At 52.5% G+C, this 57,671-nt stretch carries 54 protein-coding genes, 1 tRNA gene and 1 rRNA gene (1 of these 56 running past the window's edge); 18 read left to right on the top strand and 38 right to left on the bottom strand.

The window, feature by feature from the left end:
* A protein-coding gene (locus tag N7326_RS00275; RefSeq protein ID WP_259076982.1) for a hypothetical protein crosses the window boundary here: on the top strand, positions 1-24 show its end. It extends 159 nt beyond the left edge of the window; only the last 24 of its 183 coding nucleotides appear in the window; its start codon lies beyond the left edge, outside the window; its stop codon occupies positions 22-24.
* 131 nt (positions 25-155) lie between these two features.
* Here the strand turns inward: N7326_RS00275 and N7326_RS00270 are convergent, their stop codons facing one another.
* Complete coding sequence (locus N7326_RS00270; protein ID WP_259077108.1) at positions 156-1,382, bottom strand: SAM-dependent methyltransferase; 1,227 nt, start codon at positions 1,380-1,382, stop codon at positions 156-158.
* Positions 1,383-1,786: 404 nt separating this feature from the next.
* Here N7326_RS00270 and N7326_RS00265 point away from each other — a divergent pair, with 404 nt between their 5' ends.
* The 3 genes from N7326_RS00265 (at position 1,787) to N7326_RS00255 (ending at position 5,615) form a co-directional block, all read left to right on the top strand.
* Positions 1,787-3,190 carry an NAD(P)/FAD-dependent oxidoreductase gene (locus N7326_RS00265; RefSeq protein ID WP_259076983.1) on the top strand — a complete coding sequence of 468 codons (1,404 nt, stop codon included), beginning with the start codon at positions 1,787-1,789 and terminating at the stop codon, positions 3,188-3,190.
* A 121-nt stretch (positions 3,191-3,311) separates the two neighbouring features.
* A complete protein-coding gene (locus N7326_RS00260; protein ID WP_259076985.1) occupies positions 3,312-4,361 on the top strand; it encodes a magnesium and cobalt transport protein CorA in 1,050 nt (349 codons plus the stop codon).
* Positions 4,362-4,406: 45 nt separating this feature from the next.
* Positions 4,407-5,615: a saccharopine dehydrogenase family protein gene (locus N7326_RS00255; RefSeq protein WP_259076987.1), complete on the top strand. Its 1,209-nt coding sequence runs from the start codon at positions 4,407-4,409 to the stop codon at positions 5,613-5,615.
* Here the strand turns inward: N7326_RS00255 and N7326_RS00250 are convergent.
* On the bottom strand, positions 5,612-6,091 hold the full coding sequence (locus N7326_RS00250) for a PaaI family thioesterase (protein ID WP_259076989.1): 480 nt from the start codon (positions 6,089-6,091) through the stop codon (positions 5,612-5,614). The two genes, N7326_RS00255 and N7326_RS00250, sit on opposite strands and share 4 nt — an antisense overlap.
* Positions 6,092-6,207: 116 nt before the next feature.
* Between N7326_RS00250 and gndA the strand changes: the two genes are divergently transcribed.
* From gndA to N7326_RS00220, 6 genes are all read left to right on the top strand, one after another.
* On the top strand, positions 6,208-7,665 hold the full coding sequence (gndA, locus tag N7326_RS00245) for an NADP-dependent phosphogluconate dehydrogenase (RefSeq protein ID WP_259076991.1): 1,458 nt from the start codon (positions 6,208-6,210) through the stop codon (positions 7,663-7,665).
* An 86-nt stretch (positions 7,666-7,751) separates the two neighbouring features.
* Complete coding sequence (locus N7326_RS00240; protein WP_259076993.1) at positions 7,752-9,071, top strand: DEAD/DEAH box helicase; 1,320 nt, start codon at positions 7,752-7,754, stop codon at positions 9,069-9,071.
* Between the two features lie 90 nt (positions 9,072-9,161).
* Complete coding sequence (locus tag N7326_RS00235; protein ID WP_259157814.1) at positions 9,162-10,565, top strand: hemolysin family protein; 1,404 nt, start codon at positions 9,162-9,164, stop codon at positions 10,563-10,565.
* Complete coding sequence (locus N7326_RS00230; RefSeq protein WP_259076997.1) at positions 10,565-11,623, top strand: hemolysin family protein; 1,059 nt, start codon at positions 10,565-10,567, stop codon at positions 11,621-11,623. Before N7326_RS00235 ends, N7326_RS00230 begins: the two co-directional genes overlap by 1 nt.
* The gene (locus N7326_RS00225) at positions 11,624-12,469 is read left to right on the top strand and encodes a hypothetical protein (protein ID WP_259157816.1); all 846 of its coding nucleotides are present in this window, start codon (positions 11,624-11,626) and stop codon (positions 12,467-12,469) included.
* A gap of 56 nt (positions 12,470-12,525) precedes the next feature.
* Positions 12,526-13,929 (top strand): vWA domain-containing protein, encoded by a 1,404-nt coding sequence (locus tag N7326_RS00220; protein ID WP_259289206.1) that lies wholly within the window; start codon positions 12,526-12,528, stop codon positions 13,927-13,929.
* A gap of 9 nt (positions 13,930-13,938) precedes the next feature.
* Here the strand turns inward: N7326_RS00220 and N7326_RS00215 are convergent, their stop codons facing one another.
* The 5 genes from N7326_RS00215 to secA2 all read right to left on the bottom strand — a co-directional run bounded on the left by N7326_RS00215 (position 13,939) and on the right by secA2 (position 18,960).
* Positions 13,939-14,478: a MerR family transcriptional regulator gene (locus tag N7326_RS00215; protein WP_259289205.1), complete on the bottom strand. Its 540-nt coding sequence runs from the start codon at positions 14,476-14,478 to the stop codon at positions 13,939-13,941.
* A gap of 172 nt (positions 14,479-14,650) precedes the next feature.
* A complete protein-coding gene (locus N7326_RS00210) occupies positions 14,651-15,268 on the bottom strand; it encodes a bifunctional nuclease family protein (RefSeq protein WP_259289204.1) in 618 nt (205 codons plus the stop codon).
* Positions 15,265-15,999, bottom strand: a complete 735-nt coding sequence (gene ftsR / locus N7326_RS00205) for a transcriptional regulator FtsR (protein WP_259077008.1) — start codon at positions 15,997-15,999, stop codon at positions 15,265-15,267. Before ftsR ends, N7326_RS00210 begins: the two co-directional genes overlap by 4 nt.
* A gap of 68 nt (positions 16,000-16,067) precedes the next feature.
* Positions 16,068-16,487 (bottom strand): oxoglutarate dehydrogenase inhibitor Odhl, encoded by a 420-nt coding sequence (gene odhI, locus N7326_RS00200; protein ID WP_259077010.1) that lies wholly within the window; start codon positions 16,485-16,487, stop codon positions 16,068-16,070.
* 178 nt (positions 16,488-16,665) lie between these two features.
* Complete coding sequence (secA2, locus tag N7326_RS00195; protein WP_259289203.1) at positions 16,666-18,960, bottom strand: accessory Sec system translocase SecA2; 2,295 nt, start codon at positions 18,958-18,960, stop codon at positions 16,666-16,668.
* 121 nt (positions 18,961-19,081) lie between these two features.
* On the opposite strand from secA2, the gene N7326_RS00190 reads away from it, so the two are divergent.
* The gene (locus tag N7326_RS00190; RefSeq protein WP_310593314.1) at positions 19,082-19,489 is read left to right on the top strand and encodes a YchJ family protein; all 408 of its coding nucleotides are present in this window, start codon (positions 19,082-19,084) and stop codon (positions 19,487-19,489) included.
* Between the two features lie 96 nt (positions 19,490-19,585).
* A tRNA-Pro gene (locus N7326_RS00185) sits at positions 19,586-19,659 on the top strand.
* Between the two features lie 405 nt (positions 19,660-20,064).
* On the opposite strand, the gene glpK is transcribed toward N7326_RS00185, so the two are convergent.
* Positions 20,065-21,594 (bottom strand): glycerol kinase GlpK, encoded by a 1,530-nt coding sequence (gene glpK, locus N7326_RS00180; protein WP_263087992.1) that lies wholly within the window; start codon positions 21,592-21,594, stop codon positions 20,065-20,067.
* A 177-nt stretch (positions 21,595-21,771) separates the two neighbouring features.
* Between glpK and N7326_RS00175 the strand changes: the two genes are divergently transcribed.
* On the top strand, positions 21,772-22,851 hold the full coding sequence (locus tag N7326_RS00175) for a DMT family transporter (RefSeq protein ID WP_259289202.1): 1,080 nt from the start codon (positions 21,772-21,774) through the stop codon (positions 22,849-22,851).
* On the opposite strand, the gene N7326_RS00170 is transcribed toward N7326_RS00175, so the two are convergent.
* The 6 genes from N7326_RS00170 to N7326_RS00145 form a co-directional block, all read right to left on the bottom strand.
* The gene (locus N7326_RS00170) at positions 22,848-24,374 is read right to left on the bottom strand and encodes an SDR family oxidoreductase (protein ID WP_259077018.1); all 1,527 of its coding nucleotides are present in this window, start codon (positions 24,372-24,374) and stop codon (positions 22,848-22,850) included. The two genes, N7326_RS00175 and N7326_RS00170, sit on opposite strands and share 4 nt — an antisense overlap.
* Positions 24,375-24,471: 97 nt before the next feature.
* Positions 24,472-24,645: an Rv0909 family putative TA system antitoxin gene (locus N7326_RS00165; RefSeq protein WP_259077020.1), complete on the bottom strand. Its 174-nt coding sequence runs from the start codon at positions 24,643-24,645 to the stop codon at positions 24,472-24,474.
* Positions 24,646-25,466: 821 nt separating this feature from the next.
* Positions 25,467-25,769, bottom strand: a complete 303-nt coding sequence (locus tag N7326_RS00160) for a hypothetical protein (protein WP_259077022.1) — start codon at positions 25,767-25,769, stop codon at positions 25,467-25,469.
* A gap of 89 nt (positions 25,770-25,858) precedes the next feature.
* Positions 25,859-26,590 (bottom strand): hypothetical protein, encoded by a 732-nt coding sequence (locus N7326_RS00155; protein ID WP_259077024.1) that lies wholly within the window; start codon positions 26,588-26,590, stop codon positions 25,859-25,861.
* A gap of 48 nt (positions 26,591-26,638) precedes the next feature.
* Positions 26,639-26,983, bottom strand: coding sequence for a hypothetical protein (locus N7326_RS00150; RefSeq protein ID WP_259077026.1), 345 nt, complete (start codon positions 26,981-26,983; stop codon positions 26,639-26,641).
* 42 nt (positions 26,984-27,025) lie between these two features.
* Positions 27,026-27,514 (bottom strand): LGFP repeat-containing protein, encoded by a 489-nt coding sequence (locus N7326_RS00145; protein ID WP_259077028.1) that lies wholly within the window; start codon positions 27,512-27,514, stop codon positions 27,026-27,028.
* Positions 27,515-27,517: 3 nt separating this feature from the next.
* Between N7326_RS00145 and N7326_RS00140 the strand changes: the two genes are divergently transcribed.
* The gene (locus N7326_RS00140; protein ID WP_263087991.1) at positions 27,518-28,138 is read left to right on the top strand and encodes a S1 family peptidase; all 621 of its coding nucleotides are present in this window, start codon (positions 27,518-27,520) and stop codon (positions 28,136-28,138) included.
* Positions 28,139-28,340: 202 nt separating this feature from the next.
* Here N7326_RS00140 and N7326_RS00135 read toward each other — a convergent pair whose 3' ends face one another.
* The 3 genes from N7326_RS00135 to N7326_RS09380 form a co-directional block, all read right to left on the bottom strand.
* Positions 28,341-28,706 (bottom strand): hypothetical protein, encoded by a 366-nt coding sequence (locus N7326_RS00135; protein ID WP_259289196.1) that lies wholly within the window; start codon positions 28,704-28,706, stop codon positions 28,341-28,343.
* 44 nt (positions 28,707-28,750) lie between these two features.
* On the bottom strand, positions 28,751-28,954 hold the full coding sequence (locus tag N7326_RS00130) for a type IIL restriction-modification enzyme MmeI (RefSeq protein ID WP_259077034.1): 204 nt from the start codon (positions 28,952-28,954) through the stop codon (positions 28,751-28,753).
* 2,492 nt (positions 28,955-31,446) lie between these two features.
* Complete coding sequence (locus tag N7326_RS09380; protein WP_310470196.1) at positions 31,447-31,647, bottom strand: type IIL restriction-modification enzyme MmeI; 201 nt, start codon at positions 31,645-31,647, stop codon at positions 31,447-31,449.
* A 949-nt stretch (positions 31,648-32,596) separates the two neighbouring features.
* Here N7326_RS09380 and N7326_RS00125 point away from each other — a divergent pair.
* The 3 genes from N7326_RS00125 (at position 32,597) to N7326_RS00115 (ending at position 36,256) form a co-directional block, all read left to right on the top strand.
* Entirely contained in the window at positions 32,597-33,577 is a 981-nt protein-coding gene (locus tag N7326_RS00125; RefSeq protein ID WP_259289195.1) for an ABC transporter ATP-binding protein, read from the top strand.
* Positions 33,577-34,317, top strand: a complete 741-nt coding sequence (locus tag N7326_RS00120) for an ABC transporter permease (protein ID WP_259289194.1) — start codon at positions 33,577-33,579, stop codon at positions 34,315-34,317. Before N7326_RS00125 ends, N7326_RS00120 begins: the two co-directional genes overlap by 1 nt.
* Before the next feature lie 1,096 nt (positions 34,318-35,413).
* Positions 35,414-36,256: a class I SAM-dependent methyltransferase gene (locus tag N7326_RS00115; protein WP_263087990.1), complete on the top strand. Its 843-nt coding sequence runs from the start codon at positions 35,414-35,416 to the stop codon at positions 36,254-36,256.
* A gap of 58 nt (positions 36,257-36,314) precedes the next feature.
* On the opposite strand, the gene der is transcribed toward N7326_RS00115, so the two are convergent.
* The 7 genes from der to N7326_RS00080 all read right to left on the bottom strand — a co-directional run bounded on the left by der (position 36,315) and on the right by N7326_RS00080 (position 43,912).
* Positions 36,315-37,931, bottom strand: coding sequence for a ribosome biogenesis GTPase Der (gene der / locus N7326_RS00110; RefSeq protein WP_263087989.1), 1,617 nt, complete (start codon positions 37,929-37,931; stop codon positions 36,315-36,317).
* Entirely contained in the window at positions 37,921-38,622 is a 702-nt protein-coding gene (gene cmk / locus N7326_RS00105) for a (d)CMP kinase (RefSeq protein WP_263087988.1), read from the bottom strand. Before cmk ends, der begins: the two co-directional genes overlap by 11 nt.
* A complete protein-coding gene (locus N7326_RS00100) occupies positions 38,622-39,554 on the bottom strand; it encodes a pseudouridine synthase (protein ID WP_259157837.1) in 933 nt (310 codons plus the stop codon). Before N7326_RS00100 ends, cmk begins: the two co-directional genes overlap by 1 nt.
* A 92-nt stretch (positions 39,555-39,646) precedes the next feature.
* Positions 39,647-40,198, bottom strand: a complete 552-nt coding sequence (scpB, locus tag N7326_RS00095) for an SMC-Scp complex subunit ScpB (RefSeq protein ID WP_259289190.1) — start codon at positions 40,196-40,198, stop codon at positions 39,647-39,649.
* Positions 40,199-40,208: 10 nt separating this feature from the next.
* Positions 40,209-41,804: a cation:proton antiporter gene (locus tag N7326_RS00090; protein WP_396124704.1), complete on the bottom strand. Its 1,596-nt coding sequence runs from the start codon at positions 41,802-41,804 to the stop codon at positions 40,209-40,211.
* 82 nt (positions 41,805-41,886) lie between these two features.
* Positions 41,887-42,558, bottom strand: a complete 672-nt coding sequence (gene bioD, locus N7326_RS00085) for a dethiobiotin synthase (protein WP_263087986.1) — start codon at positions 42,556-42,558, stop codon at positions 41,887-41,889.
* A gap of 10 nt (positions 42,559-42,568) precedes the next feature.
* On the bottom strand, positions 42,569-43,912 hold the full coding sequence (locus tag N7326_RS00080) for an adenosylmethionine--8-amino-7-oxononanoate transaminase (protein ID WP_263087985.1): 1,344 nt from the start codon (positions 43,910-43,912) through the stop codon (positions 42,569-42,571).
* A 98-nt stretch (positions 43,913-44,010) separates the two neighbouring features.
* Here N7326_RS00080 and N7326_RS00075 point away from each other — a divergent pair, with 98 nt between their 5' ends.
* Positions 44,011-45,498 carry a peptide MFS transporter gene (locus tag N7326_RS00075; protein WP_263087984.1) on the top strand — a complete coding sequence of 496 codons (1,488 nt, stop codon included), beginning with the start codon at positions 44,011-44,013 and terminating at the stop codon, positions 45,496-45,498.
* Here N7326_RS00075 and N7326_RS00070 read toward each other — a convergent pair.
* The 14 genes from N7326_RS00070 to rrf form a co-directional block, all read right to left on the bottom strand.
* Positions 45,473-46,072, bottom strand: a complete 600-nt coding sequence (locus N7326_RS00070; protein WP_259077058.1) for an AAA family ATPase — start codon at positions 46,070-46,072, stop codon at positions 45,473-45,475. The genes N7326_RS00075 and N7326_RS00070 overlap by 26 nt on opposite strands.
* Positions 46,073-46,140: 68 nt before the next feature.
* The gene (locus N7326_RS00065) at positions 46,141-46,947 is read right to left on the bottom strand and encodes a segregation and condensation protein A (protein ID WP_263087983.1); all 807 of its coding nucleotides are present in this window, start codon (positions 46,945-46,947) and stop codon (positions 46,141-46,143) included.
* On the bottom strand, positions 46,948-47,820 hold the full coding sequence (locus N7326_RS00060) for a ParA family protein (protein ID WP_263087982.1): 873 nt from the start codon (positions 47,818-47,820) through the stop codon (positions 46,948-46,950).
* Between the two features lie 110 nt (positions 47,821-47,930).
* Positions 47,931-48,869, bottom strand: a complete 939-nt coding sequence (gene xerD / locus N7326_RS00055; RefSeq protein ID WP_259077063.1) for a site-specific tyrosine recombinase XerD — start codon at positions 48,867-48,869, stop codon at positions 47,931-47,933.
* On the bottom strand, positions 48,859-49,524 hold the full coding sequence (locus tag N7326_RS00050) for an NUDIX domain-containing protein (protein ID WP_259077065.1): 666 nt from the start codon (positions 49,522-49,524) through the stop codon (positions 48,859-48,861). Before N7326_RS00050 ends, xerD begins: the two co-directional genes overlap by 11 nt.
* Positions 49,524-50,483 carry a copper transporter gene (locus N7326_RS00045; RefSeq protein WP_259077066.1) on the bottom strand — a complete coding sequence of 320 codons (960 nt, stop codon included), beginning with the start codon at positions 50,481-50,483 and terminating at the stop codon, positions 49,524-49,526. Before N7326_RS00045 ends, N7326_RS00050 begins: the two co-directional genes overlap by 1 nt.
* A gap of 2 nt (positions 50,484-50,485) precedes the next feature.
* The gene (steA, locus tag N7326_RS00040) at positions 50,486-51,676 is read right to left on the bottom strand and encodes a putative cytokinetic ring protein SteA (protein WP_396124696.1); all 1,191 of its coding nucleotides are present in this window, start codon (positions 51,674-51,676) and stop codon (positions 50,486-50,488) included.
* Between the two features lie 80 nt (positions 51,677-51,756).
* On the bottom strand, positions 51,757-53,484 hold the full coding sequence (recN, locus tag N7326_RS00035; protein WP_259077068.1) for a DNA repair protein RecN: 1,728 nt from the start codon (positions 53,482-53,484) through the stop codon (positions 51,757-51,759).
* Positions 53,485-53,526: 42 nt separating this feature from the next.
* Positions 53,527-54,462, bottom strand: coding sequence for an NAD kinase (locus N7326_RS00030; protein WP_396124705.1), 936 nt, complete (start codon positions 54,460-54,462; stop codon positions 53,527-53,529).
* Positions 54,444-55,268, bottom strand: coding sequence for a TlyA family RNA methyltransferase (locus tag N7326_RS00025; protein WP_259077072.1), 825 nt, complete (start codon positions 55,266-55,268; stop codon positions 54,444-54,446). The genes N7326_RS00030 and N7326_RS00025 overlap by 19 nt, the downstream gene beginning before the upstream one ends.
* Positions 55,269-55,282: 14 nt before the next feature.
* Positions 55,283-55,450: a hypothetical protein gene (locus N7326_RS00020; protein WP_259077074.1), complete on the bottom strand. Its 168-nt coding sequence runs from the start codon at positions 55,448-55,450 to the stop codon at positions 55,283-55,285.
* Entirely contained in the window at positions 55,441-56,433 is a 993-nt protein-coding gene (locus N7326_RS00015) for an HAD-IIA family hydrolase (protein WP_259077076.1), read from the bottom strand. The genes N7326_RS00020 and N7326_RS00015 overlap by 10 nt, the downstream gene beginning before the upstream one ends.
* A gap of 13 nt (positions 56,434-56,446) precedes the next feature.
* Entirely contained in the window at positions 56,447-57,451 is a 1,005-nt protein-coding gene (locus tag N7326_RS00010; RefSeq protein WP_259077078.1) for a hypothetical protein, read from the bottom strand.
* A gap of 103 nt (positions 57,452-57,554) precedes the next feature.
* Positions 57,555-57,671 (bottom strand): 5S ribosomal RNA (gene rrf / locus N7326_RS00005).

Raw genomic sequence — 57,671 nt, 5'->3', positions numbered from 1 at the left:
ATGAGAGACAGTCTTAGCAAGTAGAGATGCGAGCACACAAATAATGCCCGCTATTGTGTCACTGTGACATAATAGCGGGCATTACTTCATCTTGGCCTAAACCATAAAATTGTCCGATAATGTACATTATGTCATTTAGCTGACTTCCCCAAGGATCACCGACGCCGCGAACCGCGCCGTGTCGTCAACACCAGCTGGGCGGCATCTAAGGCACCATAGCGCATCAAGGCTTCCCGCAAGGCAAGCTGGAAAATCCACAAGCGCCGATACGTAATATCAAAACCATCCGCGGCCGCTTCTCGTAACTTGCCTTCAAAGATCTCGCGTTGCATTTTCAAGCCTTCGACATAATGACTACCACTATGTGTTTGCGATATGATTCTGCAGTGAGTGTGAGTGTCCACCAGACGGTGAATGTCCTCGGTCCTTAAATAATCCAAGGCTGGTGACACATAAGCCCTCAAAACTGCGAGGCTCTCCTCACTAGCCTTGGATCGCCTTTCAGTGGCGACCACAGTCTGCATCGCTATATAACCACCAGGGGCAATAACATCGTCTATGAACTTCATATATGCTTTTTTCGCACCCCCTCCCATATGCTCCAACTTCTCCACTGAAACAATCGCATCATAATTGCGAGACCACGTCTTGGGTGAAGGAAATAAACCGTCGATATGCTCCACTCTCACCGCTTGACTCAGTTCCGCTAAATCTTCACAATTGAGTATCCGGCGGATATAGCGCACGTATTCCATGTCGCTGCTGACAATGTCCACCGTGGCCTTTACATGTGCCGCAGCGAGTGCCATCGCTGGCCCCGAGGCCGGAAAATCTAAAATATGTGTACCAGTGCCCACGTGGGCAGACCGAAGAAGTTCATGGAGAGCTCGCCACTGAGCATCCGCTAAATCAGCACGCTCTACATGTGCAGGCGGCGACACCTCGGTAAGGTCAACGAAATGTGCTGCTGACTCTCGGCCGCGTCGAGCGCCAGGCGCGTAGCTTTTCACATTGATACGCTGTGTCGTTGGCACTCCCGAGGAAAATAGTGTGCCGTGAGGGCTCATCCCATCCCCGGAAAAATGCTTGTAGAGAGCTGCTGGGATCTCCGATCCGTCGTATATGCCACCCACAATCTGCCGAAAATGGCGCGGGCGATACTCAATCTCAATAAGTTTTTGCAGCACTGCTGGGAGGTCTGGCGCACTCCACTCGCCCGCCATAAACCCCTCGGCAAAACCCAACCAACCAGCATGAGCAATCCGATAAAAGAGCTCTTCACGCGCAACAACGATATCCGGCCGATCCCCCGTCAGAGCGATTTCCGCCTTCTGACAGGCTGCGGCAAATTCGGCTTCGCTGCGCCTAGCTCGAGCGGCCATAAGTCGCCCTGATGGAATGTGGGCAATACCAGGCCACGCCTCGGCGTCAATATATTCGAGGTGCGCCGCAAAATCGCGGTGCACAGAGCTAAATATCGCGATGACGCATCCCTCCGCTTCTCGAGTGCACAGTTTTTTTCTATTTTATAGGGCAATACGGGTGTACCCAGGCGCGGCACACGGAACAGTCACCGGGTAAAATTCCTGGATTTGGAATTCGCGGAAAATTCACGAAGACGAAAATCGAATTAGTTTTCAAATAGGAAATTGAGTGTGGCAGCGACTAACATGTTAAAAATCACACCACGCTGTCAGTGTGGTGCGAAAACACTAGTGTCAAACAACTAAGAATACATCCTTTATTTTCATCTTGATGAAAACCGATGTATGAGGAGAAAATTTTCATGCCTGAAACTCCATTCCGCCCCGAGGGTGGACGCCACCACGTCGTCGTCATCGGCTCCGGATTCGGTGGACTATTCGCTGTGAACAACCTGAAGAATGCGGATGTGGATATCACCTTGATCGACCGCACGAATCACCATCTTTTCCAGCCATTGCTCTACCAAGTGGCTACGGGCATTCTCTCGTCAGGTGAGATTGCACCAGCGACGCGCCAGATTCTCAACGAACAGGAGAACGTTAATATTCTCAAGGGCGAGGTGACCGATATCGACCTGCAAACCAAGACGGTTCGCACCGAACTTGGCGGTTTCCATAAATTGGTCTCCTATGATTCTTTGATCGTGGCCGCAGGTGCAGGACAGTCTTATTTCGGCAATGATCACTTTGCAGAATTCGCCCCAGGTATGAAGACTCTCGACGATGCTCTCGAGCTCCGGGCCCGAATCATGGGCGCCTTCGAGCGCGCGGAACTATCAGAAGATCTCGAAGAGCGCGATCGTCTCCTAACTTTCGTCGTTGTGGGTGCCGGACCTACCGGTGTGGAATTGGCTGGCCAGATCGCAGAACTCGCACATCGTACTCTATCGGGGGCGTATAGTCGCTGCAATCCCGCCAACGCCCGCATCATCCTGCTCGATGGGGCACCGCAGGTTCTTCCCCCGTTTGGCAAACGTCTCGGCCGCAACGCCCAGCGTTCCTTGGAAAAAATTGGCGTAACAGTCAAACTCAATGCAATCGTCACCGATGTCACCAGCAGTGCAGTGACCTATAAAGATACCGTGAGCGGTGAAAGCTTCACCATTGACTCCTATTGCAAGATCTGGTCTGCCGGTGTCGCGGCTTCCCCACTGGGCAAGCTCATTGCCGATCAGGCTGGGGTTGAGGTAGATCGCGCAGGCCGCGTCCCGGTCAATTCCGATCTCACCGTGGCCGATGAGAAAAATGTCTTCGTCATTGGCGATATGATGAACTACAACGGATTGCCAGGAGTTGCCCAGGTTGCTATCCAAGGTGCAGAGTACGTAGCAGATCAAATTGCTGCTGAAGTAGAAGGTCGCTCCGCTGAGGAACGCCCTGAATTCGAATACTTCGACAAGGGCTCCATGGCTACAGTCTCGCGCTTTAATGCGGTTGTTAAGCTCGGCAAGGTTGAAATCACCGGATTTATCGGATGGATACTTTGGCTTGTGGTCCACCTCATGTTCATCGTGGGCTTCCGTAACCGGTTCATTTCAATGATCTCGTGGGGCCTTAATGCCATGTCGCGCAAGCGCTGGCACTTGGCTACCACAAGACAGCAAATGCACTCGCGCACTGCATTGCAGAAACTCATGTCCAACGTCGACGACTATACAGATGCCCCCATTGAGGTTCGAGATACCTCCCGCTTTGGTCGTTCCTAATACGAGTTAAACCAAAAAACGCTGGGACACACCACTCTCCCAGCGTTTTTTCGTGCATGCCGCTAGCGGTAGTCTATCCTGTGACAAGCGCTCCTCTTTTCTAGGTAGAAAGTTAAATTTAGTGCCCTCCCTTGCTCATGCCCACCCCGATTTTGCTGCGATCATCGATCATCTCTATATATACGAAGATGGAATCCTAAACGAGGAACTCACCGTCAGATCGCCAAAAGAATTGGCCGAGGTCATTTCGACCTGTGAAACGGGAGATAATCGCTTCCTCTGGTTGAGTTTGGTCGAGCCCTCCAATGCTCAAATGCAGGATATCGCTGAGCATATAGCCCTCCACGAACTCATTACCGAAGACGCCGTGACTGCGCATCAGCGCCCCAAGGTAGAGCGTTACGACGATCAGCTTTTTGTAGTCGTGCGCAGCGTTAAGTACACAGATTTCGATATCAACGAAGAATCCGTGGTGCGCACCCGCCAAGTTATCTCAACGGGCGAAGTTCAAATGGTAGTGGGGCCGCGATCCATAATCACCATTCGGCATAATACCCCGCTCCCTGATGTGGCCAAGCGCTTAGTTCACCAGGACACCACGAGCTACGGGCCCATGGCTATCGCGTGGGCCATGTCTGACTGTTTGGTCGACGATTATATGATGATTTCGCGTGAACTGACCAAAGACGTCGACGAGCTCGAGGAAGAAGTTTTCACTCCGCAGTCTGATTTCAGTATTGATCAAATTTATTTGCTTAAGCGCGAGATCTTAGAAATGCGTCATGCCATCGATCCCCTAGCCCCTGCATTGCGCAGCTTACTTGGCAATAATGCAGATCTCATTGATGACCAAATTCACTCTTATTTTCGCGATGTTCTGGATCACGAGATTGTAGCCAAAGACGAGATTGCGAGCTGCGATGAACGCCTCACGAACTTGATTACCGCCGCTGTCGCAAAAGTCACGTTGCAGCAAAATACGGATATGCGTTCCATTTCTGCATTTGTTGGGATGGCGGCGGTACCCACCCTTGTGGCCGGTATTTATGGTATGAACTTCGCCAATATGCCTGAGCTGGAGACTCAATACGGATATTTCATCGTCCTTGCGATCATGGTCTCGCTCGTGATAGCGATGTGGCTCGCATTCAAAAAATGGAATTGGCTTTAGCCCACTTCCATCATCAAGCTGGGCCGTCATCGCTAGGATAGAGTCATGGATGCCTCACGTGAATTCGATATCATTATTTTCGGTGCCAGTAGCTACGTCGGACAACTAGTAACCCAGTACCTTCATGCACACTCGGAGCAGCTCAGCATCGCGATAGCTGGTCGCAATCACCATAAGCTTGCAGGCCTCGTTAATCGTCTCGAGGAACCGACTCCTCCAATCATCATTGCAGATGCCCTTGATAGCGCAGATATGGATCTGCTCGCACAGCGCGCACGGGTCATCATCTCCACGGTGGGGCCTTATAGCCACTACGGCGAAGAGATCATCAAGGCCTGCGCGCACAGAGGTACGGGGTATGTGGATCTAGCCGGAGAAGTTCCTTTTATTCGAAGCATGATCGATCGCTACCAAAAAGATGCAGTAAAATCCGGAGCGGTCCTCGTTTCTGCCTGTGGTTTCGATTCAGTTCCCAGTGATATGGGAGTTTACAGGCTAGCTCAAAAAGCAGAGGAACCGCTTCGAGAAGTGCGTATGATAGTGCGGAAGCTGTCGGGATCTCTATCCGGCGGAACGATAGCGTCGATGCAAGCAGTGAGTGCTGCCGCTCACGCAGATCGCCGGATTGCTTCATTGATCCACAATCCTTTCGCGCTCAATCCCGATCCGACGGCCGAGCGCGACCGTGCCCGCAGCATAGGTCTCCGACAACCAGACCTAGTTCGCGAACAATACCAGAATCGGTACTTAGCTCCGTTCTTTATGGCGCCCTTTAATACTCGTGTCGTTCGACGCTCTCAAGCATTACTGGGCCATCGGTACGGACGTGATATGCGTTATACCGAAGCGCTCGATTGCGGGCATGGATTGAAAGGGCTGATTGTTCGTGACCTTATTACCGGTCTTCTTGGCGCCGGTTTCGCGCTCCTAAGCCGCCCACGCCTGCGTAAGGCTCTCTCTTTCGTCATCCCGCAACCTGGGCAGGGTGCTAGGGAAAAGAATCTTCGTAAAGGCGGATTTATCATTGAGTTCATTGGCACTACCGAATCCGACCGGCAGATCAGTGTCACCACTAGCGCACTCGGAGACCCTGGTTACTATGTCACCGCCATGATGCTTAGTGAGGCTGCGAAAACCCTTGCTTGCCAGTACCGAGATGAAGCACCTATCCGCGGAGGCTTTTTCACCCCAGCGACGGCTTTAGGAGATATCTACCTCGATAGGCTACGCAGGGGTGGGATGAGCTTCAACTAATCGTGGGGCTTGAGAACCATGGTGCGCAGCGTCGATCGCGCTACCAGAGTAGAGCGGTGGAAGATATCAACGTGTATAAGTTGAGTTGATACACCAGCGTGGATGATGCTGGCTTCCGCGCTGAGAACACCGGCGCGAACCGGAGCGAGGAAGTCAGTATTGTTGTTTACCCCGGCGACCAGCTTTCCCGGCGCCTTGATGAGCCCCATAACCGATCCTACGGTCTCGGCGATGGCGCAGTATACTCCTCCGTTTACCAGCCCCATGGCCTGCAAATGGTCGTGGCTGATGGGCATCTCGGCACATACTTTATCGCGTTCTACCGTTGTAAAGCGTAAACCTAAACTGGTTGAATAGCCCCCGAGCAGCTCGTTAAGTTGAGCTAGTTCGCGCATATGCAAGCCCACCTCGGGAACCTCGGACAAGAGGTGAGTAAGTTCAGTGACGGTATCTGGATTTTCAGTAACTAAAGACATAGATCCAACCCTACTGAGGAAAAAAATAACCGCAACTATCAACCAGAGCCATCAACCGTGCACTCTCATGAGTCGAGATATGGGATCATTCACCGAACGAGGTATGCTAGGACACTATGAGTAACCACAGCAATTTGGCCCATATCGGGGTCGTTGGCCTGGCCGTCATGGGCTCCAACCTCGCTCGAAATTTTGCCCGTAGAGGACATACCGTAGCGGTCTATAACCGCAGCTACTCCAAAACCGAAGACCTCATGGAGCATTACGGTGATGAGGGACATTTCCTTCCCTCCGAAACCATCGAGGACTTTGTGGCCTCTCTGGAAAAGCCTCGCCGTGCAATCATTATGGTGCAGGCAGGCGCCGCTACTGACGCCGTTATCAACCAGCTGGCAGATGCTATGGATGAAGGCGATATCATCATAGATGGCGGCAATTCGCTCTACACGGACACGATCCGCCGAGAGAAAGAAATAGCTGCTCGCGGGCTCAACTTCGTGGGTGCAGGAATTTCTGGCGGTGAAGAAGGTGCCCTCAACGGCCCGTCGATTATGCCGGGTGGACCCGCCCGCACCTGGGACGCCTTAGGACCCCTACTGGAGTCTGTCGCAGCTGTTGTTGACGGAACACCCTGTGTCACGCATATCGGCCCTGATGGCGCCGGCCACTTTGTCAAGATGGTACACAACGGCATTGAATATGCCGATATGCAAGTAATCGGTGAGGCCTATCAGTTGTTGCGATACGGCGCACAGATGTCACCTGAAGAGATAGCCGAAGTTTTCCGCACCTGGAATAAGGGCGATCTCGATTCTTATCTTATTGAAATTACGGCTGAAGTACTCTCTCAGGTTGATGCCGAAACCGGCACTCCCCTCGTGGACTTAATTGTTGACCAAGCAGGTCAAAAAGGTACCGGCCGCTGGACGGTCAAGGCAGCGCTCGACCTAGGCATTCCTGTTACGGGTATCGGCGAAGCGGTATTCGCTCGAGCTCTTTCAGGTGCCGCAGCACAACGCGAGGCCACCGTAGGGACGCTCCCCTCTGGCGAATTAAGCTCGTTAGAGACTCTCGGTATCGATCGCGATACTTTCATCGAGGATGTACGCCGCGCTCTCTACGCCTCCAAACTCGTCGCCTATGCACAAGGATTTGACGAAATTAAAGCTGGCTCGACAGAGAATAACTGGAATGTGGACCCCCGCGACCTGGCAACGATCTGGCGGGGCGGCTGCATCATCCGGGCGAAATTCCTCAACAGAATTCGGGAAGCATACGATGCCAACCCCGAGCTCACGACCTTATTGCTCGACCCGTATTTCAAGGAGGAGTTGAGTGGCCTCATTGATTCGTGGCGTCGTATCGTAATCGTGGCAACTCATATTGGTCAGCCCATACCGGTTTTTGCATCATCGCTTTCCTACTACGATTCACTTCGAGCCGAGCGGCTGCCAGCTGCATTAATTCAGGCGCAGCGAGATTACTTTGGTGCGCACACCTACCGTCGCGTCGATAAGGAGGGCACCTTCCATACCTTATGGTCTGGTGACCGTACTGAAATCGAAACCTCCTAGGTTTACCGCCCAGCCCGCGCCCGCTACGTGTGGGGGGCGCGGGCTATAAGCTGGTTTTGCTGTAGATAAGGTGTAGGCTCTTCCTAATGACTACTTTTGCTGATCTCGGTTTACCCCCCGCCATTGTTCAGGCGATGCGTAAAGAAGGTATCGAGACTCCCTTTCCTATCCAAGAGGCGGCCATTCCCGACGCTCTAGCAGGCAAGGATATCCTCGGTCGAGGCCCCACCGGATCTGGAAAGACTTTCACTTTCGGTTTACCCACTCTAAGCCGCCTAGCTCAGTCGGGGGCCTCTACACCTGGGCATCCCCGTGCGCTCGTCTTAGTCCCTACGCGTGAGCTCGCAGCGCAAGTTCGTACCCGCCTCGACGATCCGGCAGCTGCCCTCGGTCTTCGCCTCTTAGACGTTGTCGGCGGAGTGAATATCAATCGACATATCCGAGCATTAGCGGCTCCCGTTGATCTTCTGGTGGCCACCCCTGGGCGGGCCCAAGACCTCATCGACCAGGGCTATCTTCACTTAGACCGGATCGAGACAACTATTCTCGATGAAGCGGACCAAATGGCAGATATGGGATTTTTGCCTCAAGTTACGAAACTCATGCGGGCTACCCCCCAGAAGGGACAGCGTCTCCTCTTTTCCGCCACCCTCGACGGCGACGTTGATAAATTGGTACGGGCCTTTCTCCGGAATCCAGTTACTCATTCAACAGCCGCCGTGGCTGCCAGTGTGGATACGATGAGGCACTATCAATTTATAGTGAAGGATCGCCAGTCCCGTGCCGATGTTGTGGAAAAAATTGCTGCTCGTGATGGTAAAACCATCATGTTTATGCGAACAAAACACGGCGTTGACCGCCAGGTAAAGAAGCTGCGCCGTGCTGGCATCAACGCAGTGGGCCTTCATGGCGACAAGGGTCAAAATACCCGTCAGAGTGCCCTTGGGGGCTTTAGTGAAGGTGAGATACCTGTTCTCGTTGCTACCGATATCGCCGCCCGCGGTATAGATATTTCCGATGTGGATTTGGTAGTACATATCGATCCTCCAGCGGAGCATAAAGCCTATCTGCATCGTGCTGGGCGCACCGCCCGCGCTGGAGCTAGCGGTGCCGTTGTAACTTTGGTGACCGAGGAGCAAATAGACGAGGTTAAAAAACTTCTGAGTAAAGCGGGGGTGAGCGCTAAAACACACCGCGTCAATGCTCACTCTGTTGAGCTCGCAACCATTACAGGCGCACAAAGCCCGACGTATAAACCGCTGGCACCTTTCGGACAACAGGCTCAGGCTAGCGACGGTCGCGGCCGTGGTAGCAGAACTAAGCGTTCTTCAGCTAGCGGTGGAGGGAATACCAGGCGCGCTCGGGGTTCGAGGCACAGTCAATCAAGAAATCGTGGCACCCGCTAGGCTATGATATTCCCGTAACGCGGTACTCCTATTTATGAGAAAGGTAGCTTTCTTCTCGGATGCATTAATGCATTCGAAAAAACTCCTACAATGGAAATACTCAGTAGCATCCTCGGACTGGTCGGATTTGTACTTTTAACCGCCAGTACTGGTTTATTCGTTGCCGTGGAATTCGCTCTCACCGGCCTTGAGCGCTCCACCATCGATCATGACCTCGCAGTTCGAGGAGATAAATTATCCCATGCGGTTAAACGAGATTACAGTAATCTCTCTTTCGTCTTGTCTGGAGCACAGCTCGGCATCACAATTACGACGCTGGCGACGGGATACCTCGCAGAACCCATTTTGGCTAAGTTCCTCAATCCTCTCCTGGGATTTCTTGGGGTTCCGATGGATATCTCCCCTATGATTGCGCTCGTCTTGGCTCTTATCATCGCTACATTCTTATCAATGGTCTTTGGCGAACTAGTACCTAAAAACCTCGCGATTACTGATCCCCTAGGAACAGCAAGACTAGTGGTCACCCCGGTTCACATTTTCAACGTGATCTTTAAGGGCTTTATTCGATTCCTCAATACCTCAGCGAATTTCCTTGTGCGCAAGATTGGTATTGAGCCTGCAGACGAATTAGCTACCGCGCGCTCCACACAGGAGCTCACGGCTTTGGTCCGCAACTCAGCGAAGCAAGGTGAATTGGATGAAAATACCGCCTTGGTTCTCGATCGCTCACTTCGCTTCGGTGAAACCACCGCGGAGGAACTTATGACTCCACGCTCAACCATTGAGACTCTGTCCCATGACGAGACGGTTCTCGATCTCATCGCCCTTGCTCATTCCACAGGTCATTCCAGGTTCCCAGTCATTCGAGGCGACCTCGACGAAACCCTCGGAGTGGTGCATTTTCGCGATGCTTTCGCTATTCCCTCCGCCGAACGAGGCACCACAACCTTGAAGGAAATCGCTCGCCCGGTGAAAGCGATTCCGGAGAGCCTTGATGGTGATGCGGTGCTGGCCGAGATTAGGGCTGCCGGATCGCAAATGATCCTGGTCGCCGATGAATATGGTGGCACCGCCGGTATTATCACCGTCGAAGACGTCGTGGAAGAAATCCTCGGCGACTTCTATGACGAACACGATGATCTGGAAGCAGAAAAGGATTTCCAAAAATTTGGAACCTACTGGCAAGTCTCCGGTCTAGTACGTCTCGATGAACTGGCCGAAAATGTTGGATATATCGCCCCCGAAGGGCCGTACGAAACCCTCGGCGGGCTCATCATGGCTGAGATGGGGCGAATCCCCGATGTCAACGACACACTCGTGCTTCCAGAATCTGATAGTCCAGGACTAGCCGAATTTACCTCTGGTTTCACCGACCGCTGGCAGGCCCAAGTTATTGTCATGGAGGATCGCCGCATCGACAAAGTCATCTTAATGCCGATCAGCCCTGAGGATGCACGCCTTAAATCCACTGATAACCAGGAAGAGGTCTCATAGTGGGACTCATTAGTACCATCGCCATGATCAGCGTACTGCTTTTGGCTAATGCCTTCTTCGTGGCCGCCGAGTTCGCTCTTATCTCTTCTCGCCGCGATCGCATTGAGTCGCTGATTATTCAGGGACGCCCTGGAGCACAACGAGTCCTGCACGCAATTGAGACGTTATCGATACAGCTCGCCGCCTGCCAATTTGGTATTACCATAGCCTCTCTAATTTTAGGTAAGGTCGCTGAGCCTGCAGTCGCGCATTTTCTTGAAGAAGTCTTTCATGAGGTTCATATACCCGATCAATTACTCCACCCCATTTCCTTCGCGATTGCACTGGGATTGATTACTTTCCTGCACATTCTCTTCGGCGAAATGGTACCGAAGAATATCGCACTAGCAGGGCCTGAGACCCTGGCTATATGGTTGACTCCCCTACTTTTGGCATTTGCTAAGCTCGCCCGGCCATTCATCGCACTGATGAACTCAGCTGCTCGCCGCACGCTTTTCCTATTTGGCATCGAGCAAAAAGACGAGCTCGCCGCCACAGTAGATAACAATCAGCTGGCATCTATGATTTTAGAGTCACGCTCGGAGGGTCTTCTGAATGAACGCGCGCACGAACGTCTGAGCAAGGCCTTGAACGTGGAAGCCCGTCCACTTGCTGATGTTCTCATTCCTCTCGAAAAGGTTCGCACCCTCAACTACGGAGTACGCGGGCCACAACTAAGTGACTTGGAGCAAGCGGTCGTGGAAACAGGGTTTTCGCGCTTCCCCGTCGTCGATGACCGGGGGGCCTTTAAGGGCTACGTCCACGTTAAGGATATTTTGGATCGGTTCTTGGACGGGAATGATTACGGTGCCGATTCCATCATCCACTCCGCCGAAATCCGACCTCTCACCATAGTTGATGCCTCCGGTGCCATGGATGAGGCTCTGACTGCCATGCACCTTAAATCAGCACATATGGCTCAGGTTCGTGACCGAGGAGTACTCATCGGAATTGTTACCTTAGAAGATATTATCGAGGAGTACGTAGGCACCTTTGCTGATTGGACGCACGGGCAATAAATGGACATCCTAACCTCGTGGAACGATCTCGAGGCGGCGCATGTGCGCCGTGCGCGTCGGTATACGACGCCATACCTCCACAGGCGGAGTCAGGGTATCAAACACCCCGTCTTCGATTTTCTTTTTGAATACTATCCCACCCGAGCAGCGCACCTGGAGCGGTGGCACCCTGGCTGGGGTCGCGGACTTGATGATGCAGGCACCTCACCACAGGCTCAATGGAGGTACTATTCCACTGTCAATGGGATCTCGAGTGTAGATATCGATTCTTACCTGTCGAAACGCAAACAAACGCTTCAGTTCATTCACCGGTTACTCAGCACCACGGTATCCAATCCGGCTCACTTTGATTGCTTTGGTCTGCATGAATGGGCGATGGTTTACCGTACCGATCAACCGCGCCACGATCTACCGCTTCGGCTCGGTTCGAGCGAAACCAACAAAGTGGTTGAGAATCACTCAATCAGATGCACCCACTTCGATGCATATCGTTTCTTCACTCCCCCAGCTCGACCCCTCAACCTCACGGTTTTAGATCGTCACAGTCAAGTCGAATGGGAGCAGGTGGGATGTTTACATGCGACCATGGACTTGTATAAATGGGCAATGAAACTAGGGCCCCTGGTGCCCGGTGAGTTATTCCTTGACACTTTCGAGCTTGCGTGGGACGCGCGTATTCTCGATATGGAGGCTTCGCCCTACGATTGTCGCGCATATGGGCTGGGTGTAGTTCCCATCGAGGAGACCGCCGGTAAGCAGGAGTACGTGGGTCGTCAGCGCGAACTTGCTGAACGGGGAAAAGTTTTACGCGAGCAGCTCATTAATCTTATTGCCTGTGTTCTATAGTTCTATAGTAGAAGTCAAATAGGTAGCAGTTTTGAAGGGAGTGTCCAAAAGAGCATATGGGTCGCCATTCCAACGGTAAAAATAATATGCGGGTCTCCTCATCGCTTGTCACCTCAGCCTTGGCTTTGGGAGTGGTAGGTGCACTTCTAGGCGGATGGATGTGTCTGAGCGATGATCCCGAGCCTGAACCGAGCGCTCGACGTGCCTGCATCCAAGGTGAACTCATTCTCCCAGTGGCTGCCGATAACGAAGCTGAAGTTGCCAACCTTATAGCCTCCTATAACGATTCTTCCCCGGTTGTGCGCGATCACTGCGTTACCGCAACTTATACTCCTGATCTTTCCCAGGCAGGAGCTTTTGTTTCCAAAAACTCAGATGGCAAAGTAACCGCGACCCTCAAGCAAGCTGGGCGAAGTGCGGCTACGCTGGAATGGCCTTCGGCTGCAGCATACAAGGTGGGAGTTGCGGCGAAAAAAGCAATTCAACCAGGTAGTATCCAGGATGTGGATTTCCCGGTAGCTGATAATTCTGTTGCCGCTGCGCTCGTTGCCAGTCATTACCTAGGTACCGACGTTAACAAGATAACGGAACTTCTTGATGCGAATGCCCAAAGATCCATTGCTGAGACATCTGCAGACTCTGATCGAGCTATCGCAATATCGGAAGATGATACACCCCAAGGCTGGGCATTTACCCCCATCGAAGGATTGCGACAGGATCTACGAATAATCGCACTGAATACCACCGAAATGGTTTCTGAAGAGGTCGTTCGTGCTGGGGCTGATTTCGGTGCCAGTTCCCGTATTGCTGCTCGATACTCACCTGGGGTTACTGCAATTACTGCTCAAGAGGCTTTGCATGCCTTTGATACCAGCAATATCCTCACACCGGTAGATGAGGTAGACACTTCTGCAGAACCAAGGGAGGTTGAGGACACTCTCTTCCTATTCGATACCTCGGCTGCTCTGCAACCTCAGGATTTTTCTTTCATCAGCAGAGCTATCGCTTCGGTTGCACCCCGCATCACCGAGCGCGATCATGCTGTGAGTTTGTGGAACTACTCCTCCCCACTCAACCCAGGTGTCACTAAAGGGTGGCGGCGAAATGTTGATTTTGGCACTGGAGACTCTGGGCAAGTGGTGGCTCAACGCGCAATTGGCTTTGGTACTGGAGGCTTTCCTTTAACAAGGGAGGCACTCGAGGCAGCCGGCCAATACGCGAACGACTACAGCGCTCGTATGGGAAGGAAAGTACGCCTAGTGCTTATAACCACCGGTTCAGCCGATATGAAACCACTTGAAAATCTCCAAGGGATTTTTGGATCGAGCGTAACTCTCAGCGTTCTCCACATAGGTAATTCCGCGATTGATCAGGAGTTAATTGGACTGAGTGAATACCATGCTGTTCTACCTGATTCAGCCCAAGCCGAAGAAGAACTGCGCGCAGCAGTAGGTCTCTGATTAAAGCTTCTAAGAGCTCTTCCGGTTTCGTCGAGCAGCAAGCTCATCGATTGCAATGACGGAGTCATCATACGGCTGCTGTATACGCTCGGAGGGGAAGGCTGCTATTGAGCCGGTTAGTTCCTTCATAAGACCCGGAACGCTTATTCCAAAGACACCCTGTCCTCCTTCGAGAAGATCAATCACTTCCTCGTTGCTGCGACACTCATAGACTGTTGTGCCATCGGAGAAAAGGTTTATCTCGGCGATGTCATCGACACCTAGGTCGCGGAGACGATCGACTGCTAAACGAATATTCTGAAGTGAAATTCCTGTGTCCAACAGCCCTTTGACAATCTTGAGCACCAATATATCGCGGAAGGAATAAAGACGCTGGGAGCCGGAACCGCGGGCGGTACGGATGGATGGCTCCACCAGCTTTGTGCGTGCCCAGTAATCAAGCTGCCGATAGGTGATTCCGGCGACCTGACAAGCTGTGGGAACGCGGTAACCCACTTCTTCATCGGGCCCCATATCGAAGAGGGCTTCTTGTACTGGGCGCTTAGACATCGTTCGTACTCCTTTAGCGGTGCTCTGGTGTCTCAGTCTACACACTGGGGTAGACGGACATGATCGAGCACGTGATACCTGCGGTATGTATTACTCAGGTTAGATTAGCGAAGCGACGCACAAGATAACTTGCGACACACCGTAAACTTAAACCTCAACTTGAAGTTTAGACTTAAATCTCATCGTTGTCATCTTCAGTAACATCAGTACCACCAGCATCAGAGATATTAAATTCTGAATCCGGCAAACCCACGCTCAAATCCTCTTCATTAACTCCCATACTGCGCATCAGTTCACTAAAATCTAGATCCGCTTGGGTATTCTCCACCGCAGGAGCCTCGCTCATAGAGGCATCATCAATTTCGATACCTAGCCACTCATCGAGATCGCAAGGAGAAATAAAGATAGCGGTTTGCGCGAGAACATTTTGGCTGACTGAGATAGGAAGCGACGTCAGGCCTGCCAGCATTAACCCGTCAGAGGGGCGACAGTCGAATTCCTCTCCATTTTCGGTCACCAACTGGGCCACAAAGATGCCATCAAAGTAATAAGAGATTCGAAGCTCAGTCAACCTCGTGTCCAGCTGACTAAGAACATCCAGGAGTAAGTCTAGAGCCCGGGGCCGGCGAGGTACCTCCCCGGCTTCTCGAATCAAAAGGTTGACTGCATCAGCTGTGCCGATCCATATGGGTACATAGCGATTCTTTTCGGGCCAGTGCAGCAAAGCGCAACAGTGGTCCTCGTTGAAAAAGGAAGTCTGGACGTACTCGAGGGAATGATACTGGGTCATAGCGCGCTCTGCTCACGCACCGCGTTCTTCAATAAACCGGCATGCAGCGACGCCATTAGCGCCGTCAACTGCGAACTCATTTCTTCAGCACGCTCCTTAGCAGAATCCGATTTCGATTTCGCCACAGGCTCAATGACTTGTGCAAGTAGGGCCGCCTGGCGGGCTGCACCATTAGTCAGGGCTTTCAGGTGTCGCACCTCAAAACCAAATTCAGCTAGACCCGCAGCGGTAGATACAAGCCTAACGTCATCGGCTGTGAAAAATCCCGAAGTATCAGCCTTGATAACGTGAGCCCTGTCGAGCTCGAGAACAAAATCAGGCTTAACCCCTGCCTGCTCAGCGACATCTTCAGCGCTCAGACGAGTTATAATAGGCGCACGGAACTCATCTGGCCCAATCATAGGCTGCGCCTGTCGAACCGAGGAGATGACCGCTAAGTTATGGGCATTGCCGTTGTCCAATTCCTCGCGGATAACCCGAAGCGGCATATAACGATCTCTTTGCAAAGTTAAAATCAGCCGCAGACGATCTAAGTCCGCTTGTACAAACCGGCGGTATCCGGAGGCTGTCCGTTGGGGCGAAATGAGCCCCTCGGACTCTAAGAATCGAATCTTCGATACGGTCACATCGGGAAAGTCGGTAGTCAGTTGCCTCAGCACGACCCCAATGGACATCGTTTTTTGCCTCTTGACAGGTGCAGATTCTGCATGCGGTTGCGGAAGGGCGCTCATATTTCTCTCAGTAGTTTTTTAGCAAGGATTAGCTGGACTTTCGTGAACTCTCATCGAAAGAGTTGGTTCTAGCCAGCAATGAAAACGAGGCGGAATTTACCAATCTGAATTTCGTCACCGCTGCTTAGAACAGCGGAGTTACGAGGCTCCCTGTTGAGGTAAGTGCCGTTGAGAGAGCCTAAATCGACCACCTCAAATACCCCATCGTGGGTGCGAAATTCCGCGTGTCGCCTCGACACGGTGACATCATCAAGAAAAATATCAGATTCCGGGTGTCGTCCGGCGGTGGTTGTTTCCTGATCGAGCAAAAAGCGAGCACCAGCATTAGGCCCTCTCTTTACTATCAGCATCCCGGATCCCTGAGGCGGGACAATATTGGTGGCGCCGGAATGCACAGCTGCCCCGTTCTCCGCTTCTTTTAGTAAATCGGCGCGAAAAACCGAGGTCGTCTCAGCCTGGGCATCGGGCGAAATCTGGCGCTCACTCATCGTTGATCCTCCGTGGTATCTCTAGGATAAATCGGACCCCAGCCTCGTCGATACGATGCGCGGGGCCAAAGTTTCAAGTAATACTTCATATGATAGCGGCTTTTTAATAGAGAGCAGCCCTTGATGAGAAAGTCTAGCTAGCAAGCTTGATTTTATCGTATTTTCGTATCTTCTCCAGCTATTTGAAAATACTTCCGATTCCCTTAAGAACCGAATTCCCTGAGCCAGCTAGCGGATTATCGCTGACCATATACGTCCAGGTTGCTGATGGTCGTGCCAATCCCATGTCCTCGAGATGTACCCCCTCACTATCAAAGACCACCTCGGTGAATGTCTCTACCGCGCGGTCGACCGCTCGTTGTGCAAGCTGCTTAAATTCTCGGACAGCGATCCGGTGAAACTCATCAATCGGAGTTTCCCTGGCTATAGCTCGCAGATGAATCGACTCGCGCACATCATTCATAAGAGCAAGGTGGTCACTCCATCCAGCATCAAGGTGGTAGAGCATGATCTCTCGAGCACCTTGCTCCGCGATGTCAGCAGAGACCGCTGACAAAATTTCAGCTGCCCGCTGCGGCTCGCGCTGAGAAAGTTCTTGCCAGGCTAGTGGGGTATCTAAGATTGTCGCGCGTCGCTCGTCGATAATAACGCGCTGATCGGCAAGGAGCTTATTGTACTTCCATGTTTGCGAGTGAATCTCCAGCAGTTGCCCCTCGGTCACCCTTTGGCAGTGATTGATCCAATCATGAATGCGTTGGGCTCCTATTTCCCCACTGGAATCGGGTTGAGCTGTGACTTCTTCTCCAGCTCCCCCGACAGCCACCATATCGTCTTCGAAGGAAACAAAAAATTGACTCAACCCAGGGTCCCCTTGACGGCCAGCTCTTCCCCTGAGCTGGTTGTCGAGGCGGGAGCTGCGGTGCCGTGAGGTTCCCAATACTGCTAGACCCCCTACTGCCACCACCTGGTCGCGATCAGTTTCATGGGCACCCCCTAGTTTAATATCGGTGCCGCGTCCAGCCATCTGCGTCGATACCGTTACTCGCCCCAGATCTCCAGCCTCAGCGATAATACGAGCTTCTTCTGCATCATTTTTCGCGTTAAGGACATTAACGTCTATATCGTAGCTTCGCAGCTCTGCCGCCAGACTCTCGGACTCGGCTACGTCTTGGGTGCCTACTAGAACGGGTCGTCCAGTACGGTGTATATCTATAATTTCTCTGATGATCGCCCGATTTTTTTCCCCCATCGTGGCGAAAATGCGGTCCGCCGAATCGAACCTCTGTACTGGCTTATTGCGCTCGATGATAGATACTTTCAACCCATAAAAACTACGTAGCTGATCGGTGGCCTCCACAGCTGTACCGGTCATTCCACACACCAGCGGATATCTGCCCATGAGAGCTTGCAGCGTGATGGTATCGAGTATCCGACCCCCTTCGGTTACGGCAAGCCCTTCTTTAGCTTCAACAGCAGCTTGTACCCCATCTGGCCAGCGTTGGAGATCAGCGATGCGCCCCTTAGAGGCATCGATCAAAGCGACTTTGCCATCTTTGACTATATAGTGCACGTCACGGATCAATAAGGCCTGAGCGTGTAGCGCAAGATTAACTTGAACGAGGGTACTGCCAACGTGCTCGTCATCGTAGAGAGAGTCGATCCCTAAGGCGTGCTCGATAACTTCAGCGCCCTTATCGTTGAGAAAAACGTTACGGCGCTCATCATCGACGCTGTAGTGCTTATCTTCCTCGAGCCGCTTTACGAGATCAGTAATGCGACCTCCCGGCGCCTGCCCAGGTTCATTCCCAGCGAGAACGAGAGGAACAAGAGCTTCATCAACAAGCACAGAATCGGCTTCGTCAACGAGGGCGACGTCTGCCTGGCGGTAAATTGCATCTGCACGCGAGGTAATCAACTGATCGCGTAAAACATCGAAGCCAATTTCATTCACAGGCCCGTAAACAATATCCGCTTGATACGCCTGTCTACGCTCACGGGCGTCCATATCCTCGGTAATGGCGCTTACTGTTAGGCCAAAGAACTCGACGAGAGGCCCCATCCACGCAGCGTCTCGACTCGCTAGATAATCGTTAACGGTAATGCAATGGACTGTCTTAGACATCAAAGCAAAGCCAGTGCTTGCCATCGCCCCCACCAGTGTCTTCCCCTCACCCGTTGCCATCTGGATAACGTCGCCTTCGAGGAGCCTCAGGACTGCCTGAGACTGCACCGCAAAAGGAGTCAGGTCTAAGGTGCGCTCGCTCGCAATTGCTAAAATCGCGAGAAGTTCTGCGGGCTGACTGATGGTGCCGTTCGCACAAAGCGACCTCGCGCGCGCCGCTAATTCGGCGTCACTCAAGGCGGTCAAGCTGTCCATCTGGGCGGAGGCTTGTTTGACTATAGACTTACTACGCTTTTGGTTACGCCCTTTCGTTCCCCCGAGAGCATTCCAAAACCAATCAAAGCCCGCCACCTGAGGTACCCTCCTGTATCATCCGACCGTTATTATTGATTCCATAGTACGCTGGCTACCCACCTATCGCCGATACACCGCGATAAGACTCACGATCAGACTCACCGAAAGGCTCACACAGTTGTCGACGCTGCTGCCGCTACAATACTGCCCTTGCCAATCCGGGTTAGGTTTCGACGACTGTTGTGGGCCACTCATTGCCCGACATCGCAAGGCCCCGACCGCGGTTGCGTTGATGCGATCAAGGTATACCGCATTCTGCGTTGGCGATGCCGACTACCTTATCTATTCGTGGGATCCATTAACTGCCCCACCCCTCGTTGATATCGATCCCTCTATCTCGTGGACGGGTCTTGAGGTTCTATCCACTACGCACGGTGGGCTTATGGACTCAAACGGATTAGTTCACTTTAAGGCTCACTATACGATCGCAGCGGCAGGTCATGCCCCGCGCCACGAGACTCTCGAAGAGCTTTCGGTATTTAGGCGGTTCCAGGGACGGTGGGTTTATAGCAGCGCCCTGAAATAATTTAGTAAGCACAGTCAAACTTGCAGATCATCGCGATATTTTAACTTATTCCCCTCGTCCTGTATGATGAAATCGTTGCTTCAACGTGAGCAACGGCGGACTGTGGCGCAGTTTGGTAGCGCACTTGACTGGGGGTTAAGGGGTCGCAGGTTCAAATCCTGTCAGTCCGACAATTGATCAAGGCTCTCCTTATGGAGAGCCTTTTTTCTTACTGAACTTGGTTAGGTTCTAGTTTGCTAAGAAGCGACCTCGACCATGGTGGTCCCAGCCTGCACGGCATGAGTGCCTGCGAAGAGCGTTTTTCGAAGTTCAGAGCGGCTGTCGGGGGCCAACAACTAAGGCCCAACCGTTCTATTCTCATACCCGTACCACCCACCCTTGCCTATAGGAAAGTCCGGAGAAGTCAATGAGAACTTGTGTAGAGCAGCTACTCCGCTTAGCGCTCCTCGGTGATTCATCAGTCCTGGGTCGCAGTCAACTGGCACTACAATTGACATATCCCCAGAGTGTGCTTGGACTTAGCCCGCGGTCGACTATTTTAACGGGTCTAGTTCCCGGGCGACTGCTGCGAAGCACTACTCTTCCCAGTCAAGTGATCGCTCCACAGCCCTGTTCCACTGTCGATAGAGTTTTTTCGCTGTCTCTTCGGTCATCTTGGGTTTGAAGGTCCTCTCCACGGAGCTGTGTCTATGCAAATCCTTGAGGTCATCAAAAATGCCAACGCCCAATCCAGCTGCAAAAGCCGCTCCGAGAGCGGTTGTCTCGACGAATTGAGGACGGTGCACCTCCATGCCCGAAATATCTGCCTGGAATTGCATCAGCAGATCATTGTGAACCATTCCCCCGTCCACTTTGAGCGTATCGAGAGCCTGGTTGCTATCTGCTCGCATCGCCTCAATGAGATCTCGCGTTTGATAAGCTGTCGCTTCGATCACTGCGCGAGAGAGGTGGTGTTTATTGGCAAATCGCGTCAAACCAACAATGATGCCGCGGGCCTCACTCTCCCACCGAGGTGCAAACAGGCCAGAGAATGCCGGGACTATATAAACTCCGCCGTTGTCAGACACTTTCAGAGCACTATCTTCCAGTTCCCCCGCTGAGTTGATTGTGCCGAGATTGTCTCGTAACCACTGTACGAGGGCGCCGCCCATAGCCACCGATCCTTCAAGTGCGTAGTGAGGTTTCTGGCGCTCGATCTGGTAACTCACCGTGGTGATGAGTCCGTGCGAACTTAAAAGAGGTTTTTTGCCAGTATTCATCAGTAAAAATAGACCTGTACCGTAAGTGCTCTTGATATCGCCTTTATGAAAACCAGCCTGACCGAATAGAGCAGCTTGCTGGTCGCCTAGAATTCCAGTGATAGGGGTTCCACCGAGTGTCCCGCGTTGTCTCACGTGTCCGAATGTAGACACGCTGGGACGAATCTCAGGCAGCATCTGCATCGGTATATTCAAAGCCTGGCACAGTTCTTCATCCCATTCGAGGGTTTGAATATTCATAAGCAGGGTGCGCGAAGCATTGGTGACATCTGTGGCATGGCGCGCGGGCTGGCCGTTGTCGCCTTGTGCACCGCCACTGAGGTTCCATAGCAACCACGAATCGATTGTCCCAAAAAGTAGCTCTCCGCGCTCGGCGAGATCTCTGGCACCTTCAATATTATCTAGTAGCCATTTGAGCTTGGGTCCCGATGAATAGGAGTTGACAAACAGTCCGGTTCTTTCATGAATCCACGATTCATCGTGGATTTGAAGGAGTGTCTGGCACAGTGACCTGGTGCGGGTATCCTGCCAGACAATCGCATTGCTAATGGGCTGGCCGGTCACCTTATTCCACACCACTGTGGTTTCACGCTGGTTAGTTATCCCCACCGCTGCTATTGATTCGCGGGCGATATTTGCCTCTGCTAGCGCCTGTGCTACACACCGCCGGGTATTATCCCAAATCTCTAGTGCATTGTGTTCCACCCAACCCGGTTGCGGGAAGATCTGCTCATGTTCGAACTGACCGCTGCCCACCAGCTCCGCGCGCTCGTCAAAGATGAGGCATCGCGTCGACGTCGTTCCCTGGTCAATTGCAGCAATATAATGCTTATTTCGATCTGCCATCGAATTCCTCTCCGATCTATGCGGTTGTGGTGTAGAAACCATCAGATTTAGCTCGTGATATAAGTCTAAATTAAAAGTTGCAGTGACGCCTCCCATAATATTCAGCAGACTTAACTTCTGCGCGCCTTGAGCACTTTAAGATAGAGAAGCCTCAGTTTCCCACCAAAGGATCGTTCCATGATTAACTCTTCAAAGAATCGTGCCATCGGCCTGGCCATTCTCGCAGCAGCACTTTATGCTTTATCGGCTCCAGCGGCAAAGGTCCTTCTCCTACAGGTCGATCCCACTATGCTGGCGGGACTTCTGTATTTGGGTGCTGGCGTGGGCATGGGCGTGATCACAACTGTTGGTTTGAGCCGAAAATTGGCTCAGGCTGAACCATTCGACAGGACAGATGTGCCCTTCGTTGTGGCAATGGTGGTCCTGGATATCGCCGCACCCATTTTATTGGTTTGGGGATTATCTCTCACCACCCCGGCGACCACTTCTTTATTGAACAATTTTGAGATTGTGGCCACTTCTCTCATCGCTTGGGTTATCTTCAAGGAGGTGCTGAGTCGCAAACTCACTATCGCCATCGTTCTTCTCACTTTGGCGAGCATATTGCTCACCGTTGAAGCCACTGATTTCCGCCTCAACTGGGGCGCAGTACTCGTACTCGGTGCTTGTACTTGTTGGGGCCTGGAGAATAACTGCACCGCACGGCTGTCCTCAAAGAATCCAGCTCATATCGTGACCATCAAGGGGATTTTCTCAGGCCTGGGTAGTCTCATCATCGCCCTCGCAATCGGCGAAGGGGCACCCCCTTGGTTGTGGGTGGTATTAGCTATGCTGCTCGGTTTTATTTCCTATGGGCTCAGTATCACGACGTATATCTTGGCCCAAAAGCATTTAGGCGCGGCTAAAACCAGCGCCTATTATGCAATTGCCCCTTTTCTCGGAGTAGCTTTTTCTTTCGTCATTTTCGGTGAGAAACCGGCCTGGAACTTCTATGCGGCGCTGGGCATCATGGTCATAGCCACATGGTTGCTCATTCGCGATTCCATCGGTTTGCAACACTCGCACCAGCACGGTCACGAGCACACTCATAGTCACCGTCACGCTAACGGATTACTGCACTCTCACGCCCATGTGCACCATCACGATCACCGCCATATTCATCCCCGGGAGGAGGCTGATATAGCCATGGAATCTCACACCATAAGCCATACCCACACGTGGTTAGATCGACCTCACTCCCACGAGGACCATCACTAAGCGTTCAATTCCTCTGCTTTCTTAAGAATATTGCGGAGCATCAGCGGGAATATGAGTGAGTGGAAAGGAATGAGCGACCACCAGTACAGCCGACCCGGGAGTCCTGTTGGTTGGAATATGGCCCGTTGCGTATAGCGAGAGCCTGTATCGGTTTCTTCTACTTCGAGAATTAGCCACCCCCGACCATCCAATTTCATTTCAGCGGCCAGCACTAATCGATGCGGGGCATCGATTTCTGCCACGCGCCACCAATCGACACGATCGCCAGGCTTCAGATGCCAGGGATCACGACGACTCCGCAGACCAGGGCCACCGATCAACCGGTCGACGAGACCGCGAATTCGCCACAGCACCGGAGTGGAATACCACCCGTGCGAACCACCAATCCCCTCGACGACCTCCCAAATCTTCTCGGGGGGCAAATCGGAGTGTCCATGGCGGGTATCCTCATAGACTGTGGAGCCAGACCACTGTGGATCAGTAGGTAGGCTGTCAGCGGCGTCTCCTGCAGAGCTCCAACTATTATCCCAGGATGTTGGCACACCGCGCTCCTCCTCTGCTTTGAGCGCCAACTGAACCGCGTGGGAATAATCAATGAGCCCCTCGGGTGGATCGGGAATAATCTGCTCGATATCATGCTCTTCAGTGATCGCATCTTCAGCCATTGATTGCGCCAGTGGGATTGCAAGACTTGCTGGTACAGGGGTTACCAACCCGATCCAGCCACCTGAGAGCAGATCCATGGGGAGCTGCAACGGAACTGGGAAAATATAACGTTTGAGTCCGCGTTGTTTACCGTAGAGTTTAAGCAAATCCATGAATTTGTAGACCTTGCCGCAGCCGATATCATATCCGCGGTTAACGGGCTCGTCTAGGTCTGCCGCCTGCACTAGGTAGTAGAGGGTATCCCGGATCGAGAGGGGCTCAATACGGTTGACGATCCAACTTGGCGCTACCATAATCGGGAGGCGTTCGGTGAGATGGCGGATCATCTCAAAGGAAGCCGACCCAGATCCGATCAAGGTAGCGGCACGATAAACCAGTGTGGGGATGTCGCTCTCAAGGAAAATTTGTGCCACACGTTCGCGCGAACGCATATGCTTTGACAGTTCATCCAGTTTCTTGTGCGATGGGTGCAGGCCCGAGAGATAGACAATCTGCTTGACATCGGCTGCCTCAGCCGCTCGGGCGAACGAGGTAGCGGTCCGTTGTTCAACTACTTCGAAATCCTCGTCCCTACCGCCCATCGAATGCACGAGGTACATCGCTACATCAACGCCCTCCAGTATGCGTTCGGCATCACCCTCGTGAGCGAGATCAGCTTCGACAAGCTCGACATCATCGCTCCAATCGAAGCGTTGCATGCTTGAAATGCGTCGTGAGGATGCTCGAACCCTGAAACCGGCCGCCAGAAGTTCCGTGATCAAGCGACCGCCAACATATCCAGTAGCACCCGTAACGAGCACCAGTCGATCGGGGTTAGAAGCCTTCATATCTAGTGTAGGAGAATTATCTGAACTCATTATTTCAGTCTAGTAGTTAAAAGCTCTCGGGTGACCCAAAAACAAAAAGATGCCTCCCGTGCGGTTGTCTACACGGAAAGCATCTTTCTTTTTCTAGCTATTGGTTGCCCAATTTTCTATCAGCCTTCTCGCGTAGGGAGTCAATTTTGGCAGCCTTATCCTCACCAAGCTTCTCCTTGGCTAAATCGGCTGCTTTATCGAGAGCCGCATCACTGAACTTTTCACCTTGATCGCTGTTGAGAAGTTGCTTAGCTTTGTCTGCTAAGGACATATTGAATCCTTTCTGGTTTGCCTACAGTGTCTTCCACCAATGTAGAGGATTATCTGTGCCAGTGCCGACAGGGCTGGCGAAAAGAAGGCAAGCCGGTGATCTTGTTGTTTAAAAAAACCTTGTCCTCCTCTCATAAGAAAACAATGAGATCGCCCAAATTACCCCGCCGTTGCAGCGGCCCAGGCTGTAGCCGAGCCCTGCAGTGGGTTAAGTGAATACTTAGGAAAATTAACCACTACGATTGACCTCTATTTATGTGGATTTATATGGGTACTCTGCCCCGTGCGGCATGGGCTTTTACTCGGCATTAGCTTTGATTCGGCCCTGTACTCACCAAGGACTCTCAGACTTCGCTCTTAGCCGCACCTCGTCAGAGGCTAACCATTTAAATCGAAGATCACTATAACCCTCCCGTCGCCCACGGCGCTCAGTACTCGTGAGCACCTCACCTCGGGGTTCGGGGGTCACTTATCACCACGGTCCATCTCATGCCTACCTATAATGGCTGAAGTACATCTATCTTGAACACACTGGGGTTGAGTGCTACTGGTGTGAGTCACTCGCACGAGCAGCGACCAACTGATCAAGACTAGACGCCACCACACGACGCGGATCACGACAACCAAAGAAAAAATGGCTGAAAAAAACGATCGACTATAAATCTCAGCCCAATTGTGGTGGGTAGCTCACCTTGACGGTGGAGCTGCCCACTATTTTATCCGAACACCCTTTTAAGGCGGGATAGTGACACAGAGCAAGGAAGTCGCTTGTGCGACTTCCTTGCCCGAACTAAACCCGTGGACTAGCACCACGCACAGCGACTAATAAGGGTAAATAGACATCGGAATCGTATATGCATCTTTTGCAGTACCGCCGCGCATAAGCTGGCTAAGCTTTGCGATATGGGTGCCGACCTCATCCGGAGCGGGACTTTCAAACGAAAATGAATGCACGAGAAGCTCTTCGGCACCGTCGAGCGGCTGAGTCACAATACGCAGATTCTCTCCGTCGCTCGTTGCAGATACAGGGCGACGATCTGCACCAATAAGAGGTTCAGTTTCTCTAATTTCCTGATGCACAAGATCGACTTCCAGGAGCGTTCTTCGATGCGAAAAGTATGACACACTTCCTTCTTCGTAGCGAGAAGACCTATGTACACCTGGTCCTGGTAGCTCCTTGAGTTTTCCTTCATGTTTCAAGGTTTGTTTCTTGCTTAGACCATCGACTGAAAAAACATCCGCACTACTAAATTCGTCAGGAAATGAAATATAGGAGTTTTCTTCCCCGCACCCAAGAACGGAAAAAATCCTGAGGCAACTATTCCAGTAGGCCCGTCGAAACGAGACTCAGACAGTAATCCATCAACTCCCATACGCACAAGCGTTAATCCGCTGCCATCATCTTCATCGCGTTCTATCCAGACAGCTGTTTTATCAGTACAAGCCCTCAATGCGATCGGCCTCATATCACGAGTTACCACATTTGTAGTGTCCTCAGTAGCAAGCACGATGCGGCTAGCGTACGGACTACCACTCTTACTTACATTAAAAACAAACACTGCTGTTTCGTTGTCTGCTGAACCAGCAGAAGTCGTTTGGGTCGGTAATCCTAAACCTTCAATTGGTCTCTCAGATTGCTTGTGAAAATGCGAATCAAAGACAACCATTTGATCCATATCTGGTGCCATATACCCTTCACCAAGCCTCTCTATCGAAGGGTTATACACCGAAGCAAGTTCAGAAAGAGAATCCACTTCGTCAGCGTTTGATCCAAAAACGTAGTTATGGTTGTTTGCGGAAGGAGCCACAGAAACAGCTCTAGCGATACCACCCCATTCCCAAGAAACAAGAGCTTTTGATTGCTGTGGGGTCCCCTGCGCACATGAAGAAACAACAAATGCGCTCGCTCCCAAAGCCCAAACCGTTAGAAGCTTTCGAAATAGCATTCTGGGCAATGTTGACTTCCGATCAGTATTCGTAGGTATTATGCGACTTCAAAATGTCAGAAGGCATAACAGCTGGCTATAAGGTTCATAGGGATGCTCTTCGCCGATATCAAGACCACCACCAGAAGCTTTCTTATATGCAGCCCATACCAGTTGTGCGCAATTGTATGTATCTTGCTCTAACGCCCCAATACGAGTTGCGAGAGACTTCTTGTTATAGCCTTTTCCTTCCTGGGCCTGCTTCTTAGCAAAGGCTACGGCACCTGCTCGAGTGGCGTCATCGGTTTTAACGTGCAAGAGTCTCGGAGCGCATACACCTTCTTGAATGCTCCCTAAAAGCCTCTGGACGCCTCGCTCAGGATTAACGGCTTCCACCGTCTCAATTTCTTCCATTGTGGCCCCCTCTTTAACGAAGATGCCACTGTGGCCATGATTTTAAGTATAAGTAGTAGCCACAGAATAAAATACGTCTCCGGCAAGAGTATTCGAGTTTCCAGGTGGAATATAACTGCAACCCGCAGCTTCATTATCGCTGTTCGATTGCAAAACAGGAGCTTCAACTAGCGCTGCGAGCAGATTGGATTGATTAAATTCAAGCGACTTAAGAGAATTCGCTAAAGGATTTTCAAATCCTATTTTGCTATCAATACCGTGATCTGCAAAGTCTTTCATTAGCACATCAAATATCTCTTGCGCCCCTTGACCATCTAAGCCAAAAGACTTGGCCAAACTAGAGATAGTTTCATTAAAGGATGCTATTTCGCCTCGCTCAAAGCGTTGACGCACATGCCACTCTCCAATGTTTTCCTGCGGTGCTACAGGATAATATCCATAGCGGCTTCTTTCGTATTCAACTTTAGCCCACTTAGACAAGATCGGTTCATAAACAGCCTGCGCTCCTGTCTTCGGTGTCCAGTAGATCATCCCATGTTCGAAGACATTGAAGCGTCCTATTCCATCTGGAGTGATGAGTTCATCGGCGAAGTAGCAGGTATCGCTGCTATCCATACCAACTCTCCAAACGATGATGTTGCTTTCATTAAAGTAGGCACAGGAATCCACGCAGATACCTTTATCCTTGCTAATGAGCCGTTAACCATTGGGGATCAAGCCGTACTTACCGGGTACGCGCAGCGCCAAGACTATGCCTCCTCAGCTAAGACAGTCATTTCTAAAAAAGTTGACTCCCTGGATTTCGGGAACGCTACATACACAGCTGTTTTCAAAGGGACATCCGCAACTGCTTCACGTTCCTGTGGCGGAGACTCAGGAGCCCCCATCTACAAGGACAATACCCTCTACGCAGTGCATATTGCCGGCGGATTCAACCCCGAATGCAACGATGGAAAAGACCGCCCCATGTGGCATACCCACGTTGTGCCACGAGTTTCCTGGATTAAAGAAACAGTCCACAACAATTCAAGTTTCACGGACCAGGAAAAAATCCAAGGCGAACATCGGCCTAAAGCATGCAGCCACCGTTTGCCCAGATGCAAGCAAGCCCCAAGTTCCACACGAAGGTGGATTATCAAGTACACCCCCATCTAGCTCTTTTAAACTATCAAGCACGTAATCTTCTTACTCTCACTGCCTAGCGCCAGGGGAACCGTCTATTGCTTACGGCATGTTCCACCCCTTGGCTAAATAAGACCAGCCTCCCTTAGAGCGTTCAAATGACGATTAGCTTGCTGCCGAGTAATGCCTAGTTCCTGGCCTACGGTTCGTCCTGACGGAAGCTTCCTGTCTGGGTTCAGACATCCATCGCTGTTGCTAGCACCCGCCCTCGGGTTCCTTTTCCCTGGCTCTGGCGAGGTGCATTGGCAGCTTGGAGCTTCTTACGCGCTGCTTTCGTATCTTCTCCATTAGGATCGTTTTCCCAGCACTCTGCGGCTTTCTTACAGCCTTTGTGTCTCATGGTGGCGAGTGCTTTGCGTTCGCTGCTGGTGGCTTTCTCGCTAGCGCTGTGGCCTTGATAATCCGGGCTTGAGGACGTGGTGACGTATCCACGCACACGCCTGGCAATGGTTAGACGATCTGACACTGGTGGCTTGTCCCCGGGCCGCCCGGCTCCGCCGTGGGATTGTGCCATCTTGTAGGCGTGCTCGGATGCTCTCACACCGGTGTGCGCACTCTGCCCGAAAGAGATTTCCTGGACCTGCGCTAGTTCTCGCGAGACATATCAGCATAGTTTGCAAACAGAATCTCTTGGCGCTGCCGCTCGTTGGTGAGCTTGCGCGGAACTCCCATCGCTTTATCGAGTTCCCGATCTAGATCATCGTGAGCTCTAACAAGGGCATGGTCCATTGCTAACGGGTCGTAGTGGTCAACGCGCGAGTGATCGAGGTGAAGCTCGCGCGCGGCCAAACCAAGGTAGGAGTTCAGGCTATCCTCAGGTGACTCTCTAGCGTGCTTCTTCGCTCCCCTCTATCACCGCCTGATGATGATTATTGGTCGACCTAACGACCCATGATCTGACATTTCCTAAAAATGTTGAAGACAATTTGGATCGTATGTAACCTAGATCACGAATCTCCCCTCTCTAAGGATTGGAAACACTATGAGACCTCGATCAAAATCCCTGGCTTAACTAGCTTCCGTCGCTATCCTTTTCTCTGGTCAGGGTCAAGCCGTCGCTGCCGAAAAAGACGATCCTTTAACCCTTCAGGAGTTCCAATAACAGACCGATGCAGAGACATCAGTCACTCCGGAGGTTCTGGATCAAGCTTTTGAGGAGCTGATCAACTCGGATGTTCCCCGAACTGTAAATGACGACTCCCCCGTAACCTTCGACCTCGAGCACATGGATCTAACGTTGAAGGATTCACATGCCATCACCCCCTACGCAAGTGGAGGGAATGAAGAAGGGGGCTTTTGGGTAGAGTTCACCCCTCTTGAGAAGGACCTGATCATTAGAGGATCGGGGTTTGCCCTAGGGGCCGCCATCTGCGCCATTCCCGGTGTCGGGTGAGCTACCTGCACCGTCGTTAGAGCTATCATCACCGGGGCAACAGTGGTTCTCAGCCACCACAATATGTGCAATAATCGCATAAAGATCAATTACACAAGGGCCGGAGCGGTTCGTAACAGCGAGTGTACTTAACGATCAAGTGCGAAAGATGACTCATGAACAGGCATAAAATATCGCCCAATGCGATTGTCGTTGCACTATTTGGGCTGGCAATCTCAGGTTATGTCGCCATTTCAAACAGGTCGATCCTCGGATTTGCCATCCTCATACTGCTCGCCATAGTTGCGGCAGTACTGGTCAATCACGTCAAAAACAGTCATCAGGAATAACCGGCGAGTAAAGTCGTCTGCCGGACGCCAACCTGGCATAACGTTTTATCACCGTTTATTTCTGCATTGTTTGGCTAGGCTTCGCACGCTCTCCGACCCTCTCGGATTCCCTGCCCCCGCTCTCCCTAGCTCTACTGCTCGGCGCATGGCGTCGACTCTGATCCTCGAAACTGCCACACACCATATGCACTCCAAGAGCCTTGGGGTGCGCGCACTGACCGCCGTGCCCAAACCAGCGCTACAACTGACCCCGCGCGAGAGGAAAACCGGTGAAACATTTTCACCCCGCGCGATACCTAAGCCATTCCCGAGAACGTCTTAAACTGCCCCAAACTCGCGGCTACAACTACGGCGTTCGTGGCACTTTTGCGCGTTCTGCCCGAGCTTCCCTACGTCCGCCGAAAGCGCGCGCCGCTTTCTTCTTCAAACGCGCCCCTGTGCACGCATAACGAAAAGTGCGCGCCCTCTTTCTCCAAAGCGTGCACTTAACGCTACAACCGGTGCTACAACCAGTGCTCCAAGAACCCGGCAGACTCGCCACAAAGCTTGCTACAACCCCCCCGCTCCAACAAAGCTAAATGAGTTCCGGGTCGTTGCTTGTGAAGCTGGTTAAGTATCTCTGCTCCGAAGTTCTTTCGAGATGTGATTAACTTCTTTTTGAAGATTAATCAGCATTTGCGCCCCTTTAAAAGCAAGCGAAATTATAAGAACAGGAACTAAAGGAGTAGCCCCAATGACGAGGATTTCCATTTTTTCTTCCTTCGACGCTTGGGCTGTTAAACAGCAACCTGGGTTCCAGAATTTTAGCCTCTCTGTAGTATGACTTGAAGCACATACTAATGAGAAGTCTCCCTGCTGCCCAGGGGGTGAGAGAAACTCTCTTCAACCACCCGCCCCGACACAACCAACCACCACCCAAGCACTCACCAAACAATCCCCTCTAGGTAAGTACTTTCCCTAGGGAAAACACACCCCTACTACTAAAGGTTTTCTAATCGAAGATAGTAACCAACCGGCTACCGCCCGGGGGAAGCGTATATTGCTTACGGCGGGTTGCACTTTTAGCCAATCAATCCGGCAGCCCTAAGTTCGCGTAAATGAGCGCTTGTCGTCTTGCAAGTGATGCCTAATTCACGGCCAATAGCCGCGCCTGAAAGCACTTTGCCGGTCTGGGCTAGCTCGGCAGCATAGACGGCTAAGACTCTCGCGCGGGTTTCGTTGCCCGCCAGTTTCTAACGCTTGTTGGCTGCTGCGAGTTTCTGGCGTTCTTTCTTCGCGTAGTCACTGTTGGGGTCTTGCCAGCGCTTGGCTGCGGTCTGCCTGCCCTCCATTGGCGGAAGTTAAGGCGAAGCCCCGCGGTAGCTTAACCATGAAAAAGCGCAGCGTAGCTACTAAATGGGACCTCTTGGCGTTGCTTCTCGCTCGTGAGTTTGCGAGGCGCTCCCATCGCTTTATCAACCTCACGGTCAATGCGTCATGCACCTTCACCAACTCAAGCGACATCGCTAGCGGAGTGTGATGATTAGCCAAGGAACGCTCCGGGTACAACTCCCGGGCAGCTAAAACTTTCTTGCCCGCGTTGATAATCCGCTCCCTTGTTGCCTCATCCAAATCAGGCACGGGGAAGGTATTCCACGTAAGCGTGTTGAAAAGCGTAGTCGCGATTCCAACCGACCCCCTACGGTTCTTTGCCACGTGATGAACATGGAAGAAGAAATTAAAGCGAACGGTAGTCCGTCTTCATCAGGTGCCCGGAACACAGCGTCTGATGGAACGACTGTTTCGTCATACCGTGCAACGGTAAAAAGTTGCGTGTCTCACTTACACCCTTGGAATACACAAAAAATGGTTCTTGAGGTTGCCTGCGTTCAGTGAACAGGTGCGGCACCTGGGATAGCTCCCGTGTAGAAGGTTCTTACTTCTCGCACTGAAGTCCGCTACGTGGTGGGCCATTTGGTATATAGATTTGCCATAGCTTAAAGCTAGAAAACGACACCCAAATATCTCATCTGGAACAAAAAGCGTGGATTTCGGCACAAGCAGCCCGAGCGACCCCCCGGGAGGAGTAGGCACCTACATAACGCCGCATAACCCGCTATTTTCGGGCCGATCTATACACGCTTCTTGTCCCTTAGCCCGCGGCGGGGAAATTTAATTTATTAACGCATAAAGTGCAAATTAGGATTGCTTTTGCTAACCTAAGTGTGGGAGATGGCCCTAAAGTAGGGTTTATACCCCAAGGTACCTGAGGGTAAAAAAGTAAGTTGCAGGCTAGTCTATTTTCTTTAAGAAGTAAATATGCAAATATAGAAAGGTTTAGCTTTTGAAAGCATCATTTAAACGGGGCTTATTAATATCTGTCACTGCAGGACTGCTCGGTGGCGGAGCCAACTATCTAATGGAAGGCGACGTTGCCAAATCCATAGCTGTGGTTGGGATAGGTTTCGCACTCGGCCTGATAATTATGCTGCTCTTTTCTATCGGAGGTGGGCCTAAGGATGTCTGATAAAGACATCGGTATATCGAGGTTAGTGTAGAACCCTGGCTTCACATGCAGACGCCAGGGTAACGAATTGGTGCTTTCCTATCTGCGCCAGGTTCAAGTCATTTCCACGCCTGAAGATAGTGACGTTCTGGATATATTGGAAACCTCAGGAGCGTTCAAGTGCAATTTTTTCGATCTGCGAGAATTTATGAATTAACCTAGTTATGGATAACTTGATAGGGGAAAAAGTGTTTACAGTGGCTGCGGAGATGATTGGGAAACGATACCGGGATACAACGGTTCTTGATGACATCACCTTCACTATCTCCAGTGGTGATATCTTGGGAGTCCTGGGCCCGAATGGTGCCGGGAAATCTACTCTCATTAGACTGATTAGTGGTTTAGAGGAGCCTACTTGCGGTGACATTAGGGTTCTAGGTCAACGGCCAACAGCTCGCGTAAGTAAACAAGCTCTGGGTCTAGTGCCGCAAGAAACAAAGCTGCCGGATTCTTTGAGCGCTCTTGAAATGGCGCAGTTCGTCTCATCGCAGTTTCCTGGCAGTCCCACAGATACTGATTTTTGCTTGAAGCACCTGGAAAGTTGGGACATCGGGCAATTCGCAAAAAAGCAGTTGCGTAGCCTCTCTGGTGGCCAAAAGCACCGCGTCAGTGTGGCCTTGGCTTACCTTGGAGATCCGAAATTGGTTCTCCTGGATGAGCCGACCACTGGATTAGACACCGAAGCCCGCCGATTAATGTGGGATAAAATTCAACGGCAGTCTCAGCGTGGTGTTGCGACCTTGCTAACTTCACACTATTTAGATGAGGTGGATTTGCTTGCTGATCATATTCTTCTCCTAGATAAGGGACGAAGCAAAGGTTACATGACTAAAGCTGAGTTTCTGCGAGTGTCACAAGCAACCGTTGTTGAATGCACAGTGGATAACCCCGAAGTAGTGCAAAGCCTGCCTAGCGTTGGCAGTTGCGAGCTTTCTCAAGGCGCGGACTCCCCTTCCATGAGCGCAGGGGACGGCAACGGCAGGCGCCTGAAGTTTACCGTTAGCAATATCAATGCTTTTGTTAAAGAGCTAGTTGCCAGCGGAGTTAATTTCACAGAACTCCGAGCTAACCCCATGTCGTTGGAAGAAGCTATGGAGACACGATTGCGTGAACAGGTAACCACCAATTTTGAGGAGCTGCGATAATGACTAATGCGTTAAGGGTTTTTTCTGGTCATCTCAAAGTTGTGGTTTTGGAAACATTTCGGGATTTGATGGCTCTGACTGGAAATATTGTCATTCCGCTGTTGTGTTTTGTGTTCTTTGTTCTTCCGAACTCACAAGTTGTAGAGGATGCCCATCTTGCGACTGAATCGACGCTGCAGCTGGTCGTGATGATTTCAATGTCAACCTGTTTGTTTGGGTTTAGTACTTCGATTGCCCAGGATAGGCAGACTGGGTTTGCTAACTATCTACGGACTTTGCCTTACGGCCTCTTCCCCCGCTATATCGCCCATATCGTCACAGTTAGCCTCATGATGGTGGTGGGTATAGCTCTGCTCTTGGGCTGCGCTCTGGTTACTACCGAATTCGAACTGACACGGCATTTTGTGGCTGCGACCGGCGGCCTGGTGGCATCGACAGTGATGTTCGGTTTGCTCGGCAGCTTCATGGGGAGGATCTTGACTACGAAATCCGTTGTTACTGTTGCCCAGTTACTCTTTTTAACATTGGCTTTTGCTGGCGGAATCTTGGTTTCGCCTTCCTACATGCCGGAGCGATTGAATGATTTAAGCTTGTTGCTACCTTCACGGGCCGCGCGAGATCTCATTGTTGATCTTGGGCTAGGAAATAACCTAGCTACGGCGACCTTGATCGGGTTTGGGGCGTGGACCGCAGGCTTTGCTCTGCTAAACACCTTAGCAGTTAGGCGAAAACTCTCTTGAGTGGTTTCCAATTTCCGCTAACTAGCTTTGGCGCAAACCGGGTTCATGACTATTTTCTTCCCCCCGTTACGCTCAATTATGCGCATCCCTAATTGGGAGTCCTCCTCAAAATCTTTTGGATGCCGGCTGTCAGTTTGGGCAATTATCTCATGTTTTGAAGTCGTTGGAAGACCAGGGATGGGGGAAACCGACTATACGGGTATTGACATAGACACCCATGCCTAGAATTTTGCGAGAAATCAATTTTCTCTTCGGAATTCAGGCCATAGTTTCTTCAACAATATATCGCCGAATATAATCGACAATTTCATGAATGGTTTGATTGTATTGTTTGTAGCCTAACATTATCTCTAGTTGATTATCCACGGAACGCTTTATCTATTTTCCCGAACTATCTAGTTCCGGGCGGTAGAGTTATTATAGTTGATTTCTCGCTCAAACGTTCTTTACGTACGAGTTCTTCAAATAAGCCTGCAATCTTTCCCATGGGAGTGAAAGACTATGTAATTGGTCAGAGGGGCTTGGGGCTAAGGCTTGTTGAAATTAAGGAAATTACAAAAAAATTATCGTGCGAGACCGGCCTGACTGCGGAATGGGATTACTTCTTGGACGATGGCTCGATGGTCGTTCCATTGTTGGAAGAATCAGTAGGAGAAACGCTGACTAATATTGATTGCCCTGGCAGTGTGTATATTTATGTCCTTAACCTATGTAAGCCGCCGTAGATGCTAGAAAATTGCGGTGATTAGCGGTGGCTGGTTTGGTACTTAAGGTAATTCATACGTTATGTGCATTCTATTGGCCGGATGTTATGCGTAAAAATAACGTCGTTACTTCTTGGGCATACTACGGTGCGCCAACGGTCATCATTGCTCTTCCGGCCGTACCCGGTTATTTACGCGCTGTCATCAAGGACATTACTGGTTCGTATCGAAGAGCCATTCTCTATCCTAGGCTGGCTGCAACCGCTGGAGTGGGGTTTCACTACTTGAAACTATGTGTCGGGCGTTACATGTGGAGACCACCTACCAGACTGTTGATTAGGCCCTGCATAGAGTGCCACGATACCTGTGTTGTCCGCTAGACTTTATCTACCATGTCTAGATCCGATGATCCACTCCAGCCGCTGATTAAAGATCCTTATGCTCAGGTGACAACGCCTATCCCTTCGATCTCACAGCGACATCTCCCCCGTTTTCGCGGCCAGTCTCATCGCAAGAATATGTCCCAAGCGTTTATTACAGGCGCCACCCTTTATCACGATATCCGCCCGTCCTATCCCATTGAAGTTCTCGACCTCATTGGCAAGGCAGATAAAGTCCTCGACGTAGGGGCCGGAACAGGAAAATTCACCGAGCTTTTAGCTCAAGACTCTAGATTCCAGCAGATTTATGCGCTCGAACCCAGCGCCGATATGGCACGTAGTTTTACTCGCGCCCTACCCCAGATTCCAATTCTCAGGGCGAACGCAGAGGAGATACCGTGTACCGAGGGCTCTTTCGACCTTATAACTGTTGCTCAAGCATGGCATTGGATGGATAATGAGCGGGCTAGTAAAGAACTCGCACGGATCTCGACGATTGATGCCTCAGTTCTTTTGGTGTGGAATACACTCGATGTCGATATCCCGTGGGTGCATCGGCTCAGCCGCATTATGCACTCAGGCGATACGCTCAAGCGCGGCTTCGTCCCCCAGGTCGCTCCGCCTTGGCTCATTGTCGAGGACTACCGCGGTTCTTGGGATCAGATCATCTACCCTCCACAACTCCTAGAGTTAGCCCAGACCCGCTCCTACTGGCTGCGGGCTCGTGACAAGGATCGCGAACGCCTCACAAAAAATTTGACGTGGTATCTCTTCGAAAAACTTGAATTAGATCCTGCCCGTCCGCTCGCGCTGCCCTATAGGGTTGATGCTTTCCTTTTGCAGAAAGCCCGCTGAGATGAGCAGAAGATAGAAGAATGCTGTGATCCAGAAATCTCTTGGATCACAGCATTTTTTAGGACTTACGTCCGCGGCGTTCTCTCACTCGCACCGCTATGCGAACTGGCGAACCCTCGAAACCGAAGGACTCTCGGAATTTTCGCTCCAAATAGCGTCGGTAACCAGCATCGAGGAAGCCTGTTGTAAAGAGCACAATTACTGGTGGCCTCGTGGACGCCTGGGTGGCGAAAAGTACCCGGGGCACTCGTCCGCCCTTCATAGGAGGCGGATTTTGCGCAATGACTTGCCGCAACCAGTTATTGAGCTGCCCCGTCGTTACTCGCTGATCCCAGCTTTCGAGAGCCTTGATCATATACGGCTCCAAGCGGTTGAGTGCGCGACCGGTTTCCGCTGAAATATTGATTCGCGTCACCCATGGTATATGGGCTAGCTGCTGATCGATTTCGCGGTCGAGCTCCCACCGGCGGTCATCGGTCATGAGATCCCACTTATTAAAAGCGAGCACCAATGCCTTTCCCGATTCCAAAATCATATTGAGTACCCGCTGATCCTGCTCACTAACGGGCTCGGAGGAATCAATCATCATCACGCAAACTTCGGCTGCATCGATTGCGGCCCGGGTGCGTAGAGATGCATAGTACTCGTGGCCCTGGGCATTTTTCACTTTTTTACGCAGTCCAGCAGTATCGACAAAGCGCCAGGTTTGCTGGTCGAGGTGCACGATGGAATCCACTGGGTCGACGGTGGTGCCGGCGATATTATCTACCACCGAGCGTTCTTCACCAGAGATCTTATTCAACAACGAGGACTTACCGACATTCGGTTTACCGACCAAGGCTACACGCCGCGGTCCTTCGGTAATCGAGGAATGTCGAGGTTCCTCTGGGAATAAACGTAAAATTTCCTCCAGCACGTCGGCACCACCTCGGCCGTGGAGGGCAGAAACTGGCCACGGATCCCCAAGACCGAGAGCATAAAACTCAGCCATATCGGCGTATTGGTTATCGGAATCAAATTTATTGGCTACGAGGATAACGGGTACATCGGAGCGCTGCAGTTTTCGCGCCATGACACTATCGGTCTCGGTGATGCCCACCTTCGTGTCCACCACCATAACTATCACATCGGCCGTGGACATGGCTACTTCTGCTTGACGCGCGATTGCGCTGTGGATGCCCTTGGTATTTGGATCCCAGCCGCCAGTATCCTGGACCCAGAAGCGACTTCCGCCCCAATCGGCAATATAGGATATGCGATCGCGCGTGACCCCGGGATGGTCCTCGACCACAGCTTCACGGCGCCCTAAGAAACGATTAACGAGCGAAGATTTTCCCACATTGGGTCGGCCTACAATGGCAACGGTGCACAGTTTTTCGGAGATTGTATCATCGCGTTCGAAGCCGAAGGCACGCTCAACCTCTTCCCAATCCTGCTCGGAATAATCGTCGCCGAAATCGGGATCAGAGAACTCCGTTTCATCGAACTCTTCACCAAAAAATTTTGGGTCGTCATAGTCGAAGTCTTGAGCGTCAAAATCTCGGGCGGCATAGCCACCGCCCACGACCTCGATGTCTTCTTCTTCGTAGGCTTGATCGGCTGGAATCTCACCGTGACGTGTGGGATAGACAAATACTGTTTCTTCTTCTGTCTCGTGCTGATTTTTATTCGTCATGGGTGTTCTCCTTAGCCGCAGTTGTATTGTCAACGAGTTCGGTCACCACGGCAACGACCTCGTTAAGTGATAGATGTGAGGAATCGACCACGTGAGCGTCCTTAGCCGGTACGAGGGGACTAAGTGACCGCGTGGAATCTAGCTCATCGCGCCGCTGTACGGCAGCGAGAATTGCATCAAACTCCGCCTCGCGGCCTGATCGAAGTTCTTGGTCAAGACGGCGCTGAGCTCGCACTTCAGCAGAAGCTGTGAGAAAGATCTTCACCTGGGCCTGAGGAAGGACAACCGTGCCAATATCGCGCCCATCAACTACGCAGCGCTGGGCTTTTAGCGCCAAATCGCGCTGCAAGCCCACAAGGTTATCGCGCACTTCTTTTACCGACGATACTGCCGAGACTGCCTGGGTTACCGCAGTGCCACGTATCTCCTCTGAAACGTCCTCGCCACCAAGAATCACCTCTGTGGCTAGTGGATCCTCGTTAACGTCGAGTGGCAGATCGGTAGTTGCTGTGGCAACAGCGGTGGCATCCTGAGGGTCGATACCCAGGCGTAGTATATGCAAGGTCGCTACTCGATACATGGCGCCTGTGTCGAGATAGTGCGCGTGATAACGCTGGGCAACCAGCCGGCACACCGTAGACTTTCCAGCCCCCGAAGGTCCATCGACGGCAATGATCAGTTGATCAGCCATTACATGTCCACCACCTTATACAGGCTGGTTAATTCAGAGGTATTGAGGGCCCTCAGCGTGCCAGGCTTTTGCTCGCCCAACTGGATATTATGCAGCTTGGTGCGTACCAGAGCCTGCACGGGGAAGCCAGCTTCCTTCAGCATGCGACGCACTATGTGCTTACGTCCCTCGTGGATCTCCAGCCGTATCAGGGATTTACCTTGGTAGGTGTCAACAATCTGAACGTGATCGGCGCGTGCGGGCCCATCATCAAGCTCGATTCCCTTGAGTAAGGTACGAACCAAGTTGCGGTCGGCTTCGCCAAGTACCGTGGCGAGGTAAGTTTTCGAGACCTTGTAGCTGGGGTGCATGAGGCGGTTGGCTAGTTCTCCATCGTTGGTAAGAAGAATGAGCCCCTCCGTCGCCGCATCGAGCCGACCTACGTGAAAGAGGCGTTGGCCAGCGCTGACGCGTTCAGAAACAAGATCTCCAATACAGGGACGACCCATATCATCACTCATCGTGGAGTGCACGCCTCGGGGCTTATTCAAGACGAAGTACTGATAGTTTTCGTTAACATTGACCCGCACCCCATCCACCCGTATGAGATCGTTCTGCGGATCAACTCGCAGTCCCTGTTCCTGCACGATCTTTCCGTTAACTTCTACACGGGCTTGATCAATGAGCACTTCCGCGTGACGACGGGATGCTACGCCCGCTTGCGCAAGCACCTTTTGGAGACGAATCCCCTCACTACGGTGAACTGGCCCCCTGTCGAATGCGGTTTTATGCTGGTGCCGCGCTGGCTTTGCATTGGAGATATAGAGCTTGTCATCGCTTGATCGCGATGGCTTGCGTCGCGATCCCGATCCTCCGCGGCCTGATTGTTGTGCACCACTTCGTTTCGAACGTGGTTTTCCCGGTGTGCCATCCCGGCGAGCGGTTGGAGACATATGTCGCCTACTTTCAGTACAAGTGTCAAATAACATTCCCACCCTAGTCTACTGCCACGGGTAATACCACCTCCCACAGTAAAGCTCGAGTCTTAGGGTTGATCGAACTCGTCAATACTATCGATATCAGGGAGCAGAGGTGCTAGAGCTGGCAATTCTTCGAGCGACTCAATGCCCAGCAGCTCGAGAAAAAGAGCCGTGGTTTCATACTGCTGGGCGCCAGTGATCGCCTTCGTTTCAGCCTCGCGTATTAAACCGCGCAGGGTGAGTGTGCGTACGACCCCGTCGACGTTGACTCCCCGAATGGCAGCGATCTGCGCACGAGCTACGGGCTGGCGATAAGCGATAATCGCGAGGGTCTCCATCGCCGCCCGTGATAGTTTCGATTGCGAACCGTACAGCAGAAATTTTTCCACCCACTCGGCATTCTCACGACGAGTATAAAGCCTCCACCCCTCCGAGCTTTCCCTCAAGTCGAAACCACTACCACGTTGATGAAATTCCGCGCTAATCTCTTTGAGTGTGGCGCTGACGTGGCTTTCAGGTTGCGCTAGTGCGGCCGCGAGAGCTCCCGCAGTTATCGGGGAGTCAGAGACGAGCAAGATGGATTCGATCTGTGATCGCAAAGCGGATAGCGGATTCATTTTATCGTCCTTACCGCTCGCTCGAATCGTCCCACGTTGAATTGCGGAGTTCGATGCCCCGGACGATTCCTAGAATCTGTTGGTCGACGTCGTAGAGGACCTCGTCCAGGATAACCGGATCAACCTTGGTTTCATTACGGGCGGCCAAAAGTTCCTGCTGCGCTGCTCGTAGCGCCTCAAGGTTGATCTGAGCCATTTGGGTAGCTTCTTTGCGGGCGTGATCCCTGAGAGTCTTTGGGTCCACCACTGCATCGTCCTCGTAATGAATAAATTCTTCAAAGCGCTGCATGACAAGCTCAAGACGATCTTGCGGTAGATCTTTAGCGTGAGCGTCGATGACCCCTCGGGCAGCTTTGCGGGCACGACTGGCGAGCTCGGTGCGGGTTCGGTCGCCAAAAGCATCGGGATCTGCGTCTAAGTTGAGCTTTTTCATGAGTGCGGGAAGCGCTAGGCCCGGGATCACCATGGTCATAATTAAAACCACAAGGACGATGACGGGGAGCTCATGATAGAGCTTAAAATAGGTTGACGATGGAATGGACAAGACAAGGGTGAGAGTTACCAGCCCGCGCATACCAGCAAAAGTCAGAAGAAGAACTTCCTGGAGGCGCAGGGGCGAGGCAGTCTTACGTTTACCAGTGGTATTGAACCTATAAATAACTAAGAGAAAACTCATTCTCACGACAATGGCGACAACCGAGAGCGCCACTCCCACGAGTACCGCTTCGAGCAGTCCCGAGCCCATCTCTGAGATAGCTCGGCGGACGGTGGTGCCAATGAGACCGAAGGCTACACCGGTGAAAAGAAACTCCACCGTTTGCCAAAAAGATGTACCCGAGAGTCGGTCTTGAGCATTGATTTCAACTTTGGAATTGTATTCCACTGCAGCTACCACAATCGCTACCACCCCAGATGCCCCGAGCGCATCCGCGACCAGGTAGGTGGCAAACGGTATGGTCCAGGTGAGCGCGTTTCGAGCAGTGGAAGATTGCACCCAGCTTACGAATTTTGCCGAGGAGAATCCAATCATCAACCCAACAATGACGGCAACGCCGGCTCCGTATATAAATGCAAGAATTGGTTCCCACCAGCTCGGGGATTTCTTCTCCACAATCACCGACAGCGCCATAGAAAAGATCATGATCGAAGCGGCGTCATTAAAGAGCCCTTCATTCTGCAGGGTATTACTGATGCGGTAGGGAACGCCGGCGGGTTTGGCTACGGCATCTACAGCTACCGGATCCGTGGGAGCGATCGCGGCACCAATCATCATAGCGCCGGCCAAGGATAGACTCGGGATAAGAGCATACGCGCTTAACCCGATTGCGACTGAGGAGACAACAGTGAGCACCACCGCCAGTAGGGCGATTTCTAACCACTGGCGTCTGACCATCCCCCAACTTGAGCGCCTAGCCAAGGCCCACAGGAGCGGCGGGATGAAAATCGGCAGAATGAGATCCGGTGGAATCTCTACGGTTGGTATGCCGGGAAAGAGAATAGCTGCGCCTGTGACGACGGTCAAGAGGGCGGGCCATGGTAGGCCTGTGCGTTCGCCGATGGCCACCATCACCACCGTGGCCCCGATTAGCGCGATGACCGCGATCATAATGAGCACAGACCAATCCTTTCCCGACAATGTTTTTTTTGAAGGCTTTTAGTGTCCTCTACTTTTCCAGACTTTGGCCATTCTACAAATCGGTGTCCCAACTATCAGGCAACCGAATCAACCCCGGAGGGATCGTCCCATCGATCTGACCCATCGCTGATGGTAGAACTCCTAAGAGTGGGACCCCGCACTGAATGGGGAGTTCCTCGAGATTCAATCGGGTAGCTAGATCAGGATGAGGGGCTAGTTCGCCTCCAATCAAACCGCACACGTCTAGGCCGCGTAGCCTCGCCACCTCAACGGTGAGTTCAGCGAGGTTGAGAGAACCAAGTCCTAAGCTAGTGACCACCACCACTTTGGCATTGAGCGCTGCGATGAGGTCAGCGAAGGACTCAGTGTCGTTGTAGCGCACCAGCAAACCGCCCGCCCCTTCTACGAGGATCACTCCTGGATGCCCGAGTTCTATAGTGGAGATATGATGGGCCATTTCGGCAACGCTTAGAGCGGGTTGCCCGGCGCGCCGGGCCGCTAGATGTGGAGAAAGTGGCTCTGGATAGCGAATACACTCCACTGCGTTCACTCCGCTAAGCTGCGCGATGGTGAAAATATCGCCCGATCCTTCGGGCTCCCCGGTTTGGACGGGTTTTACCACTCGGACGTCATAGCCAGCATGTCGATATTCGACGGCGAGTGCAGCGGTGGCAATGGTTTTGCCGACCCCAGTGTTGGTTCCTGTGATGGCAAGGATATTCATGTTATTCCCGTCATTTCTTAGTGAGGTAGGTCTTGCGGTAGCGCTGATTTTCGTTGTAGACCAACGCGTCGATGGCAGAGGTGATCTTTGCTATTTCTGCTTCGGTCGCGATATAGGGCGGCATTGTGTAGACCAGCGTGCCGAATGGTCTCAGCCATACCCCGTGGCTAACGGCGATAGCGGTGGCTTCAGCCATGTCAACTGGTGCCTTGAGTTCGACAACACCAATGGCTCCCAAAACCCTGATATCTGCAACGACGTCGTATCTCTCGAGTGGCTGAAGCTGGACCTGAAGCTGGTGTTCAATGCGCTGTACTGCCTCTGTCCACGACGATTCCGCAATCATATGTATTGCTTCTTTCGCTACGGCGCAGGCTAAGGGATTCGCCATAAAAGTAGGGCCGTGCATCAGCGCCCCTCCACCCTGGGGACTTGAGATGACCTGGGCTATCGCCGGGGTGGTGATCGTTGCTGCTAGACTCATGAATCCTCCCGTGAGAGCCTTTCCCAGACAGATAATATCGGGCACAATTCCGGCGCTAAGGGTGGCAAAGAGCGTGCCGGTTCGTCCGAAGCCGGTAGCGATCTCATCGGCGATCATGACGAGCTCGTGGCGGTCGCAAATTTTTCGGACACCATGGACAACCTCGTCGTCATGAAAACGCATGCCTCCTGCGCCTTGCACCCTGGGCTCGATGATGATTCCAGCCACCGAATTATCGAGCAGCGACTCTAGTTTGTCGAGATACTCGGCTATCTCCTGTGAGTCTGAGCCGCGCGGTGGTGGTGGCGGTGCGAATATATGCTCGGCGATGATTCCCTTCCACATGGAATGCATGCCATTATCGGGATCACATACTGACATCGCCGCAAAGGTGTCCCCGTGGTAACCGCGGCGCCATGTGAGGAAACGATGGCGCTCTGGGTGGTTTTTACCGCGTTGATATTGCAATGCCATTTTCATGGCTACTTCCACAGCGACCGAACCAGAATCGCAGAAGAATACCTTTTCGAGACCCGGGTCTTTTAAAGGGCACGAACGAGATAGGAGTTTCACCAAGCTGGCGGCGCAGTCGATAGCTGGTTCGTGACTGAGACCTCCGAACATGACGTGGCTCATCCGAGAGATTTGGGTAGTGGCTGCGCTGACGAGTCTGGGGTGGTTATGTCCGTGGGCTACGGCCCACCACGAGCTCATGGCATCAATGAGCTGCTCCCCCGTTGCCAGGGAAATGATCGTTCCCGCGGCTGAGCTCACGATATATGGGTCTATGAGTGCGGGACTCGAACTATAGGGGTGCCAGAGATGGCGTTGGTCCTTCTCGATAAGGTGCGCAACAGTGGGTAGGTTCATATTTCCTCGATTCCTTGACTGCAACCTATCTTAAACACCGTTCAAGAATAAGAGCGAATATGCCACCTAAGGCTTGCTAATTGTGGATAATTTCAACTATGACCTCGATTAAACAGCGTTCAAGAACGAGTCCGCGTCATCCCCTAGCCACCGTGAGTGTGGTCAGCATTGAAGCCTGGGAGCGTTTCAGCTTCTACGGCATGCAAGCTATCCTCGCCTACTACCTGTACTACTCGGCCGGTGAGGGAGGACTAGGCATAGACAAGGCGCACGCGACTGCGCTCATAGGCGCCTACGGGGCTTTGGTCTATCTCTGTACCTTTGCGGGCGGATGGATATCCGATCATCTACTCGGTCCCGAAAAAACTCTCCTAGGCGGAGCAACCATATTGTGCCTGGGACACCTTATACTATCCCTCATCCACCCAGTACTAGGACTCGCCCTCGGGTTAAGTCTTATCGCCTTAGGTTCTGGATTGCTCAAAACCGCCGCTATCACCATCCTGGGCGCTGTATACAGTTCTGACTCAGACTCGGATCGCGAGGTAGGTTTTCAATTTTTTTATCTCGGTATTCAAGTCGCAGCGGTTCTCGGTCCTCTCCTAACGGGATGGCTCGCGCTGACATGGGGATTCCACCTTGGCTTCTTGGCAGCGGCTCTTCTTATGTTTATTGGTATGGGGATCTACCTTCTCCTGCGCACTCTCATGCTCACTCGTCTCAATAACGCTGCACGCACAAAGGTAATGTACCCCGCTCAACCCTACTCTCTTCGCACCGCGCTTCCAGTTATAGCTGGAGCTCTAGCTCTTCTCGCCGTCCTCGTCGGACTGGCTTCACGAGGAAGTATCAATCCACACCACCTTGCTGTGCTTCTACTTGCAGCTACTGCCTCAGTGGCCGTAGTTCTCTTTGTTACCATCCTGCGCTCTGCTCAGGTAAGCGAATCTGAGCGCACACAGGTGTGGAGGTTCGTTCCAATTTTTATAGCCTCGGTGTGCTTCTGGGCGATGATGAACCAAACTTATGGGGTTCTCGCAGTGTACTCCGATATTCGACTCAATCGCAGCCTCCTTGGGTTCATAGTGCCAGCAGCGTGGACCCAATCGCTCAACCCACTATTTGTTATCGTCTTCTCCGCTCCTGTGACCTATATATTCGCCCGACTCGGTAACCGGGGTCCCTCCTCTGCCAATAAACTTTCCATCGGAGTCATGATCACAGCTCTGAGTTTTTTGGTTTTCATACCTTATGCGGGTGGTACCGCAAATAGCACCCCTCTCATCGCCGTGGTCTTTGCTATCTGGATCGCAGCTATGGGTGAACTTTTCTGCGGACCAATAGGGATGGCCGCGACCGCAGCTCACGCACCCAATGCTTTTCGCACTCAGTTCTCAGCGCTCTTTTTCCTTACCCTTGCTATAGGCACCGCCTTGGCGGGGACAATTTCGCGATTCTACGACCCCAGCAGTGCTGAGGCAGAGATTCGCTACTTCTTAGGCTGCGCAGTCACAGGTCTGGTCGTCGGCGCTCTGACATTAGTCGCAACGCGTTCTCGACCTAAAAGTCACTCGGCAAGTAAATAGTCCGGGTAGCCTCCGCGAAAGCGTCGGGCCCTAAGGACCCGATTCCGTCCTGCAGACTCCCTAAAAAAGGCACACCCGTACGCGCCACAGCATCCATCAGAATCAGGCGCGTCTTCAAATCAGCCCCAAGGGGAAGTTTGCCACCCAAAAGACCACCCACCGTAGCGCCACAAGCGGTAGCAAAATCGACGGCCCGCAAAGCTATCTTTACGGCCTGCTCATCCATTCCGGAAACTACGATGAGCGGGGCATTAAGATCCGCAGCGATATGGGCAATGGTCTTTGCCCCAAAGAGCTCAACATCGAGGCCACCGGAGCCCTCGACCACCACAGTCTTACCAGCATCGATTAGTTCGCGCACTGAGGCGATGGGATCGGGGTCTTGGGAAAAATCTTTGCCTTTAATTCCGGTGAGTCTCTCAATGGTGCCAATATCGGGGGTCCAAGCGCTCAACGCGGCAACCTTTGCAGGTATAACGTCTTCGCCGCGGTCCTTGAGTACCTTAACGATAGCGGCTGCTGCCGTTGTTTTGCCTACCCCAGAAGCTAGGCCCGAAACCACAAGTGCTGGCATTATCGTAGCCCCTCTTTCCTGTACCCCTCTTATAGTAACTGTCTGCACGCCTGAATCAATGTCGCTGCTCATTCCCACGTACTGGCCGCCACCACTGCGGGATCAACATCCAGCCCAGTCCAGGAAATCCGCAGATCTTCTAGCGGCTCGTCCTGCTCCATGAGGATGGCACGTGCCTTGTACAACTCCAAAAGCGCAAGAAACCTACCCACCACTATGATGCTGCGGGAATCGGCAAAAGTAGAAAAGTTAACCCACTGGTGTGGGCCATACTCGTGCAAGATCTGAAGAACCGTGCCTGCTTGCTCAGGTACTGAAACGCTCACATGGTGAATATGCGCTGTAGCGACCTCCTCAGCAGGTTTCGGCCGGAATACACTTGCCGCGAACTCCGCGAAGCTCTCCCTCGTATGACCTAGGTTGACTGGTGCTAAGAGATCGACGAATTGAGGATCCATACTCAGGGCATGGGGATAAGACAACTGGGCTTGGCGCTGCCACTGCCGCAATTCTTCGGCTACCTTCTGATAGGCCTGATATTGCAGTAAGCGAGCAAATAAAAGATCTCTAAGCTCGAGGTATTCAATATCTTCTTCCACCTGACCACGCGGCAGTAGTCGAGCTGCCTTGAGATCCAGGAGGGTCGCCGCAACAACTAGAAATTCGGTGACCTCATCGAGACCAGAAAATTCACCGAGCTGCTTGGTGTACTCTACAAAATCATCTGTCACTGTGGCCAAAGCGATATCGGTAATATCCATCTTCCTGGCGCTAATGAGCTGCAGAAGCAAATCAAAGGGGCCTTCGAAATTATTTAACACTATGCGGAAGCCAGTAATCTCAGGCTGCACCGCACGATGCGGAATTGTAGGCATTTAACCGTGTGTGCGCTCGATAACCTCACGAGCCAATTGGCGGTATTGGGCAGCGCCAGCCGACGATGGAGCCCACGTGGTGATCGGTTCTCCAGCAACAGATGTTTCAGGGAAGCGCACCGTGCGAGTAATCACCGTGTCAAATACCTTGTCTTCAAATACTTCCACCACTCGCGACATCACTTCTCTCGCATGGGTGGTGCGCCGATCAAACATTGTGACCAGGATACCAACAATATCCAGATCGAAATTGAGACGATCACGAACTTTTTCCACAGTGTCAGTTAATAAAGCTAGACCGCGGAGGGAAAAATACTCGCACTCCATGGGAATGATGACCCCGTGGGAACAGGCCAAGGCGTTGACAGTCAGTAATCCTAGGGAGGGCTGACAATCAAGGAGTATATAGTCGTAATCTTTCATGACCGGCCTGAGCGCACGAGCTAGGGTTTGCTCGCGACCAACCTCGTTGACCAACTGAATTTCAGCAGCAGAGAGATCAATATTTGCGGGCACTAGATCAAGACCGGGTACCCCAGTTGAATGAATAGCGCCGTGGATGCTGACGCTGTGATCTACCAAAAGGTTATACACGGTGAGATCCAACTCATCGTGAGGGACCCCCAGACCCGCGGATAGCGCTCCTTGCGGGTCGAGATCGACTAAGAGTACTCGACGTCCCGCCTCAGCAAGACAAGCGCCGAGATTGATGGTGGAGGTCGTTTTTCCCACGCCACCCTTTTGGTTACACATCGAGATAATAGTAGCTGGGCCGTGCTTGTCGAGCGCGGCCGGTTCTGGAATATGGCGTAATGGGCGTCCGGTGAGACCGACCGTGCGGTCCGGGGTCTGGAAAAGACCATTATCAGCCATCAATACATCCTTCTACGTCTGCCCACCGATTACTGCGCTTTCTTCCTATATGATAAATCACATGGTGGTTATTTTAGCGATTGCAGAAGGTGTTTTGCCACCATAAAGTATTACTTGAGACTTTTCTTCTGTGCAGTCGACCGTGGGTGAGAGCTGCTCCACACTCGCCGTAAGTCCTCCACAGTGACATGAGTATAGATCTGGGTAGTAGTGACCGAGGAGTGTCCCAAGAGTTCTTGCACCACTCGAATATCCGCCCCTGACTGCAACATATGGGTCGCGAAACTATGCCGTAGGGTGTGCGGCGAAATATCTTTGTCAATTCCAGCCCGATTCGCGGCGTGTTTCAAGATCGCCCATGCCGACTGCCGAGATAAGGTACCTCCGCGTTTATTGAGAAAGAGAGCAGGGCCGCTGCCCCGGACCAAAGCCGGTCGCGCCCTGATGAGGTAGTGCTCAATCGCCTCGCGTGCCATCCTTCCGATAGGGACGATGCGTTCCTTACTGCCTTTGCCTTTTAGTTTCAGCATCCCAGTAGATTCGGAGATATCGTCAACCGAAAGTGCAACAACCTCACTAATGCGGGCACCCGTTGCGTAGAGCAATTCCACGAGTGCGCGATCGCGAAGGTCGTATATGGAGGCGTATTCGCTGTGTGGAATAGCTTCAATGAGAGACTCAACCTCGGCTATGGAGAGTGTATCAGGCAGGTGACGTCCTTGAGCAGGCGGCGAGACTTCCGCCGCCACATCGGACTCGAGTAAACCTTCGAGAAAACAAAACTTGTGCAAACCCCGCACCACCGCCAACGCTCGCGCAACAGACGCAGCAGCTAGAGGCTTCGCAATCGCTCCGCTGCGCAAATCGTAGATATAAGCTTCGATATCGGCGGTGGTAACCTCGCTAAGATCACGGCGCTGTGCCGCGCTCAGCCACCCTAGATAGCGATCCACATCGCGGCGGTAGTTGCTGAGAGTGTGCGCACTCAGACCTCGCTCAACTGTTAGATAACTCAACCACTGCTGAGCGGCCTCAGCATTAGTGGTCACCTTGTGCGTCTTTCTTTTTCATGTCACCGGTCAGGCCCATAGCTTGCCGACGCTGCGCCAGTTTCACTGGGCGTAGCGAAAATTCGCTCGTCTCAGATCTTAAGGCCTGACCAGTACTGCGCAGTCGCCACGCCGTCATGAGCCCTACTATAGCTATTGAATTGACGATCTCGCCTTTCATAATCATCTCAATAGCCTCGTTAAGATCAACCCACAGAACGCTCATATCGGCCTCTTCGTCGTGGGCTACAGGTTGAGATACGAGACTGAGCTCCTCAGCTTGATAGATGCGCACCGCCTCATCGCAAAAGCCGGGGCTGGTCACCGTATCACAGAGTAGCCCCCACCGGTTTGCTGACAGACCCGCTTCTTCAGCTAGTTCGCGACGTGCCCCCTCAAGGGGATCTTCCCCTGCGATGTCTAACAGTCCAGCTGGTAGTTCCCATAGGCGCTGATCGACCGCTCGGCGGTACTGCTTTATGAGGAGAACGCGGTCATTGTCGAGCGCAACCACTGCTACTGCGCCGAAGTGCTCAACGACCTCACGATAAGCGAGCGTGTCACCTGGCATCATGACTTGATCGCGGCGCACCGCGATGATAGGGGCTTCAACCAGTAGTTCGGAGCCCACCACTGTAAACTGATGTGCAGTCATTATCCTATGCGCGGTGCTGGTGAAGCTGCGTCGGCACTAGCGGCTGCACCATATGCGCCAGAGGAACCACGCAGCTGCTCCTTCAGCGCTAGGACAGTCGCGATCTTGGCCCATGTTCGGTCGATGGAATCGACCGTTGAGACTGCAGAGCGCGTGCTCGGATTAGACCTTAGAACCCCAATTAAACCAGTGTCGCTCGCAGCGTGCACCCGGCCAGCCACAACCAGACCTCCCGCACGGGCATCAATAGCTTCGGCAAAAGCCGCCTGAGTAGTCACCGTGAAATTATCATCGGTAGAGCCAGGATTATCCCCCGTTAGGAGGACAGCGACGTGCGCTGGTGAGATGCTGCCGTCCTCATAATTAATAAAACCGGCCTCCTTAAGCGCACCCAAGACGATCGCGCGTTCCTCCGGGCTTGCTTGAGGCTTCTGCTCCTCAGTTCCCTCCCTAACGGGCTCGAACATCAGAGTCGATCCCAAGGACTCCCCTGCATGGGTGCCGGGATCAAGTTTATCGACACTCAGTTGAGCACCAGCGGGAAGAGTGAGAGTTACGGTGTTTTTTAAACTGTCAGCTCCAGCTTGATCAAAGAATTTCTCGGTGAAATAGATTGTGCCAGAATTACCAGCTCCGGCCTGATCCAGCAGGGCGCGCATTGCTTCCACATCGGCTTTATCGGCTTCGGCAGTAGCTAGTATCAGGACTCCGCGATCAATAAGTGCTTCTCGCACCGCTGCGGCTGAGATATTGTCGATAATGGCATCGGCACTCTTCGATTGAGCCTGAGCTATAGCGACATCCTCACGTGCAGCATCCCGTTCGGCTGCAATGGAACCTACCCGTATTGCACTGCCTGCTGGGAGATGGGGGGCCAATATATAGGTACCCAGGCAGACTCCGCCTGCAAGACCCAACCAGATACCAGTTAAAACAGCGTGTCCGCGACCAGTTTTCATCTCTACTGTCCTTTCACGAGGTTTTGGAAGGAAAGGGCGATATTATTCCATGTGTTTACGAGATTATCCGTAAAGGACGCATCACCGCCGAATCCTGCGATCACAATGACAGTAGCTGCGAAAACGAGAAACGCCAGCAGAGCCCACAACCAGCCCAAACGCGAGCCACCACTGACCGAGTACAGACTCGATATCGCCGTAGCGTCGACAAGCTTGGGTCCCAATTTGGCGCGCGTTAATAACTGAGCGGGATTGGCGCTGGCAGCTTGGGCAAAAAGCCCATCAAGACTAAACGAGGAACCGGCGCTCACCACGAGCTCTGCGCCGTGATAATCGGCCAGAAGAAGAGCGAGATCAGTAGAGCTATCCACAGCGGAGGGGAAGGTCATTGCACCGATACCGAGGTCTTGTATCCGCTCTAGACCAACTGCATGCCCGTCAGGATCAGCTGGCAAAATAACCCGCGCTCCGCAGCGCAGCGCCTCGTTACCCACGACCAGTGGATCGCCAACTATATATTCCGGGGTATATCCATGGTTGACCAAAATATCCGCGGCTTGATCGACAGCGATAATAACCGGCTCATATTCTCGGATAAAGAACTTCAGGCTAGCTAGTTGCTCTGCGGCCCCTATGCCAGGGCTGACAACGAGAGCTTTTCGCCCCCACATCTCGCGCCCCACCTCGGGTATTCCCAAACCATCAATCAGCAAAGGGGATTCGGAATTGATAAATTCGATGGTATTACCAAAGTAGGCATTCATAGAGTCCAGCAAATTCTGCTGCGCATCGGCGAAAAGCACACTAGCTGCAGTCATAGTCATAGGAACGCCGGCTGCGATGAGCCGCTCACCGTAATATAATTTGCCGTCATCGGTGAGACGTGCCTTCTTGCCATCTTTAAGATTCTCCCAGATTCCGGCTCCAGTAGCTTCCACCAGCATAATTCCGCTGTCGAGCAATAACTGCGGGCCGAAGTTAGGAATCGCGCCTGTACTGAAACGCTGGGAATTGATAACCGCAGCTGGTTTCACATCGATGAGACGCTGCGCCAAGCTGCGAGAGATATCAGCGACATCGATAACCGCGATATCACCCTCACGCAAGCGCTTAAAACCCTTGCCGTGGATGGATAGATCGCGTGTAGCTCCCTGGAGTCCGGGAAGGTCTGAGGAATGAGAGAATAAACCCATGCGCTCAATCTTTGCTCTTTTCGATGCCCAATAGGGTGAGCCACGCAGCAAAAAGTCCTAAAAATTCCCTTGATGCTTCTCTAGCGCATCATGCGCACTTCATCTTGGGCCTTTTCGAGTAGCTCACGAGCATGGGCACGCCCAGTGGCGGTATCTTCAAGTCCCGCGAGCATTCGCGCCAGTTCTTCTATACGCTGATTATGATCGAGGGAGGAAATACCGGAGACAATTGAGGCCTCGCCTACTTCTTTCGACACGTGGATATGGGTGTCAGCATAGGCTGCTACCTGGGGTAGGTGAGTCACGACGATCACTTGGTGATGGGTAGCCAAGCGGGCGAGTCGACGGCCAATCTCGACTGCAGCACGACCTCCGACTCCGGCATCGACCTCGTCGAAAACTAATGTGGTACCGTGCGAGCTCGCTGCCAGGATGACTTCAAGAGCCAGCATGACGCGAGATAGTTCACCACCCGAGGCTGACGACGCCAAGGGGCGGGGTTCGGCCGCGCTATTAGCTGCAAGTAAAAATTCCGCCTCATCGATCCCCGTCTTGCCTGGTTCTATACGCCTCATCTGCACACTGAAAACCGCCTTAGACATGGCTAGACCGTGGAGCTCATTGCTTACCTGCTTGCTTAAAGTTGCAGCTGCCTTTACGCGCTTGTGGGACAGCTTTTTCGCTGCCTCCAGCATCTTTTGCTCGGCAATACGGGTGTCTTCTCTGAGCGCGTCTAAGGCATCAGGGGAAATATTGATAGTCTGACGCTTCGCTTCCGCTTTAGCCAACCATTTCAGCACTCCGGTAATGTCGGGCGCATATTTTCGGGTCAGTGCTTTTAAATCCTGCTGACGCTTCAGCAGATTGTCCAACTCCTGGTCGTCGGTTGGTAGAGCACTCAGGTACGAACCTAACTCCGCCGAGATATCGCTCAGCGAGCCTGTCATATCCCGCAACCTCGACCCCAATTCGTTAAGAACTGGATCAGAACTGGAATTCAAATATGTGTGCGCTCGCCCGAGCAGATCCGAGGCACCTTGGACTTCCTCAGTATCAAACTGGGAGAATTCTCCAGAGCCGTCGATCGCTGACAGTGCCCCAACAGTATGCTCTCTGAGTTCGTCTACGTCTTGTAAACGCCTAATTTTCTCGAGAATGTCTTGATCTTCATGAGGGCTCGGATCAATGGCTCTGATCTCTTCAATAGCAAAGTCGAGCCGATCAGCCTCTTGAGCTAATTCGCGCCGCGACTCAGTGCGCATTTTAAGATCCGCTTTGAGACGGGACCATTGTTTGTACTTTTCAGCATACTCGTCGGCCGCCTTCTGGATGGCTGGATCTAACCTGTCGATCGCCTCGAGCTGTCGTTCGGGAGCAAGCAGTCTTAATTGGTCGTTTTGGCCATGAATGGTGAGGATATTAGCGCTAAAATCCGAAATATTGGCAGCTGGAACTGCTCGGCCTCCTAGATATGCTCGAGAACGACCAGCAGCGCTCACTGTTCGGGTTACTATAAATTCGCCATTTTCATCGCTTGTCCCTCCAGCTGTGTCAACCACGCGCTGAGCCTGCTCGCAGATAGACTCTTCAATCCCAGCGAGGCTGAAATGTCCTTCTACCGCAGCCTGCTTGGAACCGGTACGCACTCGGCTCGCATCGGCTCGACCACCCGTGAGCAGGCGCAGGCCGGTAACGAGCATAGTCTTGCCAGCTCCTGTTTCTCCGGTGAGAACGGTGAGCCCTGAGCTTAGCTCCACTGAGGCTTTGGGAATGACACCGAGATTTTCAATACTGATATCCGCGAGCATATAACTATCCTACCGAGAATTCGCACATATATGCGATTATGATCATCGTGTTTGAATGGGGCCACGCCACCCTTGAGTGGGTAGCTTCAACTTGCTCACTAAACGATCGGTAAAGGGACGATCATCCAACCGTACCCACTGGATGCCTTGTTGACCGCGTCTGATTTCAACACGGAATCCCGGGGGTAATTCAATGGTGCGGAATCCGTCCATCACGGCGTAGGCGGGATGGCTTGATGCACTCGATTCAATTGCGACCGTCGACCCTGGGGCCACCACCAGTGGTTTTGTGAATAGCGCGTGGGCGTTATTGGGTACAACAAGGATGGCATCAAGTTCCGGCCAAAGCACTGGGCCACCGGCTGAAAATGCATAGGCGGTTGAACCAGTGGGGGTAGAAACGATGATTCCATCGCAGCCATAAGAACTAACCGGCCGCCCGTCAATATCAAGGATGGCGTCGAGTACCCCAGTTCGAGTTTGGTTCTCAACGCTGAGCTCATTAAGAGCCCAGCCGGAACCGAGAGGTTCACCTGCCGGGCCCAGAGCCGAGATATTGAGGGTCATTCGCTCTTCAATCCGGTAATCTCCGGAGATGACCCTTAGGACTGCTTCTTCTAGCGAGTCTTTTTCCCACTCTGCGAGGAAGCCGATATGGCCTAAATTGATGCCTAGAACTGGCAATTGAGCGAAATAAGCGAGATCAGCAGCCCGCAAGAACGTGCCATCGCCACCCGTAACGAAGACGAGGTCAATGCCTTCCACAGCGCCGGGACCGTGAGTAACACTGGGAAATTTCCTGAGAACAGGGTGACTGGCAATGGTTTTATTCTCGGGGTTAATGAGAATCCTGACAGCTATTCCTGCCTCACGCATCATACGCGCTGCAACAGCAGCAGAGTTGATATTGGCGGCACGGCCGGCGTGGGGTACGAGGAGTACACTAGTGGGCTGGTGGGTCACTGTGGCCCCTCTAATACGGCTTGCTGAACCATCGTTGTTATCTCGTCTTCCGATCGCAGGTGTGCGGCTCCATCTTTGCGTAGCCACAAGAAATACTCTACATTTCCTGATGGTCCAGGTAGTGGCGATGCCACGACGGCGTTTACCGAGCACCCTACACTTTGAGCAAATAACGCGATATCGCGGGTAACCTCTGCTCGCAGCTCTCTACTGCGCACTACGCCGCCGTTCCCTAGTCGTTCTTTACCGACCTCAAATTGGGGCTTGACCATAGGAAGTAAATCTGCGCCCATAGTTAAGCACTCAATAATGGGGGGTAGTGTGAGAGTGAGGGAAATAAAAGAAAGATCTCCTACCATTGCCTCGCAGAGACCTCCACACATCTCGGGTGTGAGGTGTCGAATATTCGTGCGATCTAAAACTCGCACGCGAGCGTCATTTTGCAAGCGCCACACGAGTTGTCCGTACCCTACGTCGCAGGCCACAACTTCGGCGGCGCCCCGACGCAGCACCACGTCGGTGAACCCTCCGGTGGAGGCTCCAGCGTCGAGAACCTTTTTCCCTTTAAGATCGAGGCCTAAAGGCTCGAAAGCTTCTAATGCCCCGAGCAGCTTATGGGCTCCGCGCGAAGCCCAGGTATCCAACTGACTGCCGACGACTCGAATCGAGATATCGGGGTCGACCTGAGTTGCCGGTTTGAGTGCGAGTATTCCCGCCACAAAGACGCGCTGTTCGCGAATCATGTCGACGGCATGCTCGCGCGATCGAGCGATTTTCCTCCGGACGAGCTCTGCATCTAAACGTTTTCTGTTTACGGCCACGAGTTCTCGCCCCCTTATTGCAAGGCCCGATGAAGTAATTCATGGGCGGCGTTTAAGACTTCGTACTCATCATCTAGGCTAGCAGTAGGACGAGCCAAAACGTCGACAACCGTGCGCTTGAGTTCATTGGGGTCGATTGAGGTGCTCTCCGGACCGGGTTTTGGCATCTTCGCTATTGCCACTGATCCACTGCCTTGGCTGCGCTCTCACCCTTGACACTTATACTTCCAGAGAAGGCTGACTCTTGGTGCCAGGCGAGTTGAAGGACAGTACGCAACGCTTGATCAGGACGCGACTCAGAATCTCCACCGGACAGCACGATATGATCACCGTCCCAATGGGCCACGAAACCGCCTTGCGCCCCTGGCTTCAGCGTTTCCAGCGGTTGCCGGACGTCGCTGAAATCCCGAGCGATATATGTAGGGCGCTCGTGCTGAGGTGCTCGCAGAAGTGCGAAATGTTTAGAGACGCCAGTAAGTACGTGGAGAGTGTCAAAACCCGCAGCCACTCCGCCAGCGATATCGGTATTGAGGCGATCGCCTACGCCCAAAGGACGCTTAGATGAGAGCTTGGCCGCGGCGGAATAGAACATAGCAGGCTCCGGCTTGCCCGCGGACGTGGGAGCGATGCCAGTCGCGTGAACGACGGCTTGGATCATCGATCCATTACCCACCATCAGCCCCCGCTCCATGGGGAGGGTCGAGTCCAAATTGGAAGCAAAATACTTAGCGCCCTGTGCGATTGCTAAGGCCGCTTCGGATAATTGAGCCCAACCAGTTTGAGGATTGTGGCCGTGCAGGACGGCTTTAGGGTTATCGTCGGCGGAATCGACAACTATATATCCAGCTGTGGTGGCCAAGTCCTTGAAGGAATCCGTTCCCAACACATAAACGGAATCACCAGGTTGTAGGTGATCAGCCGCCATCTCCACCGCTGCTTGGGCGGAGGTAAGAATCTGCTCCGTACCCGTGGGAACACCCATCTTAGAAAGCAGGGAGGCAACCGTACTGGGGTGCCTGGAGGCGTTGTTCGTAATATACATAACCGGCACTGTGGTCTCGTTGATCACATTCTCAACATAAGGGAGAAGCCTACCGCCCTCCCAGACGGTTCCGTCCAGGTCGAGCAGTAGGCTGTCGTAATGATCGAGGGCGCATTTCGTCATGCGCACTATATTACTAGGATAGCTCTCGCAATCTCTCATCGGCATCGAGAAGACGATCGACATCTTGTTTATCGGCGTGGCTGAACCACTCTATCGCTTCCTCGGTACGTCCCACCTGAGCTAAAGCATCGGCATAGGCATAGGACAGACGGGCATAGGCAGGGTCGATCTGTCGCGGATCGGGATTTTCCTGTTGCAAGGTTGTGACAGCAGAATCAATCTGACCGAGATCGCTACGAGCTCCGGCTACCACGATGGCGAGCTCAATCTGGGAAGCCCGATCCAACCCCTCATGCTCCTCGCGTGCCAGCTCAATTGCTTTAGCTGGACGCCCCAGTCCGCGCTCGCAATCTGCCATAACTGCGACCAATCCGGGTCCGGCTGACATCCGTCGTGCCGCACGAAGCTCAGACAGGGCTTCCTTCCACTCGCCGGCATGATAGGCAACTATGCCGCAGGTTTCCCGCACGACCGCGATTCGACCCGCCCGATCTTTAGCTGCGCGGGCGTGAGATAGCGCCAATTTGGGGTCATCTGCGAGCCATGTGACGGCCATAACCAAGTGCTTGGCCACAGCATCTGCGTTATCTTTCGATAGCACCTTGAGATCTTGCACAATCATTGGGTCCAGAACGGACGTGTCAAGGTCGCTGGGGATCTGCGGCTCATTGATGCGCTTATTAATGCGCTCCTCGCGATAGCCGGGGCGCTGCGCGTGAAAACTCCGCTTCTCAGGGCGAGAGGCGCCTGCGCGATTAGCGTGACGACGATCGCCGCCACCACGCCTATCATCCTCGCTGTGCCTATCACCGCCGCTGTCTCGACGGTCATTACTCCGGCGGCGTTCGTCGTCTCGACCGCGCCTATCCTCGTCACGGGGCCTACCTCGCCCCTCTTCGTCGCGTGACCATCTGCGCTGCGGAGTGCTCCGACGCGGCGCTCCACTGCGATGGCCGTTGTCTTGTCGACCAGATCCGGGCCTCCGGGAGTTTCTTGAAGAGTCATTGTGTTGAGTCATGATATCCATTTTCTACATACAAAAAGCGTGACGTATTGAATATTAAGGGCTATTCCTTAGCATTCAACACGTCACGCTTTCTATTGTTCACTGTTAAGTTTTAGGTCGGCGGTGACTTACTCTCCCACAAACTCCCGTTTGCAGTACCATCAGCGCTACCAGGCTTAGCTTCCGGGTTCGGAATGGGACCGGGCGTACCCCTGACGCAATAACCACCGAC

This window comes from Corynebacterium sp. ES2794-CONJ1 (assembly GCF_025660615.1).
Classification (GTDB): domain Bacteria; phylum Actinomycetota; class Actinomycetes; order Mycobacteriales; family Mycobacteriaceae; genus Corynebacterium.
The sequence above is the reverse complement of the archived record's forward strand: the minus strand, read 5'-3'. Positions and strand labels throughout refer to the sequence as shown.

Excerpts from the sequence above, each read along its gene's own strand:
- scpB (WP_259289190.1), bottom strand. The coding sequence starts at position 40,198 with ATGAATCCGCTATCCGCTTTGCGATCACAGATCGAATCCATCTTGCTC.
- N7326_RS00215 (WP_259289205.1), bottom strand. The coding sequence starts at position 14,478 with ATGTCTAAGCGCCCAGTACAAGAAGCCCTCTTCGATATGGGGCCCGAT.
- N7326_RS00210 (WP_259289204.1), bottom strand. The coding sequence starts at position 15,268 with ATGACCCAGTATCATTCCCTCGAGTACGTCCAGACTTCCTTTTTCAAC.
- N7326_RS00045 (WP_259077066.1), bottom strand. The coding sequence starts at position 50,483 with ATGAAAACTGGTCGCGGACACGCTGTTTTAACTGGTATCTGGTTGGGT.
- N7326_RS00265 (WP_259076983.1), top strand. The coding sequence starts at position 1,787 with ATGCCTGAAACTCCATTCCGCCCCGAGGGTGGACGCCACCACGTCGTC.
- cmk (WP_263087988.1), bottom strand. The coding sequence starts at position 38,622 with ATGGCTGATCAACTGATCATTGCCGTCGATGGACCTTCGGGGGCTGGA.
- N7326_RS00140 (WP_263087991.1), top strand. The coding sequence starts at position 27,518 with ATGTTCGAAGACATTGAAGCGTCCTATTCCATCTGGAGTGATGAGTTC.
- N7326_RS00170 (WP_259077018.1), bottom strand. The coding sequence starts at position 24,374 with ATGAGTTCAGATAATTCTCCTACACTAGATATGAAGGCTTCTAACCCC.
- N7326_RS00250 (WP_259076989.1), bottom strand. The coding sequence starts at position 6,091 with ATGTCTTTAGTTACTGAAAATCCAGATACCGTCACTGAACTTACTCAC.
- N7326_RS00235 (WP_259157814.1), top strand. The coding sequence starts at position 9,162 with ATGGAAATACTCAGTAGCATCCTCGGACTGGTCGGATTTGTACTTTTA.
- odhI (WP_259077010.1), bottom strand. The coding sequence starts at position 16,487 with ATGAGTGAGCGCCAGATTTCGCCCGATGCCCAGGCTGAGACGACCTCG.
- N7326_RS00150 (WP_259077026.1), bottom strand. The coding sequence starts at position 26,983 with ATGGAAGAAATTGAGACGGTGGAAGCCGTTAATCCTGAGCGAGGCGTC.
- der (WP_263087989.1), bottom strand. The coding sequence starts at position 37,931 with ATGACGAATAAAAATCAGCACGAGACAGAAGAAGAAACAGTATTTGTC.
- N7326_RS00090 (WP_396124704.1), bottom strand. The coding sequence starts at position 41,804 with ATGATCGCGGTCATCGCGCTAATCGGGGCCACGGTGGTGATGGTGGCC.
- N7326_RS00145 (WP_259077028.1), bottom strand. The coding sequence starts at position 27,514 with ATGATCTACTGGACACCGAAGACAGGAGCGCAGGCTGTTTATGAACCG.
- gndA (WP_259076991.1), top strand. The coding sequence starts at position 6,208 with ATGAGTAACCACAGCAATTTGGCCCATATCGGGGTCGTTGGCCTGGCC.
- steA (WP_396124696.1), bottom strand. The coding sequence starts at position 51,676 with ATGGGTTTATTCTCTCATTCCTCAGACCTTCCCGGACTCCAGGGAGCT.
- N7326_RS00060 (WP_263087982.1), bottom strand. The coding sequence starts at position 47,820 with ATGGCTGATAATGGTCTTTTCCAGACCCCGGACCGCACGGTCGGTCTC.
- N7326_RS00065 (WP_263087983.1), bottom strand. The coding sequence starts at position 46,947 with ATGCCTACAATTCCGCATCGTGCGGTGCAGCCTGAGATTACTGGCTTC.
- N7326_RS00155 (WP_259077024.1), bottom strand. The coding sequence starts at position 26,590 with ATGCTATTTCGAAAGCTTCTAACGGTTTGGGCTTTGGGAGCGAGCGCA.
- N7326_RS00100 (WP_259157837.1), bottom strand. The coding sequence starts at position 39,554 with ATGTCTCCAACCGCTCGCCGGGATGGCACACCGGGAAAACCACGTTCG.
- N7326_RS00115 (WP_263087990.1), top strand. The coding sequence starts at position 35,414 with ATGTCTAGATCCGATGATCCACTCCAGCCGCTGATTAAAGATCCTTAT.
- N7326_RS00125 (WP_259289195.1), top strand. The coding sequence starts at position 32,597 with ATGGATAACTTGATAGGGGAAAAAGTGTTTACAGTGGCTGCGGAGATG.
- N7326_RS00120 (WP_259289194.1), top strand. The coding sequence starts at position 33,577 with ATGACTAATGCGTTAAGGGTTTTTTCTGGTCATCTCAAAGTTGTGGTT.
- N7326_RS00070 (WP_259077058.1), bottom strand. The coding sequence starts at position 46,072 with ATGCCAGCACTTGTGGTTTCGGGCCTAGCTTCTGGGGTAGGCAAAACA.
- N7326_RS00075 (WP_263087984.1), top strand. The coding sequence starts at position 44,011 with ATGACCTCGATTAAACAGCGTTCAAGAACGAGTCCGCGTCATCCCCTA.
- N7326_RS00165 (WP_259077020.1), bottom strand. The coding sequence starts at position 24,645 with ATGTCCTTAGCAGACAAAGCTAAGCAACTTCTCAACAGCGATCAAGGT.
- N7326_RS00270 (WP_259077108.1), bottom strand. The coding sequence starts at position 1,382 with ATGGCCGCTCGAGCTAGGCGCAGCGAAGCCGAATTTGCCGCAGCCTGT.
- bioD (WP_263087986.1), bottom strand. The coding sequence starts at position 42,558 with ATGAATATCCTTGCCATCACAGGAACCAACACTGGGGTCGGCAAAACC.
- ftsR (WP_259077008.1), bottom strand. The coding sequence starts at position 15,999 with ATGAGCGCCCTTCCGCAACCGCATGCAGAATCTGCACCTGTCAAGAGG.
- N7326_RS00010 (WP_259077078.1), bottom strand. The coding sequence starts at position 57,451 with ATGACTCAACACAATGACTCTTCAAGAAACTCCCGGAGGCCCGGATCT.
- N7326_RS00225 (WP_259157816.1), top strand. The coding sequence starts at position 11,624 with ATGGACATCCTAACCTCGTGGAACGATCTCGAGGCGGCGCATGTGCGC.
- glpK (WP_263087992.1), bottom strand. The coding sequence starts at position 21,594 with ATGGCAGATCGAAATAAGCATTATATTGCTGCAATTGACCAGGGAACG.
- N7326_RS00015 (WP_259077076.1), bottom strand. The coding sequence starts at position 56,433 with ATGACGAAATGCGCCCTCGATCATTACGACAGCCTACTGCTCGACCTG.
- recN (WP_259077068.1), bottom strand. The coding sequence starts at position 53,484 with ATGCTCGCGGATATCAGTATTGAAAATCTCGGTGTCATTCCCAAAGCC.
- N7326_RS00255 (WP_259076987.1), top strand. The coding sequence starts at position 4,407 with ATGGATGCCTCACGTGAATTCGATATCATTATTTTCGGTGCCAGTAGC.
- N7326_RS00220 (WP_259289206.1), top strand. The coding sequence starts at position 12,526 with ATGGGTCGCCATTCCAACGGTAAAAATAATATGCGGGTCTCCTCATCG.
- N7326_RS00050 (WP_259077065.1), bottom strand. The coding sequence starts at position 49,524 with ATGACTGCACATCAGTTTACAGTGGTGGGCTCCGAACTACTGGTTGAA.
- N7326_RS00080 (WP_263087985.1), bottom strand. The coding sequence starts at position 43,912 with ATGAACCTACCCACTGTTGCGCACCTTATCGAGAAGGACCAACGCCAT.
- N7326_RS00240 (WP_259076993.1), top strand. The coding sequence starts at position 7,752 with ATGACTACTTTTGCTGATCTCGGTTTACCCCCCGCCATTGTTCAGGCG.
- N7326_RS00175 (WP_259289202.1), top strand. The coding sequence starts at position 21,772 with ATGATTAACTCTTCAAAGAATCGTGCCATCGGCCTGGCCATTCTCGCA.